The organism is Gottfriedia sp. NPDC057991, assembly GCF_042886615.1.
Classification (GTDB): domain Bacteria; phylum Bacillota; class Bacilli; order Bacillales; family Bacillaceae_G; genus Gottfriedia.
Window position 1 is genome coordinate 346029 of the sequence record NZ_JBHVQN010000006.1, and the last position, 52081, is coordinate 398109.

Genomic DNA, 52081 nt, shown 5'->3' on the forward strand with positions numbered 1-52081 from the left:
ACAAGTTGCGTTAAGAAAGATGTTTGTAGACAAGGAGTACAGAGGTGCAAAATATAATACTTCAATTCTCTTATTAAATAATGCGATTAAATGGGCGAAAGAAATGTCAATAAAAGCAATTTATCTTGGAACAACCCCTCAATTTTTAGCTGCTCATCGATTTTATGAAAAAAATGGATTTACAAGTGTAGAAGTTACAGATTTACCTAAGAATTTTCCAGTGATGAAGGTCGATAAAAAATTCTATAAGTACTTGGTTGAATAGATATATATGAATTTAATTATTTAGCGCAAAACAAGAAAAGAACAACTGTGGACTTAAGCAGTCCGTCGTTGTTCTTTTTTTCATATAAATATAATGTTTATACATTTACCTGAGGAAGAAGAATATGTTTTAGCGTATTTTCAGCTTCGTTTAATTGGATTGAAGTCTCAAATGTCGCTTGTGCTTGCCCTGCACCGCCGCCTCCTTTTCCTTCAACCTGTTTTAGTAAATTTTTAATTAGTTCTCCACAATGCACATCATTTTTTAGCTGATTAATGAGCAATAATTTTTGCTCTTTTACACTTGAAAATACAAGTAAAGATGGTTTCTTAGTCTGAATTGCTTTTGCGAGTAACTGTAAGTCTTTTACTGATTCTTCTTCAAAAGTTTTAATAATGATATCATTTGTTGCATTTAATAATAACTCGTTAGAAATTGAGTTAAAGATTGTTTCTTTCATTTTCTCGATTTCTTTTTGCGCTTCTTTTAGTTCATTAATCGTCATTTCGACTTTATCACTAACTTGATCAGTATGTGTATTAAATAATTGATTAATATTTGATAATGTTTTACTAGTTTTTTGAATTTCTTCTAGTGCTCTATAGCCACATTTAAAATGTAGTCTAGTAGTATGTCTTACTTTTTCAGTTTTAATTAATTTGATTAATCCAATTTCACCCGTTTGTTTTACATGAGTACCACAACAAGCAGATAAATCAGTATGAAAAATCTCTACAATTCGTATATTTTCTTCAACTTTTGGTAATTTGCGAAGTTGAAGTGCATTTAATTCTTCTTTATTTACGAAGTAGGTTTTAATTTCAATATTAGCAAGAATCTTTTCATATACTGCTCTTTCAATTTGATTTAATTGTTTAGCAGAAAGAGAAGGGGTATCTAAGTCAATCGTAACTGTCTCTTTTCCTAAATGAAAACTTACAGTAGGTAGATCAAATAGTTCAATAATGGTTGCTGAAAGTAAATGTTGGCCACTATGATGTTGCATATGATCAATTCTACGGTCCCAATTTATTTCACATGTTGCTTCCAATGTATCCGGTTTTGCATTTAAGACATGGATTACTTCTTCACCATCTTCTATTAAATCAACAATATCGATTCCATTAATTGTACCGGAATCAGATGGCTGCCCGCCACCTTCAGGATAAAAAGCAGAATCTTCAAGTTTGATATGAAATAATGAATCAATTTCTTTCATTTCAGTAATTTTAGTAAACCATTTTTTTAATGAGGGATGTTCAAAATATAGTTTATTTGCCATGATAATACCTCTAATCTTTTAATTTCTTACATTTGATGTCTAATTTAAATTATATAGAAACGAAATAAAAACTTAAAATATTATATATCTAATCTTAGCATAATTGACAATTACTCAAATAGATTTTAGTATTTAGTTAATTAACTAAATACTAAATCTTAGAGGTGTGAAATGTGAATGAATTATTTAAAGCATTATCGGATCCAACTCGAAGGAAAATTTTAGATTTATTAAAAGAGAAAGATTTAACGGCTGGGGAAATCTCGGAACAATTCGATATGTCAAAACCTAGTATTTCTCAACATCTTAAAATATTAAAGTCAGCTCAGTTAATTCAAGATGAAAAGAAGGGGCAATTTATTATTTATTCTCTAAATATGACGGTTTTCCAAGAAATTATAAGTTGGGCATTTAGTTTTAAAGAAAATAATTGAGAGGTGAATTATGTTGAAAAAGCATATCATTGCAATTTTACTATTTATTTGTTCACTAGTATTATGGATTATTAACTTTCATGATTTACCAAGTCAACTACCTGTTCACTGGGATTTTTCAGGTAATGTTAATAATTATGATTCAAAAATGCAAACGTTTATTGAACTGCATGCAATCATGCTTTTCGTTTATTTATTGCCAATTGTTACTCCGAAAATTGATCCAAGAAAAGAGAATTATAAGTTATTTCAAAGAAGCTTATATTTTATGGCAACAGGGATTTTATTTATTTTCTTTTTAATTAATATGAGTGTTTTATTTTATGGACTAGGCTATAACGTTCATATAGGCTCAATAAGTTTTCTCTTTATTGGCCTTTTGTTTATGTTTCTTGGAAATTATATGCCTCATGTTCGTTCGAATTATTTTATTGGCGTCCGTACACCTTGGACATTAAGTAATGAAAATGTTTGGAAAAAAACACATCGTGTTAGCGGTAGATTATTTCTGATCATTGGTTTATGTTTTTTATTACTTTATTTTATACCAGTGAGTAACAAGGGAATAATTGTTATTCCATTGATCATATTATTAGTTGGATTCCCAACTATATACTCATATATTTCCTTTAAAAAGGAAATGAAAAACTAAATTAAGCTGTTTTTTTACAAAATTTGGTGATTGTTTTTGAATTTATTTTAGAAAAAATTTAATTTCCTTTTAAAATATGGTATTGTAAAGAGTAGAGCAAAAGAGTTGGAGGAATATAATTAAAATGATTACAGTAAGCAATGTTAGTTTGCGTTTTGCGGACAGAAAATTATTTGATGATGTTAATATAAAGTTTACACCAGGTAACTGTTACGGTTTAATTGGTGCAAATGGTGCGGGTAAATCTACTTTTATTAAAATTTTATCTGGTGATATTGAGCCTTCTACAGGTGATGTAATTGTAACGCCAGGTGAGCGTCTTGCAGTATTAAAACAAAACCAGTTTGAATATGAAGAGTTCGAAGTTCTTCAAACTGTTATTATGGGTCATACTCGTCTTTTCGAAGTAATGAAAGAAAAAGATGCAATTTACATGAAGGAAGATTTCACTGAAGAAGATGGCATGAAAGCTGCAGAACTTGAAGGTGAGTTTGCAGAGTTAAATGGTTGGGAAGCAGAATCAGAAGCTGCGATTTTATTAAAAGGTCTTGGCATTACAGAAGAATTACATTATAAAAAAATGGCTGAATTACAAGCAGGCGAGAAAGTAAAAGTTTTACTTGCTCAAGCATTATTTGGTCAACCAGATATTCTTTTACTAGATGAGCCAACGAATAACTTAGATCTTAAAGCAGTTCAATGGTTAGAAAACTTCTTAATTAACTTTGAAAACACAGTTATCGTTGTATCACATGACCGTCACTTCTTAAATCAAGTATGTACGCATATGGCTGATTTAGATTTTGGTAAAATTCAACTTTATGTTGGTAACTATGATTTCTGGTATGAATCAAGTCAATTAGCTCAAAGATTAATGTCTGATGCTAATAAGAAAAAAGAAGAGAAAATTAAAGAACTACAAGGATTTATTGCTCGATTTAGCTCAAATGCATCAAAAGCAAAACAAGCTACTTCTCGTAAAAAACTTTTAGATAAAATTACGCTTGATGATATTAGACCATCTTCTCGTCGTTATCCATTCGTTGGATTTACGCCAGAGAGAGAAGTTGGAAATGATTTATTAACTGTTGACGGAATTTCAAAAACAATCGATGGTGAAAAAGTACTAGATAATGTGCGTTTTACTGTAAACAAAGGTGATAAAATTGCGTTTGTTGGTAAAAATGACGTTGCGATTTCAACTTTATTTAAAATTTTAATGGGTGAAATGGAGCCAGATAGTGGTTCATTTAAATGGGGTGTAACAACTTCTCAAGCATTTTTCCCTAAAGATAACTCTGAGTTCTTCGAAAAAAGTGATATGAACTTAATCGAATGGTTACGTCAGTTCTCTCCACAAGATGAGTCTGAAAGCTTCCTACGTGGTTTCTTAGGACGTATGCTATTCTCAGGCGAGGAAGTAATGAAAAAAGCTTCTGTTCTATCTGGGGGAGAAAAAGTTCGTTGCATGCTATCAAAAATGATGTTGAGTGGAGCAAACGTATTAGTATTAGATGATCCTACTAACCACTTAGACTTAGAGTCAATTACGGCATTAAATAATGGTTTAATTGCATTCAAAGGCACAGGTTTATTTACATCTCATGACCATCAGTTCATTCAAACAATTGCTAACCGTGTCATTGAAGTGACACCAAACGGTTTAGTTGATAAAGAGTGTACTTATGATGAGTTCTTAGAGAACAAGGATTTACAAAAGCAAGTAGAAGAGTTATATAAAAAGTAATTCAATATACACAGGCCTTTCACAATGAAAGCGAATATTTGTGAAAGGAGTGAAACCACTAATCAATTGATTAGTGGTTTTTCGTACTTTCATCTTGTTTTCATATTTGTTAAACTATAAAAAAGGGAGGAGAAAAAATGTCTGAGTTAAATGAAAATAAGTTTTTTAAAAAGTATTTAAAGAAAGCTTCTTCCTATTTAGGAAATAAAGAAAAATCAACGAATTTATTGAAAAAAGCAGCTAAGCTGGCACCGGATAAAAAAGGTGCTTTAGGTGAAGCTTGGGAAAAAGTAAATTTATTTATAGATCTATTTAAATCATATATTAATGGTAGTTATAGAGATATTTCCACAAAATCAATTTTAACTGTAATCGGGGCATTAATTTATTTTGTCAGTCCAATCGACGCAATACCAGATTTTATCGTAGGCTTAGGCTTTTTAGATGATGCAACGATTTTAGCGTATACATTTAAACAACTTAACAAAGATATTGAAAAGTATAAAATTTGGAAAGAAAATAATAACGAAAAAGATAAACCATCAAATTTAGTTGAAATTGAAGAGTCAGAGCAAGATCATGAGCTAAAAGATTAATATTTATAAAACAAAATTAAAAAAAGGTTGCCCATTATTTATTAATGAGCAACCTTTTTTATACCGATTAATAATGTACATGACTTTCTTCTTTTGACCAAACAATGAAAGGGTTTTCAATATCTTTGACTTTAATCATAATTTGTTCACTAGGTATCGTTCGATCTTCATATGGCAATGAAAGTTCATTATAAATATGTGCATCATCAAAACCAATTTTTGCAGCAGCATCTTTTGTGAAAAAATAATATATTTTTGAAATTCTAGACCAATAAGCAGCACTTAGACACATCGGGCATGGTTCACAACTAGTATATAAGACAGCATCCTTTAATATATATGTACCTAAATTTTGACATGCGTTTCGAATTGCTTGGACCTCTGCATGTGCAGTTGGATCATTTAATGTTGTGACACCATTTACTCCGGCACCAATTACTTTTCCATCTTTGACAATAACTGCTCCAAATGGTCCACCATTCTTATTTAATAAGTTTTCGTAAGCAAGCCTTACACTTAATTTAATCCAATCAGAGTGATTCAAACTAACACCACCTTTATAGTAATAAGGGCGAAAGGTATTTACATTTATCTAGTTTCTTAAGTTAATATAAATAAACATTCATTCAAATTGGTTAACAAATCGATTTATTTACCATTCTTTCAATCAACCATTAATATTAAAAAGGGTATCTTACTTATTTGTACACACTATTACAATATTTAAGAACAAAAATAATAGAGTAATAGCATACAAACAAAAATTTTTAATATAAAATTAAGTGCTTAACGAGATAAGAAAACTTATAAATATTGAAAATGTCGAATGATTTATTCAGAAATTTAAAGGAATTATTTGAACTGAATTAGAATATGTAAACGGTTACAACTTTTTTAAGGATGTGTTTCGAATGAAGAATTTCGGGAATTATATTCAATTGCAAGTGTATAGTGGTGGGAAAAAAAGTGAGATTCCTGTTAGATTTGAAGATTTAGAAAAGTTAGCACAAGATCAATTAGAGGAAGGACCTTTTTATTATATAGCAGGTGGCGCAGGTAGTGAGCGCTCAATGAATGAAAATCGATTAGCCTTTGATAAATGGAAAATTGTACCGCGAATGTTACGTAATGTGGCAGAGCGTGATATTAGTATAAATTTATTTGGCAAAACTTATAATTCGCCAGTTTTATTTGCTCCAATCGGTGTCCAGTCGATTGCACATCCTGAAGGGGAACTTGAAACTGCTAAAGCAGCAGCAGAATTGAATATTCCATACATTACTAGTACTGCATCAACTTACTCATTAGAAAAAGTTTCAACTGTTCTAGGAAATTCTCCTAAATGGTATCAATTATATTGTAGTAGTGATATGAAAATAGCAGCAAGTATGATTAAACGTGCTGAAGCAAGTGGCTACGAAGCGATTGTTATTACGCTTGATACCTCGATAATGGGCTGGAGAGAAAAAGATATTGAAAACGCATATTTACCATTTTTACAAGGACAAGGTATTGGTAACTATTTAGAGGATCCAGTATTCCGATCAAGATTAAATAATTCACCTGAGGAGGATCCACAGTCAGCGATTCTATTGTGGACAAGACTCTTTGGCAATCCTGCATTAACGTGGGAAGATTTAGCATTTTTGCGAAATCAAACAAAATTACCAATTTTATTAAAGGGAATTTTACATAAGGACGATGCGATGCTTGCACTTGAATATGGTATGGATGGCATCATCGTTTCTAATCATGGTGGTAGACAGGTTGATGGAACAATTAGTACTTTAGATGCATTAGAGAGTATTTGTAGTGAATTAAAAGGTAGATTACCAATTTTAATGGATAGTGGCATTAGAAGGGGTTCGGATATATATAAAGCATTAGCAATCGGTGCTGATGCAGTATTAATTGGTCGACCGTATATGTATGGCCTAGCTCTTGCTGGTAAAAACGGGGTAATCCAAGTAATGAAAAATATTTTAGCTGATTTTGATTTAACGATGGCACTATCTGGCCAAAAAAGTATCAGTGAATTAAAGCCATCTTTGTTAGTGAAAGAAAACCTTAGTAAACATTTTTAAAAATTAAAAAGAGCGACCACAGGAAGTGCTTAGACTAATGAGCCGCACTTTATTTTTGAAAATTAAATTATGCTGCGTTCTTTACTTCGGTGTATTCTTTAACGAAAAACTTCTCCATCATACACCCAATTACAAAACCAATTAAACCAGGTATTACCCAACCGAATCCTTTACTTTGCATTGGAACAATCGATAATAATTCATTTAGTCCGTTAGTTAAAAATGATGAATTGATGATCTCGATTAAGCTATAAATTCCAACAAATAAAATTGTTAATAAATAAACAGGTCTACCTTTAAATGGTAATTGATCGTGTAAAAGTGCTAGTACAATTAGTGCTATTGCCATTGGATATAAAAGACCTAATATTGGAACGGATACTTTTAATATTTGTGTAAGTCCTAAATTTGCTACGAAACCACTTATAAAACATAATAAGATAGCCCATTTTTTATAAGATAATTTAGGGAAAATACTATTAAAATATTGAGAACATGATGTGATTAAACCAATACAAACACTTAAACATGCAAGTGTAAAAATAAGTCCTAATACAATCGTTCCACCATTGCCAAATAATTGATTCATTACTGTCGTTAAGACGATTGCTCCATTGTCACTTTGTCCAGTAATCGTTGCTGAAGCACCTAAGTAGCCGATTATAAAATAAGTCAACGATAATAATACTGCACAAATTAAACCGAAAATAATTAAATAGTTAATTTGTAATTTTTGATTTGTAACATTTAATCTTTGAAAAATATTGATGAAAACAATCCCGTAGATTAATGCACAAATCCCATCCATTGTTTGATAGCCATCTAAAATTCCTTGTGAGATAGGATTCGATTTGTATGTTAAGGATGCATCTTTAAAACTAGATAAGTCTGTAAACATTGCTTTCATAAAAACAATTAAAATTAAGATTAATAAAGCTGGAGTTAAAATTTTACCGAATCTGTCAACTAATTTTGAAGGTGATTTAGCAAACCAATAAACGATACTAAAAAACACAATCGTATAAACTAATAGTCCAATTGGAGAAACAGCTAAATCTTCAGACAAAAATGGTTTAACCCCCATTTCATATGCCAGACTACTAGCTCGTGGAATAGCAAGCCCAGGTCTAATCGACAAGTAGATTGCCATCGGGAAGAGAAGCGCAAAAATAGGATGTACTCTTTTTACAAGGGTATCAAAATTACCGGATTTCGCTATTGCTATAAATGCTAAAATCGCAATACCTGCATCTGAAATAATAAATCCAATAATTGCTTGCCATACATTCTCTCCGGCTACTTGTCCAATATATGCTGGAAAAATTAAATTACCAGCACCAAATAACATAGAAAATAACATAAATCCAATAAATAGTATTTCTTTTTTTGTTAAAGTATTCAAATAATTCACCTCAGTCATCGTTGCATTTTAAAAATGATTTTCTCATTCTACCAAAAATTAACTCTATTTACTACAAAATCTATTAAAATTCTTACATTTTTCACAAATGATGAAAAAATTTTCTTTCGTCCTTATTTTTATTACTTAAAGCATAAGAAAACTTGTCCTTTAACTATATATACTTATAGGCTTTTTTAAGGGAGGACTAGAATGATTCAATTTCAAGATATATCTTTTAAGTTTTCAAATGGAAAAAGTGCAGTTCAGGATTTATCTTTTTCAATTCAAACTGGTGAATGTTTTGTTTTAATTGGCCCAAGTGGCTGTGGAAAAACAACAACAATTAAATTAATAAATAGATTAATTAAACCGACTGATGGTGAAATTTTTTATCATGATAAAAACATTAAAGATTATGATGAACATAAGCTGAGGAGAGAGTTTGGATATGTACTTCAACAAATTGCACTATTTCCCCATTTGAATGTTGAAGAAAATATTTCAATTGTACCGGAATTAAAAAAATGGAACAAAGCACAAATAAAAGAGCGCACTCGAGAATTATTAGAATTAGTAAAATTAAATCCTTTGGAATTTAGTAAAAGACCGATTTCAGAGTTATCTGGGGGTCAACAACAGCGGGTAGGTGTAGCAAGGGCTTTGGCAGGTGATCCAAACTTATTATTAATGGACGAACCATTCAGTGCATTAGATCCGATTACAAGATTACAATTACAAAAGGATCTTATGCAATTAAAAACAAAGATTAGTAAAACGATCCTTTTCGTTACTCATGATTTAGACGAGGCATTTTATTTAGGAGACCGAATCGGAATCATGCACGATGGTGAACTAGTTCAAGTAGGCACGAAGGACGAAATTTTAAATAATCCAGTCAATCCTTTTGTTGAACAATTTATAGACAATTATCGTGGTAGAGCTGTTGTAAAGGAGGGAATATAAGATGATTCTCACTTCATTTACAACGACTCTTGCAAATAGAAAAGAGCAATTATTAACAGCTTTGTTAGAGCATATTCAAATTTCAGTATTTGCCCTAATTATTGCAATAATTCTAGCTGTCCCGATTGGAATTTACTTAACGAAGAAGAAAGTACTCCCTGAGTTTGTAATTGGAACTACAGCAGTTATTCAAACCATACCTTCATTGGCGCTTTTAGGAATTTTAATACCATTAGTAGGTATTGGAAAGATTCCAGCAGTAATTGCGTTAAGTGTATATGCATTATTGCCGATCTTGCGAAATACATATACCGGAATTAAGGAGATTGATCCGATCCTATTGGAGGCAGCAACTGGTTTAGGAATGAATGGTAGACAGAGACTTTTTAAGGTTGAATTACCATTAGCATTACCAGTTATGATGGCGGGAATCCGAACTGCGATGGTCATAATTGTTGGAACTGCAACAATCGCTGCTTTAATAGGAGCTGGTGGTTTAGGTAGTTTAATTTTATTAGGTATCGACCGAAACGATATGAATTTAATCATAATAGGGGCAATACCTTCAGCACTTTTAGCCATTATATTTGATTTTATTTTAAGATTAATAGAGAAGAGGAGTTTTAAGAGTTTTTCATTAAGGATCATAACGGCTAGTTTTATTTTATTAGCATTATTATTTTCTCCATTAACAATTAAATCTTGGAATAAAACAGATCTTGTCATTGCTGGAAAATTAGGTGCTGAACCAGAAATAATAATGAATATGTATAAATTAATGATTGAGGATGAAACGAATCTAAATGTGGAAGTAAAGCCTAATTTTGGTAAAACAACATTTGTGTTTAATGCATTAAAAAAAGGTGACATTGATATTTATCCAGAATATACAGGTACGGTCGTTTCTACTTTTTTGAAGGAAAAGGCTGTTAGTAATGATGCAAAAGCTGTATATGAACAAGCTGCTGAAGGTTTAGCAAAAAAATATAATTTGAGCTATTTGGAACCTATGAAATTTAATGACACTTATGCATTAGCAGTTCCAGATCACATTTCAAAACAATTTGGAATCGAAACGATTTCAGATGCAACCAAAGTAGCAAATCAGTTAAAAGCGGGTTTCACTTTAGAATTTACTGATCGTGATGACGGATATTTAGGATTGCAAAAATTATATGGATTGAAGTTTCAAAATTTAAAAACGATGGAGCCAAAGTTGAGATATGATGCAATTCAATCGGGGGATCTCTCAATTATCGATGCATATTCAACTGATAGTGAGCTCCAAAGTTATAACATGAAGGTGTTAGTCGATGATAAAAATTTATTCCCACCATATCAATGTGCACCACTTCTAAGAAAAGAAACACTTAAAAAGTATCCAGAAGTTAAAAGTATTTTAAATAAATTACAAAATAAAATAACGGATGATGAAATGCGAGAAATGAATTATAAAGTAAATGTTAGTGGAAAATCTGCCGAAAGTGTTGCTAGAGAGTTTTTGAAGGATGAGGGTTTACTAAAATAAACGAAATGGACTGTCTTATTGGTCAGAGGAACTGATCAAAGCAGTCCTTTTTTGTTGCAAACATAAGTATTACACTTGTACGTAAAGTTTTATGTATTCACAGTTAATATTTAACAGATTCGTAGTGACTTTTAATTCGATTTAGCTAGAATTAATGAAAATTTGCTAGTTTTCTTTTTGAGAGTATGAACTTTAGAACAGTTTTTGGGGTGAAATACCATAACTGGTATGGGTAATATTGTATCTTAATTGCACTTTTACTAGATTTAATTGCAGATTTGCAAATTTTAATTGCAGTTTTACAAATTTAATTGCGGATTCGCTAATTTTAATTGCAGATTCACATATTTTAATTACAGTTCGCCGTTTACTTGCACAGACAGATATTTTTAATTGCAGTACCCTATGCCTTATATCCAGTTCAGACTAACTAATAAAAAAGAGGGTGGCCTAAAAAATAGGCTACCCTCGTTTTTGTTATCATACGATAAGAATTTTAATTTTTAATCATTATAGGCTCCGGTTAACATCTCACTTACAAAAGAATCATTTTCCCATTCTTCATAAGAGAAATCTACTGAGTAGTCCTGATCGGATTTTTCGTCTTTAATCTGAATGTCAAAATGATTACTCATTACTTTCAACACTTCATTGATTTCGTTAACAGTCCCATTAATTTGTAAAGTAGCCATTTTTACTCGCCTCCGATTTTAATTCACAGAAAATTCTGTATAAAGTAACCATATGATAATCCTTTTAAAAACATTTTTCAAGAGTAAAATTTTGTCGAAAAAATATTTTGAAAAAATGTAAAGGTTTTCATTGTTGATTTACCAATATTTATACGATTTTTGAATAAAATATGAATTTTAAATTTTCTAAAAACTTGTTGATTAATTTCTTAGATTGGAATAAAGTAAGTACAAATATTTTAACTCTTGAGGAGGATTAACCGTGACAGAGCAACAGATTTTTTTAAATGGTGAATTCGTTCAAAAACAAGATGCTAAAGTTTCTGTATATGATCATGGATATCTATATGGAGATGGAGTATTCGAAGGGATTCGCGTATACGATGGCAATGTATTTCGCTTAAAAGAACATCTCATTCGATTATATGAATCAGCAAAATCAATTTTATTAACAATTCCTTATTCTTTAGAAGAGTTAACACAAATTGTTGTTGATACAGTAAATCGAAATAATTTACATAGTGGTTATATTCGACTCGTCGTCTCAAGAGGTGAAGGAAATCTTGGATTAGATCCAACTTCTTGTCCAAGAGCAAATGTAGTTGTCATTGCTGAACAACTAGCACTGTTTCCACAAGAACTATACGAAAATGGTATGGAAATTGTAACAGTAGCAACGAGAAGAAATCGAAGTGATGTATTAAATCCACAAATTAAATCTTTAAATTACTTAAATAACATATTAGTAAAAATTGAAGCGAAACTAGCTGGTGTTCAAGAAGCACTAATGCTAAACGATCAAGGCTTTGTAGCTGAAGGTTCAGGAGATAATGTCTTTTTAGTAAAAGGGAACAAGTTAATTACACCACCGAGTTCAGCGGGTGCATTAGAAGGTATTACTCGTAATGCAATTATGGAATTAGGTGACACATTAGGTTACGAAGTTGAGGAAAAATTGTTCACTAGACATGATGTTTATATAGCCGATGAGGTTTTCTTAACAGGAACAGCAGCTGAAGTAATTGGCGTATCTAAGGTAGATGGACGAGTGATTGGTGATGGAAAACCAGGACCAAATACACAAAGATTATTAAAAGCATTTCGTCAATTAGTAGTTGAAGATGGAGAAAAAATTTACGTAAAACAAGGGTGATAAATTGTGCGAAGTGACATGATTAAAAAAGGAATCGACCGAGCGCCACATCGTAGCTTATTATTAGCGGCAGGTGTAAAAGAGGAAGATTTTAATAAACCATTTATAGCGATTTGTAATTCATATATTGATATTGTTCCAGGTCATATACATTTAAGGGAAATGGCTGATGTTGTAAAACAAGCGATTAGAGATGCTGGTGGAGTTCCATTTGAGTTTAATACGATTGGTGTCGATGATGGAATCGCAATGGGGCATATCGGAATGAGGTATTCTTTACCAAGTAGGGAAATCATTGCCGATGCAGCCGAAACTGTAATTAATGCACATTGGTTTGATGGAGTATTTTATATGCCAAATTGCGATAAAATCACACCTGGAATGCTAATGGCAGCTGTTCGTACAAATGTACCAGCAGTTTTTGTATCAGGTGGACCAATGGCAGGCGGACTATCTAAAGATGGAAAGGCTCTATCCCTTGTATCAGTATTTGAAGGTGTAGGTGCTTTTAAATCAGGAAAAATGAGTGTAGAAGAATTACTCGATATCGAAAAGTCAGCATGTCCAACATGTGGATCATGTTCTGGAATGTTCACAGCAAATTCAATGAATTGCATTATGGAGATGCTTGGTGTAGCACTACCGTATAACGGGACAATACTTGCTACAAGTAAAGACAGACATCAATTAATCCGTGATGCAGCTATTCATCTAATGGATTGCATTGAAAATGATATAAAGCCAAGAGACATTATTACAAAAGAGGCAATTGATGATGCATTTGCACTAGATATGGCAATGGGTGGGTCAACAAATACTGTTTTACACTTAATGGCCATCGCAAATGAAGCAGGAGTTGATTACGACTTAAAGGATATAAATGACGTAGCTAGAAGAGTACCTTATTTATCTAAAATTAGTCCTGCCTCTCACTATTCAATGCATGATGTTCATTTAGCAGGTGGTGTTCCAGCAATTATTAAAGAACTTACTACTATTCCTGGAGCAATCAATAGTGACCGCATTACAATTACGGGAAAAACTTTATTCGAGAATGTGCAAGAAGCCACAATCTCTAATAGTGAAGTGATTCGTAAAAAAGAAAATCCTTATTCACAAACAGGCGGATTATCAATCTTACATGGCAATCTAGCCCCAGATGGAGCAGTTATTAAAGTAGGTGCCGTTGACCCTTCTATCCAAACATTTATTGGTGAAGCAATTTGTTTTGACTCACACGATGAAGCGGTTGAAGCGATTGATGAAGGTCTCGTTAAAGAGGGTCATGTCGTTGTCATTCGATATGAGGGTCCAAAAGGTGGACCTGGAATGCCAGAAATGCTTGCACCAACTTCATCAATTGTCGGAAGAGGTTTAGGAACAAAAGTTGCGTTAATTACAGATGGTCGTTTTTCGGGTGCTACTAGAGGAATTGCAATTGGACATATTTCTCCTGAAGCGGCTGAAGGTGGACCAATTGCATATATTGAAGATGGCGATGAAATCATAATCGATCTTTTATCAAGAAGTATTACATTATCAATTTCAAACGAAACGTTAGAATCTCGTAAAACATCCTATAAATTACATGAACCAAAAGTTAAAACGGGTTATTTAGCAAGATATGCAAAGTTAGTTACTTCTGCTAATACAGGCGGAATATTAAAAATATGAAAAAGCATTGAAAGAGAAAAGTAGTTATGAAAAGGATCTTCAGAGAGTCGGTGGCTGGTGTGAACCGATGACCTTGATTAATGAAACTCACTCTTGAGTGTCAAGCTGAATTATTTTGTAATGTAAGCTTGAACGTTGGTCACGTTATAACCAGATTTTGGTTAGCCAAAATCCCAAAGTTAGGTTTTTAACCTAAGAAGAAGGGTGGTACCGCGAAAAGTCTTTCGCCCCTTCAGCATCTGCTGAAGTGTGGAGTTATGGCTTTTTTTATTGCGAATAAATGGGTAAATTTTATCCGAAAATGGAGGGAAAAGTAGAAATGAGTCATCATTCGATGAGAACTCTGTCAAAAGAATTGTCAGGTGCAAATTTACTAATTGATGCTTTGAAAAATGAAAATGTTGAAATGATTTTTGGTTACCCTGGAGGGGCAGTATTACCATTATATGATGCACTTTATGATGCTGATATTCCTCACATTCTAGCAAGGCATGAACAAGGGGCCATCCACGCTGCAGAAGGTTATGCACGAGTAACTGGTCGTCCAGGAGTTGTCATCGCAACAAGTGGTCCAGGTGCAACAAACGTAGTAACTGGTTTAGCAGATGCGATGATGGATTCATTACCACTAGTTGTTTTTACTGGTCAGGTTGCTACAAATGTAATCGGAACGGATGCATTTCAAGAAGCAGATGTTATTGGAATCACAATGCCAGTTACAAAACATAACTACCAAGTGCGTAATGTTGAAGATGTCCCACAAATCGTAAAAGAAGCATTCCATATTGCTTCAACAGGGCGTCCAGGTCCAGTCGTCATCGATCTACCAAAAAATATGATGGTTGAAAAAGGAGTGAAAAAAGACGACATAGAAGTTCAATTACCAGGCTATCAACCGACATATGAACCAAATTATATTCAAATAACAAAGTTAATAGGAGCAATTGAAAAAGCTAAAAAACCAGTCGTATTAGCTGGTGCAGGTATATTACATGCAAAAGCAGCTGAAGAGTTTACTGAATTTATAAAAAGGTTCAATATCCCAGTCGTTAATACGCTTTTAGGGCTAGGTGGATTTCCAGCAAATGAGGAATTATTCCTTGGAATGGGAGGGATGCACGGAACTTATACAGCAAATATGGCAATGTATGAAAGTGATTTACTAATTAACATCGGAGCAAGATTTGATGACAGGTTAACCGGTAATTTAGCACATTTTGCTAAAAATGCGATCGTAGCCCATATCGATATAGATCCTGCCGAAATTAACAAAGTTATTCCTACAAATATTCCAATCGTTGGATGTGCTAAGGAAGTTCTGAAAGTTCTATTAAAACAGAAAGGGGATAAACAAAATCATAGTGAATGGTTAGAGCTACTTAAAAGTCGTAAAGAGGCCTTTCCTTTACAGTATGAATCGAGTAGAGAAGTCATTAAACCACAAACTGTCTTAACTTTACTCCATTCGATTACAAATGGGAAAGCGACGATTTCCACAGATGTAGGTCAACATCAAATGTGGGCGGCCCAGTATTATCCTTTTGACGAACCACATAAATGGATCACATCAGGAGGACTCGGAACGATGGGATTTGGATTACCTGCTGCTATAGGAGCACAATTTGCTAAACCTGATGAATTAGTTGTAGCCGTCGTTGGTGATGCCGGATTCCAAATGACATTGCAAGAACTGAGCATGATCAAGGAACATAATTTACAAGTTAAAATTTTAATTTTAAATAACGCCGCTTTAGGAATGGTAAGACAGTGGCAATCAGCCTTTTATAATGACCGCTTCTCAAGTTCTCTATTAGACTGCCAACCTAGTTTTACGAAACTTGCTGAAGCTTATGGGATTAAAGGGATAACAATATCAGATCCAAATTTAGTTGAAAGTCAATTAAGAGAAGCGATTGAATTTGATGGGCCAGTTTTAATTGATTGCCGGATTCATCAAGCTGAAATCGTTACACCAATGGTTCCACCTGGTAAAGGAATTCATGAAATGGAAGGGGTGAAATAATGAAACGGGTCATTACATCGACTGTATTAAATAACAGTGGGGTACTTAACCGAATTACAGGAGTAATCTCAAGAAGACGCTTTAATATCGAAAGTATTTCTGTTGGACATACAGAGCAAGATCATATTTCAAGAATTACGTTTGTCGTTCATGTAGAAGATTTACAACAGGTTGAACAATTGATTAAACAGCTTCACAAGCAAATTGATGTGATAAAAGTAGCAGATATAACAGAAGAATCAGTTATTGCTAGAGAACTAGCCTTAATAAAGGTGAGTACAAATGCAGCTACAAGAAATGAAATTTATAGTCTAATTGAACCATTTAGAGCCTCAGTTATTGATGTAAGCCGTGATCAGATTGTCGTTCAAGTAACTGGTACATCTGATAAGGTAGAGGCTTTGATTGAATTATTAAGACCTTTCGAACTAAAAGAAATAGCTCGAACAGGTGTAACCGCATTTACTAGATCTGCTAAACATAAGGAGCATGCTCAAAAGCTACTCTCTTATTAAATAAAAATATAAAAATATAAAACTAAAAAAAATGGAGGAATTTGAAAATGGCTAAAGTATATTATGGTACAGACGTGAAGGAAAATGTATTAGTGGGGAAAACGATTGCAGTAATTGGTTATGGATCACAAGGTCACGCACATGCTTTAAATTTACATGAAAATGGTCATAAAGTAGTTGTTGGTTGTCGTCCTGGTAAATCATGGGATGCTGCAGCAAATGACGGACTACATGTAACAACGGTTGCAGAGGCTTCAAAGGCAGCAGATGTAGTAATGATTCTATTACCAGATGAGCATCAACCAACTGTTTATAAAAATGAAATTGAACCGCATCTTGAAAGTGGTAATGCGCTTGCGTTTGCACACGGATTTAATGTTCATTTTAATCAAATTGTTCCTCCTGCTAATGTTGATGTATTTTTAGTAGCTCCAAAAGGTCCAGGACATCTTGTTCGACGTACTTTTGTCGATGGTGCAGCGGTTCCAGCATTATTTGCTGTTTACCAAGATGTAACAGGCGAAGCAAAAAATGTAGCACTGTCATACGCTGATGGAATTGGTTCTACTAGAGCGGGTGTTCTTGAAACAACATTTAAAGAGGAAACTGAAACAGATCTATTCGGAGAACAAGCGGTACTATGTGGTGGTGTAACTTCTTTAGTAAAATCAGGATTTGAAACATTAGTAGAAGCAGGTTATCAGCCAGAAGTAGCATACTTTGAGTGTTTACATGAGTTGAAATTAATCGTTGATTTAATGTACGAAGGCGGAATGAGCTATATGAGATACTCAATCTCTGATACAGCTCAGTGGGGAGATTTCGTATCTGGTCCTAGAGTAGTTGCGAATGAGTCAAAATTAGCGATGAAAGATATTTTAGCAGAAATTCAAGATGGTACGTTTGCTAAAGGCTGGATTAACGAAAATAAAAATGGTCGTCCAGTATTCAATGAAATTAATGAAAGTGAAAAGCAACATCAGTTAGAGGAGGTAGGCGAAAAACTTCGTGCAATGATGCCATTTATCCAAAGAAAAGAAAAGGTCGAGGTGAAATAAAAAATGAGTAAAATTCAGTTTCTTGATACAACATTACGTGATGGCGAACAATCTCCTGGGGTTAATTTAAATCGATTTGAAAAGCTCGAAATTGCAAGACAACTAGAAGCTTTAGGTGTTGATATCATTGAGGCTGGTTTTGCCGCTTCCTCAGAAGGTGACTTTTTAGGTGTTCAAGAGATTGCGAGACAGATTCGTTCTGTCTCTGTCTCTAGCCTTTCTCGCGCAAAAGATTCAGATATTAAGACAGCATGGGATGCGTTAAAAAATGCTGCAGAACCGAGACTTCATATATTTCTAGCAACAAGTGATATTCATATGAAATATAAATTAAACATGACGAGATTAGAAGTTTTGGAAACTGCTAAACATAGTGTGCAACTTGCAAAATCCTTTTTTCCAAAAGTCCAAATTTCAGCTGAGGATGCATGTCGTACTGATCGAGCATTTCTTGCCGAATTCGCAGAGACTGCCATTAAAGCAGGTGCTGATGTGATTAATATTCCAGATACTGTCGGCTACACAAGTCCTTCAGAATACTACGATCTATTTAAATATTTACAGGAAAATGTACCGTCTTATCATAAAGCAATTTTTTCTTGTCACTGTCATGATGACCTAGGAATGGCAGTAGCGAATTCTTTAGCTGCTATACAGGCTGGAGCAACCCAAGTAGAATGCACCGTAAATGGAATTGGGGAAAGAGCTGGAAATGCAGCACTAGAAGAAATAGCAGTTGCACTACATATTAGGGAAGATGTTTACCGGAAAAATACGAATTTACGATTACATGAAATTACGAAGACAAGTGAACTTGTTAGTCGTCTTACAGGTATGGTTGTCCAGAAGAATAAAGCAATTGTTGGTACAAATGCATTTGCACATGAATCAGGTATTCATCAAGATGGCGTACTAAAAGAACCAACAACATATGAAATTATACCCCCTTCATTAATTGGACTTTCTACAAATTCATTAGTATTAGGGAAACATTCAGGACGTCATGCTTTTACTGACAGATTAAAAGAACTTGGATTCAACTTTTCAACAGAAATTATTAACAAAGCGTTTGTTCAATTTAAAGCTTTGACAGATTCTAAGAAAGAAATTACAGATGCAGATTTATTAAACATTATTAGTAAGTGGAGCAAAAAGGAGGTTCTAAAATGAAATTAAAAATCGCATGTCTTCCAGGAGACGGAATCGGACCAGAAATTATGAGTTCAGCTGTACAGGTTTTAGAACAAATTGCAAAATCTTATCAACATGACTTTACGTTTTCAACAAATTTATTCGGAGGTCACGCGATCGATGAAACAGGTACTTCTTTACCGAAAGAAACATTAGATAATTGTTTAAATTCAGATGCCGTATTATTGGCGGCAGTAGGTGGACCAAAATGGGATCAAGGTGTTGAACGGCCAGAAAGTGGCTTATTAAGGTTAAGAAAATCACTTAATTTATACGCAAACATTCGACCAGTCGATGTTTACGATGAACTTGTAAATCACTCTCCTTTAAAATCTGAACAAGTAAGAAATGTAAGCTTTGTCGTCGTTCGAGAATTAACAGGCGGAATATATTTTTCCGAACCTCGTTTCCATAATGAAAATGAAGCAACCGATACGCTTTCCTATACTAGAAAAGAAATTGAACGAATTGTAACGTATGGATTTGAGTTAGCAAAAACTAGAAAAGGCAAACTTACATCTGTTGATAAAGCAAATGTATTAGAATCTAGTAAACTTTGGAGAAAAATTGTAATTGAATTAAGTTCTAACTATCCAGAAGTAGAAGTTGAGCATATTCTTGTTGATGCAGCCGCGATGGAGTTAATTCGAAACCCAAGAAGATTTGATGTAATCGTTACTGAAAATTTATTTGGAGATATTTTAAGCGATGAAGCTTCAATGATTACTGGTTCATTAGGTATGCTACCTTCTGCAAGTAGATCTGGTAAGGGTCCTTCATTATATGAACCAATTCACGGTTCAGCACCAGATATAGCTGGACAAAATAAGGCTAACCCTATTGCAATTTTAAGGTCTGTAGCGATGATGCTTCGTGATTTTGATTTAGTAGATGAAGCAAACTCAATTGAAAACGCGATTGTTAATTCAATAAATAATGGCTATTTAACTGGTGACCTAGGTGGTATAAGTTCAACGATTGAATTTACGGAACAAGTAGTAAAGGAATTACAATTTCAAACAGTTGGAGGTAGTATTGGATGAAACAAACATTGTTTGATAAACTTTGGCAAAATCACGTTGTAACTGGTGAAGTTGGTAAGCCCCAGTTATTGTATATCGATTTACACTTAGTCCATGAGGTAACTTCTCCGCAAGCATTCGAAGGATTGAGATTATCCAATCGAAAAGTAAGAAGACCAGAATTAACATTTGCGACGATGGATCATAATGTACCAACTAAAAATCAATTAGTCATCACTGACTTAATTGCTAAACAACAAATGGATACGTTAAGAAATAATTGTCAAGAATTCAATATTCCTTTAGCAGATATTACGGACGAGGACCAAGGCATTGTTCACGTAATCGGACCAGAGCTTGGATTAACTCAGCCGGGGAAAACAATTGTATGTGGAGATAGTCATACATCTACGCACGGTGCATTTGGTGCATTAGCTTTTGGAATTGGAACAAGCGAAGTAGAACATGTACTAGCAACACAAACTTTATGGCAAGTTAAGCCAAAATCAATGGGTGTGAAACTTGAAGGTAAGCTTCCAAAAGGTGTATATGCTAAAGATATCATTCTTCATTTGCTAGCAACTTATGGTGTATCAATGGGAACTGGGTTTGTCATTGAGTTTTATGGTGAAGCCATTACAAATATGTCAATGGAAGAGCGTATGACTTTATGTAATATGGCGATTGAGGGAGGAGCAAAAGCAGGATTAGTTGCTCCTGATCAAAAAACTTTCGATTATTTAAAAGGTCGAAAATATACAATCAATTCATATGATGAAAAATTAGTAGAATGGAAGAAATTATATACAGAAGATGGAGCAACATTTGATAAAACGATCGAAGTGGATGTTGCGACCCTTGCACCTTACGTAACTTGGGGAACAAATCCTGGAATGGGCGTAAGAATTGATGAAGTCCTTCCAAAAGCCAAAGATGAGAACTACGAACGAGCTTATGAATATATGGGATTAAAGCCGGAAATCACACCAAAAGAGATTCCAGTTCAACATGTATTCATCGGTTCATGTACAAACTCTAGATTATCAGATTTAGAGGAAGCGGCAAAATATCTTAAAGGAAAGAAAGTAAAATCTGATGTGCGTGCACTAGTTGTTCCAGGATCAAAAAAGGTTCGAAATGCAGCGATGGCAAAAGGACTACATAAAGTCTTTATCGAAGCAGGATTTGAATGGAGGGAAGCTGGTTGTTCGATGTGTCTAGCAATGAATCCAGACCAAGTGCCAGCTGGCGAACATTGTGCATCTACTTCAAATCGAAACTTTGAAGGAAGACAAGGTAAAGGAGCAAGAACACACTTAGTAAGTCCAGTAATGGCAGCGGCTGCTGCTGTACATGGTCATTTTATTGATATTCGAAAGGAGCAAGCAAATGAAACCGTTACGTACGCATAAAGGCACAACTGTATCAATAATGTTAGATAATATCGACACAGACCAAATTATTCCAAAACAATATTTAAAGCGAATAGAACGAACAGGCTTTGGAGAATTTTTATTCGATGAATGGCGATATCATGATGATCGCTCACCTAATCAATCTTTTTCATTAAATAATGAGGATCGAAAAAATGCTTCAATCTTAATAAGTGCAAATAATTTTGGTTGCGGTTCATCTAGAGAACACGCACCTTGGGCGTTAAACGATTATGGATTTACAATTATTATTGCTGGTAGCTTCGCAGATATTTTCTACAATAACTGTATTAAAAATGGCATGCTCCCGATTGTCTTAAATGATGAGATTCGCTCACAATTATCTACCTTAAGCGGAAAACAAGAAATTGAAGTGGATTTGGAAAAACAAGTCGTAAAAACAATATTTGGGAACTTTGAGTTTTCAATTGATCCCGTTTGGAAAGAAAAACTACTAAATGGCTTAGATGATATTTCGATTACGATGAAATATGAAAATGACATTGAAAAATATGAAAAATTACACGCATAACTAAAAAAGGAAGTGTCTTATAGCCTGCATACTGATAAGACACTTCTTTTTTATCTGGATTCATGTGAAAGCAAGGGAAATAGGACGGTTAGTTAAGTAGAATATGGAATTTAGAATTTGAAAGAGCACTGTCTAATTTGACTGTACTTCTAAAAACGCGCTAGTTGCATAAAAAATGACAATGCCAATCGGGAAACTCCTGGTTATGTTCAAGAAGGTACTCGATCATAATTTTTGAATCTTCTGGTAGTTTTCGCTCTAGTTCTGACCAACCACTAAATTGAAGTTGCTTAGGTAACTCAACTTGACATGTAATTATATCCCAAAAGTCGTCCCAATCTTCACTATAAGTATCTGGAAATGATAGTTTTTCTTTCAATACTTGATGTAATTCATGACTGTTTTTGATTAACGATACATCAATCGTTATACTTTTTTCTTCTGATCTACTAAATTCTTTTAGAAAATCAATAAAAAACTTTCTAATGACAAATCGATATCGATAAACTAAAAATCCTAACACATTAAATAAAGAAAATAGAATAATCCATCCAATTTTTATTCTTTTATGTTGGTAGGTATTTTTCGTTGTCCATATAGTGAATAAGGTTAAATAGATTGATAAGCCTACTATTAAAACAGATCCTGCAAATGTACTAAAAGTCCTATTTTTCATTTCGATATACCATTCACTATCTCCATTTCCGCTAGAGAAAAAGTCAGGAACTAACCATTTAGGGGACCATACAATTCTTTTATAATGAAAATCTGGCTCCATGTTTTCGGTATTATAAGAAGTCAAATTTATTCCTTCATTCCTAACTTTCATCGAACTGAATACTCTAACTTCAGAAATATGATTGGTACTTTCTATTAAACTTTCTATATTTTTGATCAATTCTGAACTAATTAATTCCTTGTTTTTTAATTCATCAGCTATTTGCGTAGAAATAATTGATTGTTCTTGTGAATTTTGTTCTTCGTTTATCCAAACGAAAGTAAAAATTGATAAAGATAATATAAGTACTGTAAACGCAATGTAAAGAATCCCTTTTGCACATATTTTTTGATTATTAAACAATTGGCTATTGATCGAGCGCATTTCCTTTTCTGAGCCATAAAGCTCAAAATCAAGCTTAATCGGTACTTTCTCTGATTTTTCTTCCGCATTTAATTCCACTAGATACCTCCAAAAAATTCCATATAATTCCATTTTACCATAAAATTAAAATGAAATAATTCATAATTTTAGAAAATAGGGCTAATCAATTTATTAAGGTATTTAATTAATTTGTTGGAATGCGCTTTTTATTCATGGAAATTCAGACATTTCTTATTCAATTAAACTACCATGTTGTAGAACAAGAGAATTTTCAATGTACTTTTAGTAAAATTTATTTTAATTTTGTCGATAAAAAATAGTTGTTTGAATATTTAAATTATTGTTTAATAAGATTAAAAATACATTATTAATGTAGAGAGAGGTGATTAAATTGAACCTAAAAATAATTGTAGATAGTTCTTCTGATCTTCCAACTGAGATATTGAAGAAATACGATATTTCAGTCATACCATTAAGAGTCTACGACCAATCAGAAAAAGAGTATCTTGATGGAGTAAATTTACAATCACATGAGTTAATGCAACGAATGAAAAATGGAGAGAACTTTACTTCATCTTTACCTTCTTACGATGCAATTTATCAAACTTTAGTCTCATGTAGTGCAGATCAAAATTGTATCTATCTTACTTGTTCGGGAGACTTATCTGGTACGTATAATTTTGCACAATTAGTAAAACTTGATATTTTAGAAAACAATCCAAATGCCTCTATTCATATAATTGATACTAGATCAGTATCACTTGGAATTTGTGTATTAGTGATGGAGTTAATAGAAGGCTTAAATAATGATGAATCATTTGAGAATCTAATCAAACAATTACATCACAATATAAATAAGATCCAACATATTTTTACGATAGAAGATCTCCAATATTTAATACGAGGCGGTCGTGTTGGTAAGTTTGCAGGATTTTTAGGAGGCATGCTAAATATAAATCCGATTATGGAAGTTAGCGAAGGGAAATTTAAACCACTTGAAAAGGTACGAGGTCGAAAAAAAGCATTAAATCGTATGCTTGAACTAATGAAGATTCGAAAAGATGAACTTAGTAAAAATGTTGCAGTTGTATATGGGGTAAAAGATGATTCTACCGAACAATTTATTAAACAATTAAAGGATCTAATTGGTAGTGAACAGATTATAGAAAACTCAGTTGGTTCAGCAGTCGGCGTACACACTGGTCCTAGTGCAATAGGAATCTTTTTTCTATCTAATTAAGAAAATTCTTTCGACTCTCAAAGTGGTGAGAGTTTTTTTGTTTTAGTAAAACTTTCAAAATAAAAAATATATTTATATAGTAAATAAAAGTTTAGCAGGAAATAAGAATACATTCTTGTATGTTATAAAGAGACAGATTTATTGATAATAAAACAGGTTTTGACAAACTGGAGTGTAGAAATATTAGAAAGTTTGTAATATTCAGATATATAAATTCTTCTATTTTGAATCCAGTAGATTATTCCTGTGGAAATTAATTTTAGTAGGATAGAAGTTTAAATTACCATTATTTCAATAGGAAAGAACGCTTGAAAAACTAAGGTGATAATATTCTGTAATTAAGGACTATAGGTGGATTGTCGTTTTTAACAACTGCAAATAAAAACGTCAAAAGTGCAAAGAAAATTAACTAAACTGCAATTAAAATTGTAAAAACTGCAAACAAATTACATGTGCTGCAATTAAAATCATCAAAAGTACAAATAAAAATGTTAAAAGTGCAAACAAAATACCCAAAACTGCAAATAAGATGCTCCAATCCGTATGTAACCTAAAAAATATGCTTAAAATCTAGGAGATCTTATATAAAAAGGTTTCAAATAGCACAATAATAGAAGTACTTTGCAAATAATGACTAGTTTATAATGAACCGATCAATTTTGGATTCACACAACATCTAGTGTATTAAAAAGGAATTTCACGTACCGAATTAGTTTGAATAAATATAAAAACACATAATTATAGGTAATTCAAAAAAAATCCTATTTAAATCTAAAATCCTTACCTAAAACTCATAAAATTTAAGTCATAAACGTTAGAATCTACCCCGAATTATCACACATAATGTTAGCTACCTAATCATTTTACTAAACCGTATTTAACTTTTTTGGTAAAATAAAAATGAGTAAGATTTGTCTGTTTACATATTTAAATTTTTTCATGAATAGGAGTGGTGTAATTGAAAGCTTATATTTTAAGAGACACTAAAGGGCCAGAGTCACTAAAATTGGAAAATGTTGAGATTGGTACTGTTCATTCGAATGAAGTAGTGATTAAGCTAAAGGCAGCATCATTAAACAGACGTGACTTTTTTATAACTCACGGCATGTATCCAGGGATGAAATTAGATGGAATTTTAGGATCAGACGGTGCTGGAGTTATTGAGGCTATTGGAGATGAAGTAACGGGGTTTACTGTGGGTGATGAAGTTATCATGAACCCGAGTTTAAACTGGGGAGATCGTGACGATATCAATTCTGATGAATTCACTGTACTTGGTATGCCTTCTAATGGTACGTTTGCTGAATTTATTAAACTACCAGTTGAAAATGTTTATAAAAAACCTGAGTACTTGTCATGGGAAGAGGCAGCGGCAATTCCATTAGCTGCACTGACTGCATATAGAGCATTAATTACTCGTGGTCAATTACAAAAGAATGATACAGTATTGATTCCAGGTATTGGTAGTGGGGTAGCATTATATGCATTGCAAATTGCTGTAGCATTCGGGTCAAAAGTACTAGTTTCATCTAGTAGCAATGAAAAAATTGAAAAGGCAATTGCAATGGGTGCGACTGCTGGTTTTAATTATCGAGAAAATGATTGGTATAAAAAACTTCGTAAAGAATATGGATTTGTTAATCTTACGATCGATGGAGTTGGTGGAGAATCATTTAATCGATTAATTGATTTGACTGCTCAAGGCGGAAGAATCGTTTCATTCGGTGCGACAAATGGTCCAGTTCCTCAAACTGTTTTGCCAAAAGTATTCTTTAAAAATATGGACATTAGAGGGACAACGATGGGAAGTCCAAGAGAGTTTGAACAAATGTTAGCATTTTTTGAAGAACATAAAATTAAACCAATTATAGATGAATCATTTGAATTTACAGATGTCCTTAGTGCATTACAACGTATGGGTGAAGGAAATAATTTTGGTAAAATTACAATTAAAATTGGTTAATTTGTCTTATTTTTTGAAATTTGTCTTCAATCAAAAGAACTGAACTATTCAGTTCTTTTTTTTTTGCTCCTTGATAAATTACAATTAACATCATATGATTATTACAAATGTAATATTTAAAAAATTTAGTATTTTGAGTATTGTAAGCGTTTTAACGAAACGATTAATTATTTTGGGGGGCTTATTATGAAACATTCTTACTTAACTAGAGAACATGAAATCTTCCGCACGGCTCTTAGAAAGTTTTTACAAAAAGAAGCTGTACCATTCTATGAAGAGTGGGAACAAAACAAAATGATACCTAGAGAATTCTGGGATAAATTAGGAAATGAAGGATTTTTGTGTCCTTACGTTGACGAAAAATATGGTGGTTTAGGTGTAGATTTTGGCTATTCAGTCATTATTATAGAGGAACTTGAGAAAGTTGGTTCAAGTTTAGTTGGTGTAGCATTACACAATGATATTGTTGTACCTTATTTGACTGCTTATGCAAATGAAGAGCAAAAAATGGAATGGTTGCCTAAATGTATTTCAGGTGAATATATTAGTGCAGTTGCTATGACCGAACCAGGTGCTGGATCAGATTTAGCAAATATTAAAACAACTGCGGTAAAAGAAGGGGATTACTATATCGTTAATGGTGAAAAAACATTTATTACGAATGGTATTCATTCAGACCTTATTATCATTGCTGTTAAAACTGATACGACAATTCGACCTGCTCATAAAGGAATAAGCTTGCTAGTTGTCGAAAAAGATACAGTTGGGTTTTCTAGAGGTAAGAAATTGAATAAAGTAGGACTTCATAGCCAAGATACGGCTGAATTAATTTTCCAAGATGCTAGAGTACCTGTAAAGAATTTATTAGGAGAAGAAGGAAAAGGCTTCTATTACTTAATGGAAAAATTACAGCAAGAAAGATTAGTAGTTGCTTTAGAAGCATTAGTTTCAGCTGAACAAATGCTGAAAGTGACAACTGAGTATGTGAAAAGTAGAAAAGCATTTGGAAAATCAATTGCTGGGTTCCAAAATACTCAATTTAAACTTGTGGAATTGGCTACTGAAATTGAAATTGGTCGTACTTTCATTGAGGACTTAATTTATAAGCATATGGAAGGTGTAAATGTTGTTAAGCAAGTATCGATGGCAAAATGGTGGATTACAGATTTAGGTAAAAAAGTAGCTTCAGAGTGTCTTCAATTGCATGGTGGATATGGATATATGGAAGAATACGAGATTGCTAGACGTTTTAGAGATATTCAGATCATGTCAATTTACGCTGGTACAAATGAAATCATGAAGACGATTATTGCAAAACAAATGGGATTAAATTAATTCAGACTTAAAAATGGAGGATCAAATTTATGAGAGAAGTAGTTATTGTTGATGCTTTAAGAACACCTATTGGTAAAAGAGGCGGCAGCTTTAGCGAAACAAGACCTGATGACTTAGCTGCAATTGTACTAAAGGAATTAGTAAGTCGAAATGAATTTGATCCAAAAGAAATAGATGATGTGATTATGGGCTGTGTTACGCAAATTGGAGAACAGGCTGGTGATATTGGTAGAGTTGCCGCTTTATTAGCAGGTCTACCAATTGAAGTGCCTGGTGTTACAATTGACCGTCAATGCGGGTCAAGTCAACAATCTGTCCATTTTGCATCACAAGCCATTTTAAGTGGAGATATGGACATTGTCATTGCAGCTGGTGTTGAAAGCATGACACGTGTACCAATGTTTTCGAATTTAAAAGGATCAAAATGGAATGAAAAACTAACGAATAGGTTTGGTGACTTTAACCAAGGGATCTCTGCAGAACGCATAAATGAGAAGTGGAATATTAGTCGAAGTGAGCAAGATGAATTTGCTTATAATAGCCATCAAAAAGCATTAAAAGCAATGAAACAAGGCTATTTTGAAGACGAAATTGTTGCAGTATCTCTTACGAATCAAGAAGGTGAACTTGTTAAAGTTACGAAAGATGAAGGACCTAGAGAAAACTCTACAATTGAGAAATTAGCTACTTTAAAACCAGCATTTACTGAAACTGGTTCGGTTACTGCTGGAAATGCAAGTCAAATTAGCGATGGTGCTGCAGGACTACTTTTAATGAGTAAAGAAAAAGCTCATGAATTGGGTTTTAAACCAAAGTTTCGAATTATTGGAAGAACAGTAGTAGGATCTGACCCTCAGTTAATGTTAACAGGGCCAATTCAAGCTACTCAAAAAGTTCTACATAAATGTGGTTTAACAATCGATCAAATCGATTTATTTGAAATAAATGAAGCATTTGCTGCAGTTCCTTTAGCATGGCAAAAAGAATTAAATGTACCATTTGAAAAATTAAATATATTCGGTGGTGCGATCGCATTAGGTCACCCACTTGGGGCTAGTGGAGCAAGGGTTATGGTTACTTTGTGTAATGCTTTAGAGAAAACAGGCTCACGTTTTGGATTACAAGCGATCTGTGAAGGCCATGGTATGGCAAATGCAACGATTATTGAGAGATTAAATTAATAAACAACAACTTATTGGGGGATTTAAAAAATGAATATTCGTGATAGCATAGCAATTGTTACAGGTGGAGCATCTGGACTAGGTGCAGGTACAGTTAGAATGATCGTAGAAAATGGTGGAAAGGCTGCTATTTTCGATTTAAATGAAGAAAGAGCTGCTAGCTTAATTTCTGAATTAGGTGAAGACAATGTTTGTTTCGAAAAAACAGATGTATCTTCAGAGGAAAGCGTAAAAAATTCAATTGCAAATGTTTTAACTAAATATGGTTCAATCAATACAGTAGTAAACTGTGCTGGTATTGTTTTAGCTGAAAAAGTAATTAAAAGAGACGGAATTCATTCATTAGAATCTTTCCAAAAAATCATTAATGTTAACTTAGTTGGGACGTTTAACGTTATTCGTTTAGCAGCTGAACAAATGATTAACAATGAACCAAATGAATTTGGTGAAAGAGGCGTTATTATTAACACCGCTTCAGTAGCAGCATTTGATGGCCAAATGGGGCAAGCGGCTTACGGTGCATCAAAAAGCGCAGTAGCTGGAATGACATTACCAATTGCTAGGGATTTATCAAGATATGGCATCAGAGTGATGAGTATTGCTCCTGGTATATTTGAAACTCCAATGTTTGATGTATTACCAGAAAAAGCTAGAGAATCATTAGGAAACATGGTTCCATTCCCATCACGTCTTGGTAAGCCATCAGAATATGCACACTTAGCGAAAAGCATTGTTGAAAATCCAATGTTAAATGGTGAAGTGATTCGTTTAGATGGTGCAATTCGTATGCAGCCGAAATAAGAGTGATATCACAGGCAGGAGGAGCAGGTTTTAAACTTGTTCTCCTGCTTTTTTTGTTTATGTTTGGAATTAGTAGTTGTTTAAATGAAGGCAGGTTAGTTGAACAAGGAAAGTGAAACAACTGAACAAACAACCAAAAAGAGAAGCTTTTGAAGAATTATGTGTCTTTTTTATGTTTATTTTGGAAAAACGACTCATAAGAGTCGTTTTTAAAATTACTTTTTATTATAGAAAAGGTCTGGTTTTCCACAATTTGGGCACTCATATAAATAATGTTCTTGAATTTCGTTACTAATATTTGAATTTTCATCACTAATGGAAACGTTTGAATTACAGTTTGGACAATTAATGCTCGTTTTGGTGGATTTGTTTCTTAAATTCTCCATCTTCAACCATCCTTTCTTTTCATTTCTCTAATAAGTCCATTTTATTTTACCCATTAAATTATATATCTTATTAAATTAGTACAATTGATTCAAAAATGATATTCATCTCTAATAGGAATGTCCTTTTCAATTTATTTTTAAAGCTGATGAATCGCTTGTATATTAATGTTTCTGTATCCATTATCGATACTGGATATTTTTGTAATATAAATCATAATTTAGATTCTAAATGGTAAAAATAAACATGTTTTAAAAAAGAAAATAGGGAAGTAAGTATTAAATGAAGGTACTATAATGAATCGTAAATTAAAAGTAAGTGGTTTCCAATTATTATGTATGATATTTATGTTTATTAATGGTACATCGCCACCAATTGAAATCTATGCATTAGCCAAGCAAGATGCATGGATGAGTTTATTATTAGGACTTACTGTGGGGTGTCTATTATTTCTTGTATATATAAAGTTATATTCATTTTTTCCAGATGTACCATTTACAAAATATATACAATATATTTTAGGTAAATATGTTGGAAAACTGTTAGCACTAATCTATATATTATATTTTATTTATATAGGTGCAAGAGTTTTGCGTAATTTTGAGGAGTTAATGGTTATTACTCTTTACAATGCTTCATCACATATTTCAATTGGAATATTAATGATGATTGTAGTCATGTATGCAAGTCATAAAGGAATTGAAATATTTGCACGTTCAAATGAATTTATTTTTTTATTTATAATGTTTCTTTTTTTTATAATTATTGGATTAGAAATTTTTTCTGGCTTAATCAATATTAATAATTTAAGACCTGTATTAGAAAGTGGATGGAAACCGGTGTTAAAGGCAACTCCGATATTAGTTGCAAATCCTTTTGGTGAGATATTTACATTTACTATGATTTTGCCATATTTAAATAAACAAAAGAATGTAGTAAAAGTAGGAATAACATCATTTCTATTTTCTGGGTTTATATTGACTTTATTTTCAATGTTAAATACTTCTATAATGGGTGTTTCTGATATAGAAAGATCCATATATCCACTTCTTACAGCTGTTAGTTATATTAGTATTGCTGATTTTGTTCAAAGATTGGATACTTTTATTATAGTGGTCTCGGTATGTAATTATTTCGTGAAGATTACTATATATTTCTATTGTGCGGTGTCAGGAGCAGCAGATTTATTTGGCATTAAGGAAAGTAAGGATTTAGTTTATCCTACTTCCGTTATAATGTTAGTTTGTTCAATTTGGATGACAACGAATTATGTTGCATTACGTTATGAAGCAAGTGATGTTGTCCCCTTTTTACTACAAATACCTCTTCAAATTATTATCCCAATTTGTTTAATACTAATAGTGCTGATAAAAAGGAAACTAAAATACCCAGCCTTATAAAAGAAAATTTCTAGATTTTGAAGTGCACCCCAAACGTTAGACACCGTTTAGCATTTGGGGTGCATTTTTATTAATAAAACAAATTCTTTAGTAACTAACGCTACATTAGTTGAAGAAAAAATAGCTAAGACCACGTTTTTGTGGTCTTTTTCTTTTGCTCAAAATCAATATTTTAATTTAACAGAGTCTTATTTTTTAGGAGGAAAAAACTTATGAGTAAAAATAGTGAACTGGTAGGAATCAATTTGGATCGACCTCGTGCTCTTCGATTCGGACACAAAGCGTTAAAATTAATAAAAGCAATGACTGGAAAAACTCTAGTGCAAATTGATGAATCAATTGAAAATTTAGATCCTGATGACATTGAAATTTACATGTATTGTGGACTAATGAGTGATGCAACGAGTAAGGGTGAAGAATTAACACTAGAAAAAGTTGAAGATAGTTTAGATCAGGCTGTGAACTATATAGATATTATTGAAAAAATTGCAATGGCAATTGGCAGAACATTTGGCAGAACATTTGGCAGAACATTTGGCAGAACATTTGGCAGAACATTTGGAGCAGATGGTAATGATCTAAAAAACGTGATGGCGATGGACAAACAGTAGAAGATAATCATAGTGATTATGAATTTGATGAAACTTTGCCTATCGCAATCGAAATAGATATTATTGTCAAGATTATGAATATATGACTCCTTATGAAATTAGTCTACATGAGAACATTATTGACCAGTTACTTGATCACTCTACTCAACTGATTGTTTTAGCTAAACAATCTTTATCATTTAATGACTTTGAGGCAAGATGGCAAATTGCCTATGGACTTGGAGAGTTAACTGATAATGAGGAAGAGGTTAAACTGCTCCTCAAAAAATTTATACTTGATGAAGTAGAGTATGTAAGTAGAAGAGCATCATTGCGTATGAGAAAAACAAAATAAATAATTTGTTGTTCAACTAGCTCATGCTGCAATAGTTTAACAACAAGAAGACTGTTTTGGCAGTTTAATATACATTGATGAGAAGCAAAAAAAATGAATAGATAGAATGATTTTTTGAAATCGTATACAATATAGGTAGCCACAATTATTGATTAACTTAATAAATATTGGTATCAAGAGAGGCGGTAATGAAATGGAAACAAATAAAAAAGTAACCGTAAAAGCAACTATTAAAGCATCAATCGAAAAAGTATGGGAATTTTGGACAGAACCTGAACATATTAAAAAATGGAACAGTCCTTCAGACGACTGGCACACACCAACTGCAGAAAATGATTTACGTGTTGGTGGAGAATTCTGTTCAAGAATGGAAGCAAAAGATGGCAGTTTTGGTTTCGACTTTGGTGGGACTTATGATGAAGTAAAAAAATATGAGGTTATTGCATATACTCTAGGTGATGGAAGAAAGGTTAATATCACATTTAGTGGGAAAGAAAACGAAACGGAAGTAATTGAAACATTCGATCCTGAAACAGCTAATCCTGTTGAGTTTCAACAACAAGGATGGCAAGCAATTCTAGACAATTTTAAAAAATATGCAGAACAAACTAACAGATAAGTTGATATAAAGAGAATGGTGTTATTGAATCATTCTCTTTTTTTTTCTTATCATCTTTACTTTCATACCAATTAGAAATATGTAGTTTTTTTAGGTATTGTAAGATTAGTTGAATACTAGTATCTCAAATTCTATGTAAAATAGCAAATAACCCCCAAATTACAAATGTAGAAATAGTAGATACAATAATCTTAGAATTTATATTATTAACTTAGAAAATATTTGGAGCTGAGTATTTAATTTGATGAGTACATTAAAAAACAGATTATTTAAAGACAGAATAAAACAAATTGTAATTATCCAACTTATTTTACTAATTCTATTATTAATTTATTTGGTTTATTTTTTTACGCATGTTTTTACGCATGAGATTAATCATATTTACAGAGGATTAGGTAATTTATTAATCGGAGCGATTAATATTTTTAATTATATGGAACATAAAATTTTAAAAAAGAAAGAATCTAAAGATTTTAAACTGTGGCTTTTGAGTGCATTAATATTTTTTATGATTGGAGTTACTGATTTAATTGGCTTTTAACTAAGTGTACCCGTTTATAGAATATAAAATTGTAGCTGAAGATATAGTAGTCGTAGGAAAGATTGATACTGAATAAAAAAATTCTAATGTAACCAAATGCTTTAGTTGAAGATCACAAACTGCTTAATTGCAGTTTTTTTTATTAAGTAAATGGCAATTTAGTACAATAAGGATTGTCTGAGATTGTATTAAAGGACTACTTGAACAATTAATAGAATAAATAAATAGGAGTTATCTTAAGGAAAAAGAGGAGCTGTATTAATTGGAAGTTATTGTCCGAAAGTATCGAACAATTTTCTTTTTACTAATAATAATTGTAAATATAATTTATATAACCTTAGACAATAAAAAAATAGAAATAATGACATCAATAGTAACTGTAACGATTGCCTCAATACTTTTCATTATAAAATTGAGATATGATAATAAGGGAAAAAAGAACAATTAGATTGACGTTGATTTTTCAACTATTGCATTGCGTTAGTTGAAAAATAAGATTTGCAATAAAATTAAGGCAGGTCGTTTTTTTATAAAGAAAGTTTAATAAGTTGAAAGAGATTATTATAATCAAAAATGATAAAATCGCTTAAAAGGGAGTAGTAATATTGACTAAATCAAATATTAAACTCACTGATAGAATTCTAAGAATTATAAGTAACGCAGAATGCGAAGTTAAATCTTCAAAAAATGAAATCTTGAGACCCGAACACTTACTATTAGCTTGTTTTCAGGAACATACTGGTACACTTGGCGAAATTACTTTGAAATGTAATATTGATTTAAACTCTTTAAGAAATTGGATTGATAAATTGGATATTGTTCCAGTTCAAAATTCGGTGAGTGAATTTTTTAATGTATCTGTATCCAATGAAGTATTGGCAGTAATGGAACTTGCTACTGAATATATGAAAAAATACAAACAAGTATTTCTCAATGAAGGTCATTTATTAAAAGCATTAATTAATAAAAATGTAGCTGAATCCTTACTCACGGAAGAGCAAAAGTAAACTATTTTGGAACTCGGTACAACCTCTCGTGATATGATCACTCATCTTGATCATTACATATTTCCAGATACTACTAATCAAATAATAGTTCGAAAAATAAATAGAAATGATTATATCAATCTATTTAATTTTGTAAATCATAACTTCTCAAGTGATTGGATCCAAACAATAAAAGATGCGTTCTTAATAATTGAGCCTTCGATATTTATTGCTTTAGATAAGGATGGAGAAATTGTCGGTTTCGCTTGTTATGATGTATATAAAAATAAAAAATGTTATTTTGGACCAATGGGAGTCTCGTTAATTAAGAGGATTAACGGAATTGGATATTCTTTACTTCATCACTGTTTAAAAGATATGTATGAAATTGGTTATGAGTATGCAATTATCGGCGGAGCAGGACCAATAGAATTTTATGAAAAATCGTGTAATGCGGTTGTAATTCCTAAACCATAGATTGTAAGTTGTTACTGAACTAACGCATTGCCATAATTGAATGAAACGACTTACAAAAACTTAATTGAATAGGGAGAAAAATTGTGATTTCTGATATATTATTTTTTGTATTTTTTATGAGTGCATCTTTTTATTTTTATAGAAAGTACATATTAATTGGACATGGAATGAACTATTTTATTGGTGCAAATTCGTTTATAGCAGGTTTTGAAAATATAAAAGACAACATTCTTAATGAAAAGAAATGGGTTTTTCATTTCGTAACGGTAATAATAGGCCTATCGATTTTAGCTTTAGTTGAATTATTAAGGAAAAAACAAAATAGTAAGGTTATTAGTTAAAATGAATAAATTAAAGACTATACTATCTTACGAATGGAAAAGTATAGGAGTAATTATTTTATTTACTTTTGTGATCGTTTCCATGTGGTTAGAACATGATTACGATATTTACTTTTGGTTGCTTATAATCTCGTTAATTATTTCTATATTTAGAGCAGTTTTCAATATTTTAGGAATTTATAAAAGTACAGATTTGTAAGGATTTCATTTGCAATAGTGCAATACGTTTGGTGTATTAGAAGGGCTACTATGGTAGCCCTTTAAATGTTAATGATTAGATCAAGAAACGCGAGAATAACAAGAAATAATATCTTCAAAATCATTTTCATGCAAAACTTGACCTCTTGTAATTAGACAGCTAGTTAATGCTTGAAAGTAAAGGGTCGATATTCACTTTCCATGGCGAAATAGGTGACGTTCTCACCAAGGTAAAAGAAAGTTTGGTCCTTAACCGACCTTTATTTTTTATAAAAAGATTAACCTCAACTGGGATTTCAGTTGCTAAAGAGGATGGCCCTGACTCTTTTGTTTGGGGCAAAGTCCACTGTATCGCATCAATTTTTTCTATTTTCCTAAGCACTTTTTTAATATTTTTTTGATTACTTATGGCAATATTTTTAACCAAGCCTTTATCTTTGTTTTTAATCGTTACAAATAATACATTTAGCAGTTGGGACGGTGGAAGGTTATTCATATATTCATTAATCCTCCCAGCAGCTTTAAGGATCATCACGTGATGAGATAAGTCTGCTTTACCTGTCCGATGTGTCGTACTTCCCATAAAATGAATGCAAAAATGACCACAGAAACCGTTTGGAAGCGAACCTGCACCATGTGGCATTCCGTGCATGGAGGCAGGGATTAGGTTATCATCAGCTAAAATTAATACAGCCCTTCTTCGCCAACTCCAGTTCCCATCGTATATCTCCTTCATTATCCTAGTATCTTCTCTTGTTAAAGGCTGCACATCTGCATGCCTACTACCAGCCCTTCTTTGTACATTAAAACTCTTGCCACTTTCCACATCGATTACAGTGAACAACGAGTATTTTGGGATTATTTTGTTAACAGCTTCCCAATCCTGAATTTCTATTTGAAAGCTAATTGGGGTGAGTACTGGTTCGTCTGTCGTAGCGTAAGTAAAATCTGTAAAGCTAATTAATGAAAGGGACAGGATTACGATAAAAAAAACTTTTTTCACAGCTATAAGTCAACTCCGATGTTTAGGATACATCTATTTTGTGTTATTTTTTAGAAAAAATTGCTTTTAAAAATTTGGAAATATAAGGAATCCTTCTTAATTAGGAAAATGAGATTAGTCTTTTAGGGGCTTTACTCATACTTAACTATCTAACTTCTTAATAATGCTTAGTTGCACAACTTGACTTCATTTAGCTTATCAAACAATCTGCTTTAAAAATTTTTGCATGTTATAAAAATACGAAAACAAGCGTAATTGCATCTGAAGCAAATGTTAGTGAAGGTTTAATATTCCGTCACTTTCAATCAAAGGCTGAACTGTTTTTTCAAACTATTGAAGGTTTAGTGCTTGAGTCTGAAAGAGAGCCTAGTTCACTGCAATTTTTTCAAGGAACTCCTTACAAACTACTAAAATTATTAACTGAAAACATGTTAGACGAAAATCATAAATATGCTTTTATGATTATCCAACAAGCGAGGAAAAAAACAGAAGTACCAGAAAAAGTGACTGAATTATTATCTAATTATTCACCTGATTATTTAATTGATTTACTAGTACCAATATTTATAAAAGGACAAGAAAGTGGTGAATTCTTAAAAGAAGATCCACGAAAAATATTAGTATGGTATATCAATGTGATAAATAGTTTAACCATTCAAGATCTTGTTGATGATAAATTTGGGTTACCTACTCCTGATTTTTTGATGAAAATGTTAAAGGCTTAAATGATATTCGCTGATTGAAATAAAAATTCTCAGAAATAAGAGTTCTTTAAGGTTGTCTATTTAGACAGCCTTTTATTTAGTCCAAAAATCAACTTTTTAATTTAACAGTGCTTAAATGAAAATAAATTCCATCATTAAAATAAATATGGATATTTAAGACATTTTTTTCGAAAAATACTCTTATGCCAAACCTATGTAAGAGGAATCCATGAAAAAAATATTAAAATTCATCTTTAAAACTTTAGTTCTTCTATTTTCACTAATAGTCATTTTATTTGCTTTAAATGAGATTGAAATGGAGAAAGCTCAAAAAAAGAATATTTTTGCTGAAAAGCCAATAACTTATCCAATTGGACATAGTGATTTGTCGATTTATATGAACGGAAAGAAGTTAAATAAGCAATTATTTAATGATATTAGGAATGCAAAAAAGGAAGTGCATATCTACTTTTTTTCAGTTTCTAATGACCGTGTATCGCATGAATTTTTAGATGTCTTAAAAAAGAAGAGTGATGAAGGGATACCAGTTTATTATGCTGTCGATCGTCTTGGTGGAATATTATTAGAGCGGAAAGAAAGAAAATCTTTAATCGATCATGGAGTGCATTTTACATATTTTAATAAACCGCAATTATCCTATTTTTTTGCATCGATAAATAACAGAAATCATCGTCGAATGACGATTATTGATGGGGAAATTGGCTATATTGGTGGGTTCAATATAGGTAAAAAGTATATAGATGAAAAAAAAGGATTAAAACCGTGGGAAGATGTTCAGCTTAGGTTAGTAGGTAGCGGTGTTGAAGGCTTAGAAAAACAATTTGTACATGATTGGAGAAAAAATTCAGACCAAAAAATTACACAGATGGCGATCAGTAAAAAAATTGGGAAAAGCCAGCATCAATTTGTTTCTTATACTAAAATGGGGATTGAGCAAGAATATAGTAAATTGTTTAAACAAGCAAAACATTCGATAACAATTTATTCTCCTTATTTTATCCCGAATAATAAAGTCATATGGGATGCATTATTAGATGCAGCAAATAGAGGAATTGAAGTAAAAGTATTATATTCCCATAAGTCAGATGCACTTTTAGTACAACAAGCAGCATTTCCATATATAAAGCAATCTTGGAAAAATAACATAAAAGTGTATGGGTTTAAAAAAGGTATTTTTCACGGTAAAGTAATTAAAATTGATGATAAAGTTCTAATGATTGGCACAACGAATTTTGATTCCAGATCATTTCATTTAACGGATGAATTGAATTGTTATATATATGATCAACAGTTTATCAAACAGGTAGCACCAGAATTAGCCGATGTATTCAATCAATCATTTGAAATTACGCCTACTTATATTAAAAATTTACCTTTTAAAGAACGAATAAAAGAAAAAATAGCAAAAGTATTTGAGTTTTATTTGTAGGAAAAAAACTAGTTGTACTGTATTTTTATTTAAAGAATAAAATAAAAAAATAATGAAAGATTAATCAAGAAAATTGGTTAATCTTTTTTTATTTTCAAATATTTATAAAAATACAATTGATTTTATATTTATTCATAATTATAATGAAGAATATAATTTTATAAAAGGGGATATAAAAATGAAAATCGGTATTATGGGGGCAACCGGATATGGTGGTCTTGAACTCGTAAGATTACTATCAATGCATCCGGAAATAAGCGGTATGAATTTTTATTCAACATCAGAATATAAAGAAGATTTGTCTAGTTATTATCCACATTTAGCTACTAGTACTAGTGGGCCAATAAAAAAGTGGAATAATAATAAATCTGTTTCTGAAAATGATATTTTGTTTTTTGCTACACCACATGGAGTTAGCTGTGAGTTAATGGAAGAAATCGATTTTTCGAATACAAAATTGATTGATCTATCTGGAGATTTTCGATTAAAAAAAGAAGAAACATACCAAAAATGGTATAAACATATACATCCTTGTTTTTCAAAAACGAACCAATTTACATATGGACTATCTGAACTTAATCGAGAAGCGATCAAGCAATCCAATAATATAGCTAATCCGGGATGTTATCCAACAGCAACACTACTCGGAGTCGCGCCATTATTAAAGGCAGGAATTGTTGAGAAAAATTCAATTATTGTAGATGCTAAATCTGGAATTTCTGGAGCTGGAAAAACGGCTAATGAAACGACTCAATTTATGAATCGAAATGAAAATTTAACAGCCTATAAAATTACTGAACATCAACATATACCTGAAATTGAACAATTTATTGAATCAATTGATTCAACACAGGATTTCATAACTTTTACACCACATTTAATTCCAATGACAAGAGGAATTTTGTCAACAATTTATGTTACTTCAACACGTGAAATTAGTAACGAAGAATTAAAAGAAATCTATAACCAAAGTTATGAAGATTCCTATTTTGTGAGAGTAAGAGACGGAGTACCTTGTACAAAAGATGTTTATGGTTCAAATTTTTGTGATTTATATGCTACCTACGACGATCGTACAAACCGAATCACAATTGTTTCTGTCATCGATAACCTTGTTAAGGGAGCGGCAGGTCAGGCGATTCAAAATATGAATTTAATGTTAGGCTTGCCAGATGAAACAGGTTTACAATTTACACCAATATTTCCATAAGGAGAGATAAAAGTTGATAACAAAAGAAAAGAATATAAAAAAAATAAATGGAACAATTACATCACCAAATGGTTTTTATGCTAGTGGAGTACATGCTGGACTACGTTATAAACGTAAAGATTTAGGATTAATTTATTCCGAGAAGCCGGCATCAGTTGCGGCAGTTTATACATTAAATTTATTTCCAGCTGCACCAATTGCGATTACAAAAAAGAGTATTGCATCTAGTAATAAACTTCAGGCAGTTTTAGTAAATAGTGGTTGTGCAAATGCATGTACAGGTAAAAAAGGAGAAGATGATGCCTACTTAATGAGATCATGGTGTGCTGAGCACCTTAATCTACCAGAACACCTAGTCGCAATCGCATCAACTGGTGTAATCGGTGAATATTTAAAAATGGATCGATTAAAAGGCGGCATTGACAAGTTAACTCTCGGTAATAAATTGGAAGATGGAGAAGATTTTGGCCACGCAATATTAACGACAGATACGGTTATAAAAACTACTTGTTATGAAGTATTGATCGATGGAAAGATTGTAACGATTGCTGGGTCTGCTAAAGGTTCTGGAATGATTCATCCAAATATGGCAACTATGCTTGGTTTTGTGACAACTGATGCGACGATTAGTTCTGGTCAGTTACAAACTTTATTAAAAGAGGTGACAGATAAGACATTTAACCAAATTACAGTTGATGGAGATACTTCCACAAATGATATGGTTTTAGTTATGGCAAATGGAGCTGTTGAACATGAGGAATTAACTGAAAGTCATCCAGATTGGGCTAACTTTGTAGCAGCATTTGAATTAGTTTGTGAAGACTTGGCTAAAAAGATTGCTAGAGATGGTGAAGGGGCAACTAAGTTAATTGAAGTAAATGTTAATGGAGCTTCAAGCCAAAAAAATGCAAATCAAATTGCTAAAACAATCGTCGGATCAAATTTAGTAAAAACAGCTGTTTATGGTGAAGACGCTAACTGGGGGAGAATTATTGGTGCCATTGGATATAGCGGGGTCGAAGGTAATTTTAATCAAATCGACATTGCCATTAATGGTGTAACAGTTTTATTTGGTAGTAAACCGGTTGAGTTTAATGAAGAAGAGGCTAAAATTGCTTTGAAAAATGAGATTATTTATATTGACGTTCATTTACACGAAGGAGATGCACTTGGTACTGCATGGGGCTGCGATTTAACTTATGATTATGTGAAAATAAATGCAAGCTATCGCACATAAGGGGGAAATAAACATTGGAAACAGTAGTCATTAAACTTGGTGGTAGTTTAATCCATAACTTATCAAATACATTCTTTGAAAATATAAATCAATTAAAAATGAGTAGTAAAAAAATCATCCTTGTTCATGGGGGAGGACCACTTATAAATAACTTATTATTAAAGTTTTCAATTCCAGTAGAAATAGAAGACGGCATTCGTAAGACTTCATCCGAAGTCTTAGAAATTGTAGAATATGTACTAAATGGAAAAATCAATAAAGATCTAACGATTATTTGTAATCAATATAATATTAAAGCTATTGGTCTATCAGGATGTGACAATCTATTACTTGAAGCTTCACTTTTTAATAAGGGAAAATTAGGTTGGGTTGGAGAAATTGAGGATGTAAATACGAATCTATTAGATTTATTACTTAACAATGATTATGTACCAGTTATTTCACCTGTCGGGGTGGATAAAATTGGCCAAAAATATAATATTAATGCAGACGAAGCTGCAAAAAGTATCGCCAAGGCAATGAATGCGGAATTACTCTGCTTTATTACAAATACAAATGGTGTTTTAGATCTAGAACATAAATTAATTGAAAAGATTACACCTAGTGAAGTTAACCAATTAATTGATGAAAAAACAATTTACGGTGGCATGATTCCTAAAGTTACAAGTGCCTTAAATGCATTAAATGTAGTAAATTCAGTGGCAATTGTAGGTGAGAATTTCTTAAATGAAAATGGAACGATTAATGGGACAGTATTTTCAAAAGGAGTTGTGTTAAGTGAGTAATTTATTCCCAACATATAATAAAAAAACAATTAATTTTCAAAATGGAAAAGGTACTTACTTATATGATGACGAAAATAACAAGTACCTAGATTTTTTAAGTGGAATTGCTGTTTGTAACTTAGGCCATTGTCATCCCAAAGTTGTAAATGCGCTAAAAGAACAAGTAGAATCGATTTGGCACGTATCAAATTTATTTACAATTAAAAAACAAGAAGAGCTAGCTAAAGTTTTAGTAAAAAGCTTTAAGGATGGATTAGTATTTTTCTGTAACAGTGGTACAGAAGCGAATGAGGCAGCCATAAAATTAGCAAGAAAACATTCAGGTAAATCTCATATTATCAGTTTTAAACAGAGCTTTCATGGCCGTACTTTTGGATCAATGGCCGCTACTGGTCAGTCTAAAATTCATGAGGGATACGGCGAAATGTTAAGTGGTTTTACATATGTACCATATAATGATTTAAATGCTTTACAAAATGAAATTAATGAAAATACTGGAGCAATTATTTTGGAGGTAATCCAAGGTGAAGGTGGTGTAATTGTTGGTAATAATGATTTTTTTGAAGGGGTTCAAGCTCTTTGTAAAAAACATGAATTATTACTCATTGTTGATGAAGTACAAACCGGAGTGGGTAGAACAGGAACAATGTTTGCCTATGAACAAACTCCACTAAATCCAGATATTATTACGCTAGCAAAAGGTTTAGGCAATGGTTTTCCCGTTGGGGCAATGCTAGGTAAGAACAATCTAGCAAATACATTCTCGATAGGTGCGCATGGTTCAACTTTTGGCGGAAATTATTTAGCAATGGCGGCTGCTTTTGAAACAATTAATATGATTAATAATTTGCAATTTTTAAATAGTGTAAAAGATAAAGGACAGTATTTATTTGATAAATTAGCCGAAATAAAAGAAGAGTTTCCACAAATAGTAGAAATACGCGGTAAAGGATTAATGGTTGGTATCGAATTAAATCTATCTGTGGATCAACTAGTGGAGCAATTTTTAAAGAATGGTTTAATAGTTGGTACTGCTGGCCCTAATGTATTAAGACTATTACCACCAATCAATTTATCATACGAAGAAATAGATGAAGCAATCCAAATTATGAAACAAGTACTTTCTTCTTATTTTTTAGATAGCCAAATTAAATAGTGTATAGTAATTTTTGACTAGAAGGCATTCATGGATCTATACCATGATGCCTTTTTATTATTTAGGTACTTCTACTTGATTCGTAGAAATAGATTGAAAGTTGAATTAATTTTTTAGATAATGGAATAATCACTTTTATTTGGGGAGGAGCTTGGGTATGTATCATATTCGTGTAAGAGCATGTGCTTTAATTATTGAAAATGAGTCAGTGTTATTAATTCAATTTACAGATGAGGACGGAATTCATTATAATTTACCAGCTGGTGGTACCGAACCTGGTGAGACAATTATTGAAGCTGTAAAAAGAGAAGCATTTGAAGAAGCAGGTGTAAATGTTGAAGTAGGGGAACTAGTATTTGTTTCAGAAAATGCACCTCATATGACCGGTCATAAAATACATGGATTAAGCTTAATGTTCCGCTGCCATATTAAAGAAAACTCAATTCCTACAATGCCACTAAATCCAGATCCAAATCAAACTGGTGTAAAGTGGATACCAATTAATGAGTTAGACAATATCATCTTATATCCAAATATTAAAGATCAAATTATTCAATATTCACAAGGCAAGTATGAAAATAATCGATTAATTGAAGAGCACAAATTAAAAGAACAACTAATTTGATTATACACTCCATCTTTCATTTAATGAGAGTTGAGTTTCTCCATGTAATTTTTGAGGGACTCAACTTTTCTACTTTTCCAAAGCGTAATTATACTTCAGTTCATCTCTTAAAAACGATTCTTTTTAGAACAGGGTGATTAAATGATATCTCTTCCAGAACAGTTTATAAAAACAATTAAAGATATCCATAAAGAAAAAGGAGAAATATGGCTCGGAAATTTTGAAGATTTGTGTAATAGATGTGAAATTCGATGGAATATGAAAATATTATCTCCATTTGAATTATCATATAATTTTGTTGCGCCAATTTTAATTGATGGTCATAAAAAAGCAGTTATTAAACTAGCAGTCCCTAATGAGGAATTTAACAGTGAGGTTGAAGCTTTAAAGGAGTTTAAAGAGAATGAATTCGTTCAAGTTATTGACTACGATCTTAATGAAGGAATCCTAATTTTAGAACAACTAATACCTGGTGATACGCTTGCTACAATTGAAAATGAAGGAGAGGCAATGCACATAGCCGTCAAAGTGATGAAAAGTTTATGGAAAGCTGCACCTAAATCCACTAAAATACCTTCCATATTAAGTAGAGAAAATAGCTTAAGTCGAATTGTTGAAAAATTTCCTAATGGCTTAGGCCCTATATCAAAAGAAATGCTATTAGATGCATTTACTATTTTTAAGGAAATGAATCGTACACAAACTACTGAAAACTTACTTCACGGGGACTTACATCATTATAATATATTAAAAGCTGGAGAAAACTCATGGAAAGTTATTGATCCAAAAGGATTAATAGGTGAAAGAGAATATGACATCATCCAGTTTCTTTTGAACAAATTAGAGGGGAAAGATATTTCTACAACTCTAGAAAATCGAATTGATCAACTAGTAAAAGAATTGAATCTAAATAAAGAAAGAGTACTACTATGGGGTTATTCGCATGCTGTATTATCAACATGTTGGAGTTTAGAAGATGAAGGAACTTATAATGAATACTTTTTTAAAGCGATAAAAGTTTTTAAAGATTTACATAAAAAATTTTATTAGCAAAATTTTTATTGGCTGGTTTATCTAAATATAAGGCTTTGTTAAAGTAGATTGTTGACTTCTTATGGAATTAAAAGGCATTAGTTGCATAAGAAAGAGCTAGGCAATTTTATTTTAATTAATGAGAATCTAGTGCAGGTTATTTAAATTTAATGATAAAATGGGAATATTCTTACATTTATCAATTCTTTTATCCCTGAAACTAGCGAGGTTTAGCAAAATGAAAAGATTTATTAAAATTTTCGGTATCACTTTATCTGCCATAATACTTGTTTTATTTTTATTTGTCATTGGTGTGGGGGTATTTGTTCACAAAACTTTGGAGAAAAAAACTCATGAAAATATACCATATGTTCAATCGATTAAAATGTTTCTGACTGCGAATTTTGATGGTAAAACAGAAAAGGTACTAAAAGCAAATAGATTAAAAGAAAAATACCATAATATTACTATTTACTATCCAAATGATTTTTCAGAACTTATTCCAATTACGAAGGAAACGTTAGATTGGGCGATTAATAAAAATAAAAAGGTCTTTGGAACAGTAAAAGTAAAGCCTGTTGATCTAATCATATTTAAAGATAAGAAAGAGTTGCAGGAGCTAAGTGGTCTTATTGATGTGTCTGGGTTTTATTCGGATTTTGATAAACTATTAGCAATAAAGTACGAAGATAAAGAATCGATTTTAGAAAGAAAGGAAACACCACTATATTTCTTTCAAAAATCTATACTACATGAGTACACCCATTATATATTTAGTCAAATGGTAGCAAGTTCAAAAGGTGGTGCTTCAGCTTATCCATTATGGTTTAACGAAGGTATATCTGAATATATCGGAAATGATAAAACAATAGTAGAGCCTTCAAATTTCAAAGTAGTATCTTTTGATCAATTATATGATGGGAAGCAGTGGCAAACCGCAAGATTTCAAGATGGGACAAATGTATATATGCAAAGTTACTTTGCAATAAAATTCCTGGTAGATAATTATGGAGAAGGTGTTTTAAAAGAAATAATAAATTCAACCAACTCAACAGGGAAGTTTGAAGAAAGTTTCGAAAAAACGACTAGTTTAACAATTAATGAGTTGGAAGATAAATTTTTATCTTCTTACAACTGAAAGATATAAGTCCTTATGCAACTATCGCAATGTGTTAGTTGCATAAGGACTTATTTTTTTCTATTTTATTATAAATTCGATTAGAAGGTTGTTTACTTTTTTACCACCTTGAAATTTTTTTAAGTTAATAATATCAACTTAAAAACTTTTTAAAGATTGAAAAAAGCATCGTAAAAATAATACAAAATTATTATTATACCCACTGAGAATAATAAACTTCTTATCAAAGTTGTTTTCTTACTGCTTTTTGTTTCAGTTTTGCTTTTTTTAAGTTCTTCTACTACTCCATAAATGATCGGAAGTGCTCCAAGTGAAAAATAACCGAATTTTAACATTATTTCCATTTCTTTTCCCCCTAATGTTATTATTTTTTCTTTTAATTCTTTTCATTATCTTTATCACTATTCAGTCATTTAATCGAATCTTCTAAATTATACCTATATACCGGGTATTTGTAATTTGGGGGAATTTCGCCTTTTTTCTACTAAAATTAAATTTTTCCTGTTCAAGTAAATGGGAGATTAGTTGAGTAAAGAATTAATAAAATATAGAATTTATCGTTATTCTAAATAGGAGTACAATATGTAATTATCGAATAATATAATAGAAGTTAAAATCGTATCCCAGAGGAGATCAAACATGCTAAATAAACTGGTAATTGCATTATTATCAACAATTACTTTTTCATTTTTATTCACTTGTCTTAAATATAAATCGCTTAGTGATCATGATTTTTTAGGGATGTTCATGGCTGTTATCATTTATTCTAGCGTTGTATATGTTATCGGAGGAACTCCATTATCCATTGGTGTTGATAAATGGCACTTGAAATATAAATACAACTCAAAAATTTTGTCTTATTTAGCGAAAGTGGGAATGTATTCTGTTGCTGGTATGAGTGTTATGTACATTCTTTATATTTTAGAAAGTCAAAGCATAAATCAAAGTATTTTTGATGATATTCTTGGTTTTTCACTTCTTATGCTTTTTGGTTGTTTCGCTTCGAATGTGTTTTATCATGTTGAATTATTTTTTAATTTTATTCTAAAAAAGAAACATAATGACAACACTTCAAAAACCTTATTGAACTAAACCATGCTTATATGTAGTATGGTTTTTACCTGTATACAACGTAAATAAAGATATAAAAACAGCCCATTTTTCTTCCTTTGTTTACCTATTATATATAGTAATTAATTATAGTTTTCAACGTAAACAACGATAGGACCTTACTTGGAGAGGTGGGTATGATAGGCTCGTTTACCTGATGAAACCATAGCTTCAGCCTTTCAAGACAAATCGTACCCATAGAGGCTCCAAGTCAGGTCCTTAAACGCCTATTCTATAGATCCATATAAACAATGATAAAGGGTGCATTCAATCAATGTTTTGTTGTTGATACTATATATAAGCAATGCATTAGTTGAACAAAACAATCGGCTGAATGTCGATTTTTTTTATGGAGTTTAATGGTAGTTATAAGGAATGATAGAATAAAGACATAAAAAGAATTAGAAATTAGGTGCAAACGATGAAAATGTATACTTGTTCATGTTGTGGCTTTAAGACACTTTCAGAAGGAGAAGGTAGTTATGAAATCTGCAACGTTTGTTCTTGGCAAGAAGATAGTGTAATGGAAGATAAACCAGATAGTTGTGGTGGCGCTAATAAGGTAAGTTTAAGGCAGGCACAAAGAAACTTTATATCATTTGGGGCTAGTGAGAAAAGATTTATAGGTAAATTAGTTAGAGAGATTTATGAGAAAGATACTTTATGGAAACCAGTGTGGGAAAAGGAAGGAACTCACAATGAGTAAGCATTTTAAGTAGAATTAAATTCTATTCAACTAACTCATTGCTTAAGTTGAATAAAAAGATCGGCTGTTTAATCGATTTTTTTATGTCACTAAATGGTAGTTTAGTTGAATAAGAATGTTATAATTTTTGGTGATGTATACGTGTTAGGAGTGCTATTTTGATTAAAAATATTTTTGATACAGGTGCATATATTCCTTTTTTAATTGGAGGTTTTGTTACAATATTAGGCATTCTGTTTAATAAATCTAAACATGAAGTAATTAGAAAAGGTAACAAAAAAGGTAGAGAAGGAAGTAGCATTTTAGTTGAATTGGTTTATATAATTATTGGATTCCTACCATGGCATGTAGTAAAGGTGATAACTATATTATTTGGCTTATTTTTTATTTGGTTAGCTATTATGACAATATGAGTATTCATAAAAAAGTAAGTAACAATTACTAATATAAATTAATACAACTAACGCAGTGCAATAGTTGAACAACAAGATCGGCTGTTTAGTCGATTTTTTTATTCTACAAAATGGCAGTTTAGTTGAATAAGGAAAAAGGGTAAAATGATTTTTTACTCTCTATTAGATTGCAGTTAGGAATTAATTTCCGAGAGAAAAAATATGTAATTTTTTACCAATTTCAGTATAATTAATGTAGAATTAGTAATGGTAATAGTTAGTATATTGGAGGGTAATTTTGTGTTGTATAGTCCCAAATGGAGCAAATCAAAGAAACGATTAATGAGTTTACTATGCGAACCATTACGTTCGAGAGTAGATTTTCAAGTGATTAATTACCGTAAAGCACATGATCAATTGGGTAGAGCTGTAATTATCGTTGATAAAGTAGAAGTTTTAAGTATGTGTACTATACTGGCTGAAAGAGCAGAATACAAAAGAGAACACGAGATAAGGAATGAGTCTAACAAATTTAATAATATTGATGTAACAGAGAATCGTACTATACAAGACCAGGCTCATAGTATAATTAAAAAAGAAGGAATTTATGGTCAATATGATTTTTTCTTTGCACTAGAAGAATATCTTAATTCTCCAATTGAAGTATTATTAAAATCCTCAGATATTCTAATAAAAATACTTTGTCTGTTAGACCGCCGTATAGGAAAAAGAACATTACTTAAAATTGAAGAAACAATAATAAACGAACATAGACTTATTCAATACTTTTATAATCTACGTTGTAGTGTCGAAGGTATAAAATTTAACTGATGTATTACTTTAGCTAACGAATGCTTTAGTTGATTAAGGATGGGCTGCTTCGGCAGTCTTTTTTACTGCGCTAACGAGCAGCTTAATAAAGAAAAGGTATATTCGATTAATCAACGAACTATATAGATAATAAGTTGAGATAAAGATATAAACTAATTTATATAACATAAGGAGTAGAAAAATGAATGGGGAAAACAATGATCAACTTCTAAACCAAGGAGAAATATTTGTAAAGAAGTTTATAAAAATTCTTCTCATTGTATCACTTATATTTTTCACTGTGTCTCTCGTTACAATTAATTTTATCGCGAATAAAAGTTCAGAAATGAATTTTGAGAAGAAAGCAGGAGGCTACCAATACTCAGTCAATTTAGAACAAAAACCATATAAATGGAAAGTTGGACATAATGGATCTATTTTATCTATAAGAGAAAATAAAGAGAATGCTAAGGATTTAGAAAAGTTTCGAAGTGAGGTTGATAACATTGACTTGCAAAAAATCAAGCTAACTTTATCTATACTATACTTTTTTATTACTCTCTTTACTCTAATTATCTTGAAGAAAAAGAAAGTAAATGTTCCTAAAGCTTATTTAATATTTATTATATTACTATGTGGATTTGCCTTATATAAAAGTTTTGTTACATATGTTGATCTTAATACATCAATAAATTCAGCTAAATTCTATTATTTACTTATAACAAATTAAGTTAGATCAAATTCGTTCGATAAATCGATAAATCTAGTCTATTTTAAAAATCTATTTACCACTATGCTTATTGAACTAAAACAGCTAATAGTTGTCAATATTTTTCATTAAAAATCTTTTAAAAGACTACTAAGTTTGGTGATGACATTAATTACTGCAATTATCCCAACAGGGTCTAAGCTCTACGCAAGCTTCGTTTCGCCTCGACTACTTTAAACATAAATCCATATAAAAAATGATCAATCAGAAATTTAACTGATTGACCCTATAAAATGAACGCATGTGTTAGTTACTTAAACATTATCAAAGAAATTCACTCAAACCCATTTCTTTTTCAATTTTGTTTTCCTTAAAGCCTATCAAAAATTTGATAGAACCTATTGATTATATATTTTCTATAATATCTCTATAATATTGTCGTAAAGTTTCCTTTAAATTAGTAGGCTCTTTGATTTTTACTGTTTGCCCTAATCTGGCGAGATATTTAATGATAAAGCCAAGTTCATTTGGCTCATATGTACCAATAATATATGAATTTTCCAACTCGTAGATTAATTCCATGGATGGATAATGTTCCTGGTGAAATAATTCTATTCCTTCTTGGTTAATCAACCATTTAAATTTTATTGCTTTTTCTGATGGATTCCAAAATGAATGCGAATTTTGCTTAGTAATTTCTTTTAATTCCTCCAAAGGTTGAATGGTTGTTATTTCAGCTGAAGAGATACGATCACAGCGAAAAACACGGTAAGCCGTTTTATCCATATCATATGCTTGACAATACCAATATCCCTTCATTACGTATATAGCAATCGGGTGAATAGTACGAAGGCTGTTTTGATATGTTATTTTTAGTACAATATTTCGAACAGCTGCCATTAATAATATTTCTAAATGCATGCTTTCTTTGATTTGTACAGTATGTTGAAAGGATACGCGATTTTGCATCCTCTCTATATCTTGTTTTTGAGATTCCGACAGTTCATTTATGAATTTTTCATGAATTGTACGATAGGATACTTGAAAAGGTAAATTTGAAAAGCTTCGGAGTGCCTGCATAGCAAAGTAAAGCGCAAGGATTTCTTGATTATTAAAATAGATAGGTGGAAGCTTCATTTGATTAAGTAAACGATATCCCCCATAACGACCATATTCTGCATAGATTGGAGCTCCAATCTCTTCTAATGAACCCACATCTCTAAGTGCTGTCCTTTTTGAAATCTGAAATTCCTGCATTAAATCTTGAAGTGTAAAATGCTGTTTTTGATTGATGAAGTGAAGTATTTGATTTATTCGTTCTGATTTTTTCATAAAAACACCTCTTAATGGTGCCTAGATTTGTCACCTTTAGGCACTACACTAATAAGTGTAATCAATATTGATGTAGGAAACAATACAATCACATTTATATATTGGATTACTAACCTAACCAAAGATTTAAACAAGTATTTTACACTAAAATCTAAAGGAGTTGTATTACTTTGACAGTACAATTGAATTCATTTTTGATGATGGATGGAAATGCAAAGGAAGCTATTGATTTTTACAAGGAATCACTCGATGCAAACCTTTTATTTTGCCAAACATTCGGGGATGCACCAGAAGATCCTAAATCCCCTCTACCAGAAAATTTGAAGGATTTAGTAGCACATGCAATATTAAAAATCGGCGAGACCAATATCATGATTGCTGATATGTTTCCAGGTATACAATATCGAAACGGGAACAATGTTAACATCTGTATTACTACTAATGAAATAGAGAAAACAAATAAGTTTTACGAAATGTTAAAACAAGAAGGTCAAGTTGTGATGCCTTTGAAACAAGTTCATTTTAGTCCTGCCTATGCCATTGTAACAGACAAATTCGGTATTACCTTTCAAATTTTTACAGCACTATCAGAAGAGGCTGTAAAAAGAGGTCATCAAAAAGAAAATTGATTGTATTGAATTTCTTGCACAATAGGCATCTATTTAACACCTAATTTTAAATTATGTAGTTTTTTTATAGATGAAAAAAAGTTGCATTACCAAGTATTGACCTTATCAACTATTGCATTTGTAGGATAAACTAACATATGCGATAGTTGAAATTCACGAGTCACAAAGTGGCTCGTTTTTTATTGAACAAAATGGCAGATTAGTTGTGCGAAATGTTTCTAGTTTAAATGGAGAATGGTCACATTACTCTAGTAAAGGCTAGACAGTTCCTTTCGGAATTGAAGGATTATATCG

At 31.9% G+C, this 52081-nt stretch carries 52 protein-coding genes, 2 pseudogenes and 1 other annotated feature (1 of these 55 running past the window's edge); of the genes and pseudogenes, 46 read left to right on the forward strand and 8 right to left on the reverse strand.

Annotated features, from left to right (window positions below; all coding sequences use genetic code 11):
• Positions 1-265 carry the 3' portion of a GNAT family N-acetyltransferase gene (locus tag ACFVR2_RS20535; RefSeq protein ID WP_387366025.1) on the forward strand. The gene continues 230 nt to the left of window position 1, outside the view, so 265 of the gene's 495 nt are visible here — the last part of the coding sequence; its start codon lies beyond the left edge, outside the window; the stop codon is at positions 263-265.
• A 97-nt stretch (positions 266-362) separates the two neighbouring features.
• Here ACFVR2_RS20535 and ACFVR2_RS20540 read toward each other — a convergent pair whose 3' ends face one another.
• Complete coding sequence (locus tag ACFVR2_RS20540; RefSeq protein WP_387366028.1) at positions 363-1547, reverse strand: alanyl-tRNA editing protein; 1185 nt, start codon at positions 1545-1547, stop codon at positions 363-365.
• Between the two features lie 173 nt (positions 1548-1720).
• Here ACFVR2_RS20540 and ACFVR2_RS20545 point away from each other — a divergent pair, with 173 nt between their 5' ends.
• From ACFVR2_RS20545 to ACFVR2_RS20560, 4 genes are all read left to right on the forward strand, one after another.
• Positions 1721-1981: an autorepressor SdpR family transcription factor gene (locus ACFVR2_RS20545; protein ID WP_387366031.1), complete on the forward strand. Its 261-nt coding sequence runs from the start codon at positions 1721-1723 to the stop codon at positions 1979-1981.
• A gap of 10 nt (positions 1982-1991) precedes the next feature.
• Entirely contained in the window at positions 1992-2633 is a 642-nt protein-coding gene (locus tag ACFVR2_RS20550) for an SdpI family protein (RefSeq protein ID WP_387366034.1), read from the forward strand.
• Between the two features lie 124 nt (positions 2634-2757).
• Positions 2758-4380 (forward strand): ABC-F family ATP-binding cassette domain-containing protein, encoded by a 1623-nt coding sequence (locus ACFVR2_RS20555; RefSeq protein WP_387366037.1) that lies wholly within the window; start codon positions 2758-2760, stop codon positions 4378-4380.
• A 137-nt stretch (positions 4381-4517) separates the two neighbouring features.
• A complete protein-coding gene (locus tag ACFVR2_RS20560; RefSeq protein WP_387366040.1) occupies positions 4518-4976 on the forward strand; it encodes a YkvA family protein in 459 nt (152 codons plus the stop codon).
• 67 nt (positions 4977-5043) lie between these two features.
• Here the strand turns inward: ACFVR2_RS20560 and ACFVR2_RS20565 are convergent, their stop codons facing one another.
• Entirely contained in the window at positions 5044-5520 is a 477-nt protein-coding gene (locus ACFVR2_RS20565) for a nucleoside deaminase (protein ID WP_387366043.1), read from the reverse strand.
• A gap of 367 nt (positions 5521-5887) precedes the next feature.
• On the opposite strand from ACFVR2_RS20565, the gene ACFVR2_RS20570 reads away from it, so the two are divergent.
• Positions 5888-7060: a lactate 2-monooxygenase gene (locus ACFVR2_RS20570; protein ID WP_387366046.1), complete on the forward strand. Its 1173-nt coding sequence runs from the start codon at positions 5888-5890 to the stop codon at positions 7058-7060.
• Positions 7061-7127: 67 nt separating this feature from the next.
• Here ACFVR2_RS20570 and brnQ read toward each other — a convergent pair whose 3' ends face one another.
• The gene (brnQ, locus tag ACFVR2_RS20575; RefSeq protein WP_387366049.1) at positions 7128-8462 is read right to left on the reverse strand and encodes a branched-chain amino acid transport system II carrier protein; all 1335 of its coding nucleotides are present in this window, start codon (positions 8460-8462) and stop codon (positions 7128-7130) included.
• A gap of 210 nt (positions 8463-8672) precedes the next feature.
• Here brnQ and ACFVR2_RS20580 point away from each other — a divergent pair, with 210 nt between their 5' ends.
• Together ACFVR2_RS20580 and ACFVR2_RS20585 are read left to right on the forward strand one after the other, a co-directional pair.
• A complete protein-coding gene (locus ACFVR2_RS20580; RefSeq protein WP_387366052.1) occupies positions 8673-9425 on the forward strand; it encodes an ABC transporter ATP-binding protein in 753 nt (250 codons plus the stop codon).
• Between the two features lies 1 nt (position 9426).
• Positions 9427-10953, forward strand: coding sequence for an ABC transporter permease/substrate-binding protein (locus ACFVR2_RS20585; protein WP_387366055.1), 1527 nt, complete (start codon positions 9427-9429; stop codon positions 10951-10953).
• Positions 10954-11456: 503 nt separating this feature from the next.
• On the opposite strand, the gene ACFVR2_RS20590 is transcribed toward ACFVR2_RS20585, so the two are convergent.
• On the reverse strand, positions 11457-11645 hold the full coding sequence (locus tag ACFVR2_RS20590) for a hypothetical protein (RefSeq protein ID WP_088011704.1): 189 nt from the start codon (positions 11643-11645) through the stop codon (positions 11457-11459).
• Positions 11646-11907: 262 nt separating this feature from the next.
• Between ACFVR2_RS20590 and ilvE the strand changes: the two genes are divergently transcribed.
• The 9 genes and pseudogenes from ilvE to leuD all read left to right on the forward strand — a co-directional run bounded on the left by ilvE (position 11908) and on the right by leuD (position 22246).
• A complete protein-coding gene (gene ilvE, locus ACFVR2_RS20595; protein WP_069032489.1) occupies positions 11908-12798 on the forward strand; it encodes a branched-chain-amino-acid transaminase in 891 nt (296 codons plus the stop codon).
• A 6-nt stretch (positions 12799-12804) separates the two neighbouring features.
• On the forward strand, positions 12805-14472 hold the full coding sequence (ilvD, locus tag ACFVR2_RS20600) for a dihydroxy-acid dehydratase (RefSeq protein WP_387366060.1): 1668 nt from the start codon (positions 12805-12807) through the stop codon (positions 14470-14472).
• Positions 14471-14707 (forward strand) — a binding site (T-box leader). (Overlaps the previous gene by 2 nt.)
• A gap of 99 nt (positions 14708-14806) precedes the next feature.
• Positions 14807-16495, forward strand: coding sequence for an acetolactate synthase large subunit (gene ilvB, locus ACFVR2_RS20605; RefSeq protein WP_387366199.1), 1689 nt, complete (start codon positions 14807-14809; stop codon positions 16493-16495).
• On the forward strand, positions 16495-17010 hold the full coding sequence (ilvN, locus tag ACFVR2_RS20610) for an acetolactate synthase small subunit (RefSeq protein WP_025671139.1): 516 nt from the start codon (positions 16495-16497) through the stop codon (positions 17008-17010). The genes ilvB and ilvN overlap by 1 nt, the downstream gene beginning before the upstream one ends.
• A 47-nt stretch (positions 17011-17057) precedes the next feature.
• Positions 17058-18068, forward strand: a complete 1011-nt coding sequence (gene ilvC / locus ACFVR2_RS20615; protein ID WP_387366065.1) for a ketol-acid reductoisomerase — start codon at positions 17058-17060, stop codon at positions 18066-18068.
• Between the two features lie 3 nt (positions 18069-18071).
• Positions 18072-19193: pseudogene (locus ACFVR2_RS20620) on the forward strand (2-isopropylmalate synthase); the annotation flags it as partial.
• Positions 19194-19234: 41 nt separating this feature from the next.
• A complete protein-coding gene (leuB, locus tag ACFVR2_RS20625) occupies positions 19235-20302 on the forward strand; it encodes a 3-isopropylmalate dehydrogenase (protein ID WP_387366068.1) in 1068 nt (355 codons plus the stop codon).
• Positions 20299-21693 (forward strand): 3-isopropylmalate dehydratase large subunit, encoded by a 1395-nt coding sequence (leuC, locus tag ACFVR2_RS20630; protein ID WP_387366071.1) that lies wholly within the window; start codon positions 20299-20301, stop codon positions 21691-21693. The genes leuB and leuC overlap by 4 nt, the downstream gene beginning before the upstream one ends.
• Positions 21671-22246: a 3-isopropylmalate dehydratase small subunit gene (leuD, locus tag ACFVR2_RS20635; RefSeq protein ID WP_387366074.1), complete on the forward strand. Its 576-nt coding sequence runs from the start codon at positions 21671-21673 to the stop codon at positions 22244-22246. Before leuC ends, leuD begins: the two co-directional genes overlap by 23 nt.
• A gap of 160 nt (positions 22247-22406) precedes the next feature.
• On the opposite strand, the gene ACFVR2_RS20640 is transcribed toward leuD, so the two are convergent.
• Positions 22407-23426 (reverse strand): barstar family protein, encoded by a 1020-nt coding sequence (locus ACFVR2_RS20640; protein ID WP_387366077.1) that lies wholly within the window; start codon positions 23424-23426, stop codon positions 22407-22409.
• A 313-nt stretch (positions 23427-23739) separates the two neighbouring features.
• Here ACFVR2_RS20640 and ACFVR2_RS20645 point away from each other — a divergent pair, with 313 nt between their 5' ends.
• The 13 genes from ACFVR2_RS20645 (at position 23740) to ACFVR2_RS20705 (ending at position 35561) form a co-directional block, all read left to right on the forward strand.
• Positions 23740-24588, forward strand: a complete 849-nt coding sequence (locus ACFVR2_RS20645; RefSeq protein WP_387366080.1) for a DegV family protein — start codon at positions 23740-23742, stop codon at positions 24586-24588.
• 958 nt (positions 24589-25546) lie between these two features.
• Positions 25547-26551 (forward strand): zinc-dependent alcohol dehydrogenase family protein, encoded by a 1005-nt coding sequence (locus tag ACFVR2_RS20650; protein ID WP_387366083.1) that lies wholly within the window; start codon positions 25547-25549, stop codon positions 26549-26551.
• A 186-nt stretch (positions 26552-26737) separates the two neighbouring features.
• Positions 26738-27886: an acyl-CoA dehydrogenase family protein gene (locus ACFVR2_RS20655; RefSeq protein ID WP_387366086.1), complete on the forward strand. Its 1149-nt coding sequence runs from the start codon at positions 26738-26740 to the stop codon at positions 27884-27886.
• Positions 27887-27915: 29 nt separating this feature from the next.
• Positions 27916-29067 (forward strand): thiolase family protein, encoded by a 1152-nt coding sequence (locus ACFVR2_RS20660; protein WP_387366089.1) that lies wholly within the window; start codon positions 27916-27918, stop codon positions 29065-29067.
• Between the two features lie 30 nt (positions 29068-29097).
• On the forward strand, positions 29098-29868 hold the full coding sequence (locus tag ACFVR2_RS20665; RefSeq protein ID WP_387366092.1) for a 3-hydroxyacyl-CoA dehydrogenase: 771 nt from the start codon (positions 29098-29100) through the stop codon (positions 29866-29868).
• Between the two features lie 680 nt (positions 29869-30548).
• Positions 30549-31652: a GerAB/ArcD/ProY family transporter gene (locus ACFVR2_RS20670; RefSeq protein WP_387366095.1), complete on the forward strand. Its 1104-nt coding sequence runs from the start codon at positions 30549-30551 to the stop codon at positions 31650-31652.
• Positions 31653-31864: 212 nt separating this feature from the next.
• On the forward strand, positions 31865-32263 hold the full coding sequence (locus ACFVR2_RS20675) for a hypothetical protein (RefSeq protein WP_387366098.1): 399 nt from the start codon (positions 31865-31867) through the stop codon (positions 32261-32263).
• A gap of 82 nt (positions 32264-32345) precedes the next feature.
• On the forward strand, positions 32346-32597 hold the full coding sequence (locus tag ACFVR2_RS20680) for a hypothetical protein (protein ID WP_387366101.1): 252 nt from the start codon (positions 32346-32348) through the stop codon (positions 32595-32597).
• 193 nt (positions 32598-32790) lie between these two features.
• Positions 32791-33216, forward strand: coding sequence for an SRPBCC family protein (locus ACFVR2_RS20685; RefSeq protein ID WP_387366104.1), 426 nt, complete (start codon positions 32791-32793; stop codon positions 33214-33216).
• A gap of 241 nt (positions 33217-33457) precedes the next feature.
• Entirely contained in the window at positions 33458-33757 is a 300-nt protein-coding gene (locus tag ACFVR2_RS20690) for a hypothetical protein (protein ID WP_387366107.1), read from the forward strand.
• 605 nt (positions 33758-34362) lie between these two features.
• Positions 34363-34764: a Clp protease N-terminal domain-containing protein gene (locus ACFVR2_RS20695; protein ID WP_387366110.1), complete on the forward strand. Its 402-nt coding sequence runs from the start codon at positions 34363-34365 to the stop codon at positions 34762-34764.
• A gap of 6 nt (positions 34765-34770) precedes the next feature.
• Entirely contained in the window at positions 34771-35220 is a 450-nt protein-coding gene (locus tag ACFVR2_RS20700; protein WP_387366113.1) for a GNAT family N-acetyltransferase, read from the forward strand.
• 83 nt (positions 35221-35303) lie between these two features.
• Positions 35304-35561 carry a hypothetical protein gene (locus ACFVR2_RS20705; protein WP_387366116.1) on the forward strand — a complete coding sequence of 86 codons (258 nt, stop codon included), beginning with the start codon at positions 35304-35306 and terminating at the stop codon, positions 35559-35561.
• A 358-nt stretch (positions 35562-35919) separates the two neighbouring features.
• Here ACFVR2_RS20705 and ACFVR2_RS20710 read toward each other — a convergent pair whose 3' ends face one another.
• Complete coding sequence (locus ACFVR2_RS20710) at positions 35920-36762, reverse strand: hypothetical protein (protein ID WP_387366119.1); 843 nt, start codon at positions 36760-36762, stop codon at positions 35920-35922.
• A 218-nt stretch (positions 36763-36980) separates the two neighbouring features.
• Between ACFVR2_RS20710 and ACFVR2_RS20715 the strand changes: the two are divergent.
• From ACFVR2_RS20715 to ACFVR2_RS20760, 10 genes and pseudogenes are all read left to right on the forward strand, one after another.
• A pseudogene (locus tag ACFVR2_RS20715) lies at positions 36981-37076 on the forward strand (TetR family transcriptional regulator); the annotation flags it as partial.
• A gap of 30 nt (positions 37077-37106) precedes the next feature.
• Positions 37107-37487 carry a hypothetical protein gene (locus ACFVR2_RS20720; RefSeq protein WP_387366122.1) on the forward strand — a complete coding sequence of 127 codons (381 nt, stop codon included), beginning with the start codon at positions 37107-37109 and terminating at the stop codon, positions 37485-37487.
• A gap of 208 nt (positions 37488-37695) precedes the next feature.
• Entirely contained in the window at positions 37696-38916 is a 1221-nt protein-coding gene (locus tag ACFVR2_RS20725) for a phospholipase D-like domain-containing protein (protein ID WP_387366125.1), read from the forward strand.
• Between the two features lie 178 nt (positions 38917-39094).
• Complete coding sequence (gene argC / locus ACFVR2_RS20730) at positions 39095-40126, forward strand: N-acetyl-gamma-glutamyl-phosphate reductase (RefSeq protein WP_387366128.1); 1032 nt, start codon at positions 39095-39097, stop codon at positions 40124-40126.
• A gap of 13 nt (positions 40127-40139) precedes the next feature.
• Positions 40140-41363 carry a bifunctional ornithine acetyltransferase/N-acetylglutamate synthase gene (gene argJ, locus ACFVR2_RS20735; protein ID WP_387366131.1) on the forward strand — a complete coding sequence of 408 codons (1224 nt, stop codon included), beginning with the start codon at positions 40140-40142 and terminating at the stop codon, positions 41361-41363.
• Between the two features lie 14 nt (positions 41364-41377).
• Positions 41378-42148 (forward strand): acetylglutamate kinase, encoded by a 771-nt coding sequence (gene argB / locus ACFVR2_RS20740; protein WP_387366134.1) that lies wholly within the window; start codon positions 41378-41380, stop codon positions 42146-42148.
• Positions 42141-43304, forward strand: a complete 1164-nt coding sequence (locus tag ACFVR2_RS20745; protein ID WP_387366137.1) for an acetylornithine transaminase — start codon at positions 42141-42143, stop codon at positions 43302-43304. The genes argB and ACFVR2_RS20745 overlap by 8 nt, the downstream gene beginning before the upstream one ends.
• A 157-nt stretch (positions 43305-43461) precedes the next feature.
• On the forward strand, positions 43462-43929 hold the full coding sequence (locus ACFVR2_RS20750; RefSeq protein WP_387366140.1) for an NUDIX domain-containing protein: 468 nt from the start codon (positions 43462-43464) through the stop codon (positions 43927-43929).
• Between the two features lie 141 nt (positions 43930-44070).
• Positions 44071-44979 (forward strand): aminoglycoside phosphotransferase family protein, encoded by a 909-nt coding sequence (locus tag ACFVR2_RS20755; protein ID WP_387366143.1) that lies wholly within the window; start codon positions 44071-44073, stop codon positions 44977-44979.
• A gap of 220 nt (positions 44980-45199) precedes the next feature.
• A complete protein-coding gene (locus tag ACFVR2_RS20760) occupies positions 45200-46099 on the forward strand; it encodes a peptidase MA family metallohydrolase (protein ID WP_387366146.1) in 900 nt (299 codons plus the stop codon).
• A gap of 149 nt (positions 46100-46248) precedes the next feature.
• Here ACFVR2_RS20760 and ACFVR2_RS20765 read toward each other — a convergent pair whose 3' ends face one another.
• The gene (locus ACFVR2_RS20765) at positions 46249-46443 is read right to left on the reverse strand and encodes a hypothetical protein (RefSeq protein ID WP_387366149.1); all 195 of its coding nucleotides are present in this window, start codon (positions 46441-46443) and stop codon (positions 46249-46251) included.
• Between the two features lie 295 nt (positions 46444-46738).
• Between ACFVR2_RS20765 and ACFVR2_RS20770 the strand changes: the two genes are divergently transcribed.
• The 5 genes from ACFVR2_RS20770 to ACFVR2_RS20790 all read left to right on the forward strand — a co-directional run bounded on the left by ACFVR2_RS20770 (position 46739) and on the right by ACFVR2_RS20790 (position 49847).
• A complete protein-coding gene (locus tag ACFVR2_RS20770; protein WP_387366151.1) occupies positions 46739-47191 on the forward strand; it encodes a hypothetical protein in 453 nt (150 codons plus the stop codon).
• 439 nt (positions 47192-47630) lie between these two features.
• A complete protein-coding gene (locus tag ACFVR2_RS20775; protein ID WP_387366154.1) occupies positions 47631-47915 on the forward strand; it encodes a CPCC family cysteine-rich protein in 285 nt (94 codons plus the stop codon).
• Between the two features lie 158 nt (positions 47916-48073).
• Entirely contained in the window at positions 48074-48328 is a 255-nt protein-coding gene (locus tag ACFVR2_RS20780) for a hypothetical protein (protein WP_387366157.1), read from the forward strand.
• Between the two features lie 279 nt (positions 48329-48607).
• Positions 48608-49138 (forward strand): SF0329 family protein, encoded by a 531-nt coding sequence (locus ACFVR2_RS20785; RefSeq protein ID WP_387366202.1) that lies wholly within the window; start codon positions 48608-48610, stop codon positions 49136-49138.
• A gap of 181 nt (positions 49139-49319) precedes the next feature.
• Positions 49320-49847 (forward strand): hypothetical protein, encoded by a 528-nt coding sequence (locus ACFVR2_RS20790; RefSeq protein WP_387366160.1) that lies wholly within the window; start codon positions 49320-49322, stop codon positions 49845-49847.
• 384 nt (positions 49848-50231) lie between these two features.
• On the opposite strand, the gene ACFVR2_RS20795 is transcribed toward ACFVR2_RS20790, so the two are convergent.
• Positions 50232-51158, reverse strand: a complete 927-nt coding sequence (locus ACFVR2_RS20795; protein WP_387366163.1) for a helix-turn-helix transcriptional regulator — start codon at positions 51156-51158, stop codon at positions 50232-50234.
• A gap of 170 nt (positions 51159-51328) precedes the next feature.
• On the opposite strand from ACFVR2_RS20795, the gene ACFVR2_RS20800 reads away from it, so the two are divergent.
• On the forward strand, positions 51329-51787 hold the full coding sequence (locus ACFVR2_RS20800; RefSeq protein ID WP_387366166.1) for a VOC family protein: 459 nt from the start codon (positions 51329-51331) through the stop codon (positions 51785-51787).
• Positions 51788-52081: the final 294 nt, after the last annotated feature.

Excerpts from the sequence above, each read along its gene's own strand:
- ACFVR2_RS20665 (WP_387366092.1), top strand. The coding sequence starts at position 29,098 with ATGAATATTCGTGATAGCATAGCAATTGTTACAGGTGGAGCATCTGGA.
- ACFVR2_RS20755 (WP_387366143.1), top strand. The coding sequence starts at position 44,071 with ATGATATCTCTTCCAGAACAGTTTATAAAAACAATTAAAGATATCCAT.
- ilvC (WP_387366065.1), top strand. The coding sequence starts at position 17,058 with ATGGCTAAAGTATATTATGGTACAGACGTGAAGGAAAATGTATTAGTG.
- ACFVR2_RS20685 (WP_387366104.1), top strand. The coding sequence starts at position 32,791 with ATGGAAACAAATAAAAAAGTAACCGTAAAAGCAACTATTAAAGCATCA.
- leuB (WP_387366068.1), top strand. The coding sequence starts at position 19,235 with ATGAAATTAAAAATCGCATGTCTTCCAGGAGACGGAATCGGACCAGAA.
- ACFVR2_RS20725 (WP_387366125.1), top strand. The coding sequence starts at position 37,696 with ATGAAAAAAATATTAAAATTCATCTTTAAAACTTTAGTTCTTCTATTT.
- ACFVR2_RS20750 (WP_387366140.1), top strand. The coding sequence starts at position 43,462 with ATGTATCATATTCGTGTAAGAGCATGTGCTTTAATTATTGAAAATGAG.
- ACFVR2_RS20775 (WP_387366154.1), top strand. The coding sequence starts at position 47,631 with ATGAAAATGTATACTTGTTCATGTTGTGGCTTTAAGACACTTTCAGAA.
- ACFVR2_RS20675 (WP_387366098.1), top strand. The coding sequence starts at position 31,865 with ATGAGTAAAAATAGTGAACTGGTAGGAATCAATTTGGATCGACCTCGT.
- ilvN (WP_025671139.1), top strand. The coding sequence starts at position 16,495 with ATGAAACGGGTCATTACATCGACTGTATTAAATAACAGTGGGGTACTT.
- ilvB (WP_387366199.1), top strand. The coding sequence starts at position 14,807 with ATGAGAACTCTGTCAAAAGAATTGTCAGGTGCAAATTTACTAATTGAT.
- ACFVR2_RS20790 (WP_387366160.1), top strand. The coding sequence starts at position 49,320 with ATGAATGGGGAAAACAATGATCAACTTCTAAACCAAGGAGAAATATTT.
- ACFVR2_RS20660 (WP_387366089.1), top strand. The coding sequence starts at position 27,916 with ATGAGAGAAGTAGTTATTGTTGATGCTTTAAGAACACCTATTGGTAAA.
- ACFVR2_RS20765 (WP_387366149.1), bottom strand. The coding sequence starts at position 46,443 with ATGGAAATAATGTTAAAATTCGGTTATTTTTCACTTGGAGCACTTCCG.
- ACFVR2_RS20580 (WP_387366052.1), top strand. The coding sequence starts at position 8,673 with ATGATTCAATTTCAAGATATATCTTTTAAGTTTTCAAATGGAAAAAGT.
- ACFVR2_RS20550 (WP_387366034.1), top strand. The coding sequence starts at position 1,992 with ATGTTGAAAAAGCATATCATTGCAATTTTACTATTTATTTGTTCACTA.
- ACFVR2_RS20585 (WP_387366055.1), top strand. The coding sequence starts at position 9,427 with ATGATTCTCACTTCATTTACAACGACTCTTGCAAATAGAAAAGAGCAA.
- ACFVR2_RS20795 (WP_387366163.1), bottom strand. The coding sequence starts at position 51,158 with ATGAAAAAATCAGAACGAATAAATCAAATACTTCACTTCATCAATCAA.
- ACFVR2_RS20680 (WP_387366101.1), top strand. The coding sequence starts at position 32,346 with ATGACTCCTTATGAAATTAGTCTACATGAGAACATTATTGACCAGTTA.
- ACFVR2_RS20555 (WP_387366037.1), top strand. The coding sequence starts at position 2,758 with ATGATTACAGTAAGCAATGTTAGTTTGCGTTTTGCGGACAGAAAATTA.
- ACFVR2_RS20560 (WP_387366040.1), top strand. The coding sequence starts at position 4,518 with ATGTCTGAGTTAAATGAAAATAAGTTTTTTAAAAAGTATTTAAAGAAA.
- leuD (WP_387366074.1), top strand. The coding sequence starts at position 21,671 with ATGAAACCGTTACGTACGCATAAAGGCACAACTGTATCAATAATGTTA.
- leuC (WP_387366071.1), top strand. The coding sequence starts at position 20,299 with ATGAAACAAACATTGTTTGATAAACTTTGGCAAAATCACGTTGTAACT.
- ACFVR2_RS20570 (WP_387366046.1), top strand. The coding sequence starts at position 5,888 with ATGAAGAATTTCGGGAATTATATTCAATTGCAAGTGTATAGTGGTGGG.
- argC (WP_387366128.1), top strand. The coding sequence starts at position 39,095 with ATGAAAATCGGTATTATGGGGGCAACCGGATATGGTGGTCTTGAACTC.
- ACFVR2_RS20770 (WP_387366151.1), top strand. The coding sequence starts at position 46,739 with ATGCTAAATAAACTGGTAATTGCATTATTATCAACAATTACTTTTTCA.
- ACFVR2_RS20760 (WP_387366146.1), top strand. The coding sequence starts at position 45,200 with ATGAAAAGATTTATTAAAATTTTCGGTATCACTTTATCTGCCATAATA.
- ACFVR2_RS20655 (WP_387366086.1), top strand. The coding sequence starts at position 26,738 with ATGAAACATTCTTACTTAACTAGAGAACATGAAATCTTCCGCACGGCT.
- ACFVR2_RS20540 (WP_387366028.1), bottom strand. The coding sequence starts at position 1,547 with ATGGCAAATAAACTATATTTTGAACATCCCTCATTAAAAAAATGGTTT.
- ACFVR2_RS20670 (WP_387366095.1), top strand. The coding sequence starts at position 30,549 with ATGAATCGTAAATTAAAAGTAAGTGGTTTCCAATTATTATGTATGATA.
- ACFVR2_RS20590 (WP_088011704.1), bottom strand. The coding sequence starts at position 11,645 with ATGGCTACTTTACAAATTAATGGGACTGTTAACGAAATCAATGAAGTG.